The following is a 40,675-nucleotide window of genomic DNA, read 5'->3' on the forward strand; positions in this document are numbered from 1 at the left end:
TCACAATGACAAAGTTGTAATTGATAGCCCCTCAATTGTAGCCCGTGACAGAATATCCGGCAAAATCATCGCCGTTGGAAAAGAAGCCAACATGATGCAAGGTAAAACCCATGAAAACATAAAGACCATACGCCCGTTGAAAGATGGCGTTATAGCCGATTTTGATGCTTCTGAAAAAATGATTTCGATGTTCATCAAAAGCATTCCGGCTTTAAAGAAAAAAATGTTTACTCCTGCACTTCGAATGGTGGTTTGTATTCCTTCAGGAATTACTGAAGTAGAGATGCGTGCGGTAAAAGAAAGTTGCGAACGTGTAAACGGAAAAGAAGTATACTTAATCCACGAACCAATGGCTGCGGCAATTGGTATTGGCATCGATATTATGCAACCGAAAGGAAACATGATCGTAGATATCGGTGGTGGAACTACAGAAATTGCAGTTATTGCGCTTGGCGGAATTGTATGTGACAAATCGGTAAAAATTGCCGGTGACGTTTTCACGAATGATATTGTGTACTACATGAGAACGCAACACAATTTATTTGTGGGTGAAAGTACTGCAGAGAAAATCAAAATTACCATTGGTGCGGCTACCGATGATTTAGAAACACCACCAGACGACATGTCGGTACAAGGTCGAGATTTATTGACCGGAAAACCAAAACAAGTAGAAGTGTCTTACCGAGAAATTGCTAAAGCCTTAGACAAATCAATTCAACGTATCGAAGATGCGATTATGGAAACATTATCTCAAACGCCTCCGGAATTAGCAGCCGATATCTATAACACCGGAATTTATCTTGCAGGTGGAGGTTCGATGTTGAGAGGTTTGGACAAGCGTATTTCTCAAAAAACTGATTTACCGGTTTACATCGCTGAAGATCCGTTAAGAGCGGTTGTACGCGGCACCGGAATGGCACTTAAAAATATTCCTAAATTCAGAAGTATTTTAATTAAATAATTTAGACGTAGAGGCTAATTATTTTTTATCTTTATTTCGACGGATATTTATAACCACTATTATACAGTTTAAAAATGCAGCAAATTTTTAATTTTATACTAAAAAACAGTAATCGCTTACTGTTTTTGCTGCTTTTACTACTATCCTTTTTGTTGACGATTCAAGCCCATTCCTATCACAAAAGCAAAATCATCAGTTCGGCTAATTTCTTTACCGGCGGGATTTACGAGAGAATCAATAATATCGATGAATACTTCGGCTTGAAGGCTCAGAACGAAGAGCTAGCGAAAGAAAATGCGCGTTTAAAATCGATTCTTTTCAATCTGAAAGACACAACCAAATTACCCGAAATTGACACCACAAAAGGAGCTAATAAAACGGTTATCACCGTTGCCAAAGTAATTCACAACTCCTACAGTATTCAGGAAAACTTTATTACAATCAACAAAGGCTCTGCTTCTGGCATTAAACCAAACATGGGTGTAATAAACAGTGCCGGTATTGTTGGAATTGTAGACAATACCTCAAAAAATTTCGCGACAATTATTAGTGTGTTAAACATCAATATCAAGATTAACGCAAAAATCAAAAAGTCAAATCATTTTGGTACTCTAAGTTGGAATGGGAAAAGCACAGGCTTTGCTCAGTTGACCGATGTACCGAGATTAGCTGGCGTTCGCAAAGGTGATACTATAGTCACTGGTGCTGAATCAAGGGTTTTTCCAGAAAATATTGGTATCGGAACCATCGACAAAGTCTATATTGACGACGAGACCAATTATTATACATTGGACATCAAATTATTTAATGATATGACCAATCTGGGTCATGTTTATGTCATTAAAAATAAGGATGCCGATGAGATTATCAATTTAGAAAACAAAAGCAAAAAAGATGAATAGTGCCTTGTTAGGAAATAGCGCCCGCTTTATCTTGTTGCTTGCAGCACAGGTTTTGATATTTAACAGGATTGATCTTTTTGGGTTTATCAATCCGTTCCCTTATGTGCTTTTTATTATTTTGTATCCGGTAAACGGAAACAAAACAGGACTACTAGCAGCCAGTTTTTTCTTGGGACTCTTGATGGATATGTTTTGGAATTCGGGAGGCGTGCATGCTGCCGCTTGTGTAGTACTCGCTTACTTTAGACCTTCCATTTTTAAATTTTCATTTGGACTGAGTTACGAATACCAAACGGTAAAATTGAATGATGTCTTAACACCGGAACGTTTTTCTTTCATACTAATTTCAGTAGTGATTCATCACTTTGTGCTGTTCTTTTTGGAAATTTTCAATATGAGTTTCCTTTGGGACATCTTAGTGCGTACAGTATTGAGTACGCTTTTCACCATTCTCACTTGCATTATTATCATCTATCTTATTAAGCCAAGTAAACGATGAGAAAAGTTTTGTTGCCCACAATCATTTTCATTGCTACTATTTTATTGGTAATTCGCCTTTTTTACCTTCAGGTTATTGACGATTCCTTAAAATTAAAGTCGGATAATAATGCCATAAAAATCAATTATGATTATCCCGAACGAGGCTACATTTACGATAGAAATGGTAAGCTTTTGGTAGCCAATCAGCCGTCTTATGACATCATGGTTATCCCAAAAGACGTAAAGGATTTAGACACAATGGAGTTTTGTTCGCTATTAAACATCACCAAAGAAGACTTCTTAAAGAAAATTGCTAAAGCTAAAGTTTACAGTCCGAGACTTCCATCTGTATTTCTATCGCAGCTTAATAAAAAGGAGTATGCTGCTTTTCAGGAAATCCAAAGAAAATTTATTGGTTTTTATATTCAAAAGAGAGCTTTACGAGATTATCAAGTTAGTTATGGCGCGAATGTTTTTGGGTTTATCACACAGGTAAATGACAAAATCATTGAAAAAAACAAATACTACAACAGCGGGGACTTGATTGGAAGACAAGGTGTTGAAGAAAGCTACGAAGATATTTTGCGCGGTATAAAAGGCGTAAAATACATTCAAAAAGACAAATACAATCGGGAAATCGGTTCCTATAAAGAAGGGAAGTTTGACACCTTAGCCGTTCAGGGGAAAGACATCAATTTGACCATTGACGGCGAACTTCAAAAATATGGCGAAGAATTAATGGTCAACAAACGTGGCGGCATCGTGGCTATTGAACCCAAAACCGGAGAGATTTTGGCTCTAGTTACGGCACCCTCATTTGATCCGGCCATTCTAGTGGGAAGACAACGTTCGAAAAATTACACGATGTTATTCCATGATTCCATTGCCAAACCTTTATACGACCGAGGTTTATTAGCCGAATACACCCCTGGTTCGCCCTTCAAAATCCTAACCGGATTAGTGGCACTGCAAGAAGGTGCTATTGATGAAAACACGACTTTCTTTTGTAGTCACGGTTTCAGTTATGCGCCCGGGCGATTCATGAAATGTCACTGTCATGGCGGCGCTATGCAATTGCATCGCGGTATCTATGAATCCTGCAACACCTTTTTCTCTTCTTCTTATATGAAGACTATTGATAAGTTCAACAACCCTCCTAAAGGAGTTGATGTTTGGAGTAATCACTTGAAAAGTTTTGGATTAGGACAATTCATGGGCTATGATTTACCAACCGGTAGAAAAGGAAAAATTCCAACTTCCAAAACCTATAAAAAAATGTATCCGGGCTGGGGATGGTCGAGTAAGACCATTGTATCCAATGCCATTGGACAAGGAGAGGTTTTGATGACCCCAATTCAATTGGCCAATATGATTGCCGCTGTGGCCAATCGGGGCTATTACTACACCCCTCACATCATTAAAAAGATAAAAGGCAGTGTGATTGACAAAAGATTCCGAACCAAACACATGACTACTATCGATAAAAAATATTTTGAACCGATGATTAGCGGTTTGTTTGATGTGTATAATTTTGGTACCGCTCACGGGTTGAACGTAGAAGGCATTGATATTTGCGGAAAAACCGGAACAGCCGAAAACTATGCTAAGATTAACGGAAAGAGAGTCAAACTTCAGGATCACTCTATTTTTGTGGCCTTTGCTCCGAAAGACAATCCGAAAATTGCCATCGCAGTTTTCGTAGAAAATGGGTATTGGGGAGCTCGTTGGGCGGGACCGATTACCAGTTTAATGATTGAAAAGTACATCAAAAGAAAAATTACCCGAAAAGATTTAGAGAAACGAATGTTAGAAGGAAGTCTGGAAGGCGAATACAATAAATACTATGCCAAACCGATTGTAGATACTTTAATCAAACAAAAGGTGGATATAGTCATCAAACCGGAAGACAAGAAAGCAGAACCTAAAAAGGAAATCGTTCCGGCAAATGAGACTCCTGATAATTAAGGCCGTAAGAAAATGAAAAATCAAAGTGTAACAAATAATTTAGACTGGATTAGCATTGCCATCTATATTACCTTGGTAATTTTAGGCTGGCTCAACATCTATTCGTCTTCATTATCTTCCATAGCCGAAGAAACTTCGATTTTTGATTTCACTCAAATCTATGGAAAACAGTTCATGTTCATCCTGTTATCCATTCCTTTAATATTTATCGTGCTATCCGTTGACGGAAAGTTTTATGAGAAGTTTTCCAGTGTAATCTACGTTATTGGATTGTTTTCCCTAGCCGGATTGTTTGTGTTTGGAAAAACAATTAAAGGACAAGCCAACTGGTATTCTTTTGGTTCCTTTGGAGTACAACCCTCCGAGTTTGTAAAAGCGGCTACTGCCTTGGCTTTGGCCAAATACTTGAGCGATGTTCAAGTCAATTTAAAAGACACTAACCGACAGATACAAGCGCTGGGAATTCTAGGCTTACCCATATTATTAATCATACCCCATGACCCGGGAAGTGCTTTAATTTATAGTGTTTTTATTTTGGTTTTGTATCGCGAAGGACTACCATCCTGGTATGTTTGGACCGGTTTTATTGCTTTGGTTTTGTTTGTTTTGGCTCTAATTATAAAACCGCTTGTACTAACCGGAATCGCTTTAGCCGTTATTATTTTTATTTACTACAGAAGCCGAATCATCAACCGGAACTGGATATTGAGCAGCATTATATTCGTCATGATTGGCGGCTTTGTCTTTTCGGTAGATTATGTTTTTGAAAATGTCTTTAAACAGCATCACCGCGACCGTTTTAATATTCTTTTAGGGAAGCAGGTTGACATGAAAGGAATTGGATACAACATTAATCAATCTGAAATTGCGATTGGTTCAGGAGGCTGGTTTGGGAAAGGATATCTCGAAGGCACACAAACCAAAGGCGGCTTCGTACCAGAACAGCATACCGATTATATTTTCACCACAGTGGGTGAAGAATGGGGATTCCTGGGTTCGTTATTTGTCATTGCTCTTTTCGTTTGTTTGATTATGAGAATTATCTATTTATCCGAACGGCAAAAGACTAAGTTCAGTAGGGTCTACGGCTATTGTGTGGCCGGAATATTGTTTATCCATTTCTTTGTCAATATTGCCATGGTAGTGGGTGTTTTCCCAACGGTTGGGATTCCGCTTCCGTTCTTTTCTTATGGTGGTTCCGGACTTTGGGGCTTCACCATATTGCTTTTTATATTCCTAAAAATGGATGCCAATAAAGTAAATGAATGGTAATATATTTTGACTTTACGCTATAAAAAAAGCCACCAATTGGTGGCTTTTTATTTTGTATGAATCCAATTATGACTTTACTAATTTTTCTTTCTTTACTTTAGAAGTCAGTCCTTTGTTATTTTCCGATTGCAAATCATTTAAGATGTGAATGGCTTCTTCTACATAAATATCTTTGGCTAAATTTTCGTGCCAACGGTCTCTTTTTTCTTTGAGTACAGGGTCTTTTTTCATCGCATCCACTTCATAAGGAAGTGACTTAAACTCAAACAGATTTTTGTAATCTACAATCGATTTGTATTTTTTGCTTTTGTCTTCCAAAGCTTGTTGTTCGGCTTTGAATTTATCGATGTTTAAGCTGTATACGTTTTCTTTGTTACGCTCGTCTAACCATTTGGCATTATCATCAATCAATTTCATTTGAGCATTATTTTCCATTCTGGCTCTGCTTTTTGAAATCGCTAAATCAAAGTTATTTTGTTTGTTCCAAACCTGATAATCTGCCGGATCAATTTTGTCCCATGGCATAGCGTTATCAATGTCTTTCTCACCCATTTTTAGATACGAATATCTATCCGGAATGGCAATATCACTTTTCACACCTTCTAACTGTGTAGAGCCACCGTTGATTCTGTAGAATTTCTGTGTAGTAGTTTTCAAAGCTCCTAAATCGCCATAAGTGCTGCCACGTACAAATTGATTTAAGTCGATTACATTTTGAACCGTTCCTTTACCATAAGATTGTTTGCTTCCAATGATAACGCCACGTTTGTAATCCTGAATTGCTGCTGCTAAAATCTCAGAAGCCGAAGCTGAAAACTCATTAATCATAATCACCAGCGGTCCGTCCCATTGTACTTTGGAATCTTTATCATACAGCACTTCCTTTTTACCGGCTGCCGATTTGATTTGAACAATAGGCCCTTGCTCGATGAACAAACCTGCAATATCCACAACGGTTTTCAACGAACCTCCACCATTGTCTCTCACATCCATCACAATTCCCTGAACACCTTCTGCTTTTAATCTTTCTACTTCTTGTGCTACGTCTTTACCGGCATCACGACTGTTTTGATCTTCAAAATCAATATAGAATTTTGGCAAATAAATCACACCATATTTGAATCCGTCTTTTTCAACCACACTCGATTTTACATAGGTTTCTTCAATTTCAACCTCATCGCGAATGATAGTAATTACTTTGATGGTTCCATCAGTTTTCTTAACGGTCAAACGTACTTCGGTGCCTTTTGGTCCTTTTATTTTTTTAACCACATCATCCAAACGCATTCCGACAACATCAATAGCATCTGCATCAGCTTGTGCTACTTTTAAAATAATATCGCCTGACTCTAATTGTTTGCCTCTCCAAGCTGGCCCACCGGAAATCAATTCTGAAATTTCGGTAAAGTCACCTTTCTTTTGAAGACGGGCTCCAATTCCTTCTAATTTACCACTCATGCTGACATCAAACTTTTCTTTTTCGCTTGGTCCAAAATAAGAGGTGTGGGGGTCAAAACGGGAAGCAATTGCATTGACATAAATTGAAAACCAATCTTCTCTATTCAAATCCTTGATAAAACTAAAGTTGTCATTCAGGGAATTTAAAGTGCTTTCTCTGGTTTCTTTTTCCAGTTCGGCAAATGTTTTTGGTTTCTCAGCTCTGTTTTTTGCATCTTTTTCTCTGAATTTCTTTTCCATTTCCGGCGTTATTTCTTCGCTGGAATCTTTGCGATAATCGGCCAATCTTTCTTCAATGGTTTTTTTAGCATCTTTCGCCAAATCCTCCTGAAGTTTTTGCTTTTCAACCAAAGACGACAAAGCTGACAGTTTCACCTGCAAACGCCATCTTTCTTTTAATTCAGCAGTAGTTTTGGCAAACGGCATTTTCTCGTAATCAGTGTTGAATGATTCGTCTTTTTTATAGTCAAACGGATTGGCTAAAGCGTCTTTATAGTAGCTTTTGCTTTCTTCCATACGTTGCATTAAACGAGTGTAAGTCAAGTCGAAAAAAGTCAAATCCTTATTCTTGATTTCATCATCCAATTGAGTTTCATATTTGGCAAACTCATCAATATCTGATTGTAAGAAGAATCTTTTTGACGGATCTAATGCATTCAAATAATCTTTGTAAACGCCTTTTGAAAACGTGTCATCAACAGCCGCCGGATTGTAATGTCCTTTTTCTATAACAAACGTCAGCAATTCTAACAGCAATTTATCCTTTTCGGGATCGGATGCTTTTTCTTTGGGGATAAAACTCCACAAGGCCACTGATAAGGTTACAATTACCAGCAGTATTTTATAATTTCTTTTCATAAATTGAATTATAACATTCATTAATTATTGGTCTAAAGTAAACAAAAAACCATGCCAAGTATTTCTGGGGGCGATAATTTTTTGTTAAAATCAATATTCATATTGTCTTGCAATACCTAATGGTCAAAGTTATAAAAAATGTATCTTTATAAAACTTTAAAAAAAGTTAATTTTGCAATCGGATAATCGTACACAAAAACTGTGCTATGATTTATAATTCTCACTAAAACAAATGATTTCCAAACCTACTATTTTAGTTACCAATGACGACGGCATCAATGCTCCGGGCATTCGGGCTTTGATTGCCGTCATGGCCGAAATTGGCGAAGTGGTTGTAGTGGCTCCCGACAGTCCGCAAAGCGCCATGGGACATGCCATCACCATCAACAGCACTTTGTATCTCAATAAAATTTCTGCCGAAAAAGCTGCCATAACCGAATACAGTTGCTCCGGAACACCGGTAGATTGTGTCAAATTGGCCGTTAACGAAATTTTGAAAAAGAAACCCGATTTGTGTGTGTCAGGCGTGAATCATGGTTCCAATTCTTCTATTAATGTGATTTATTCCGGAACGATGAGTGCCGCTGTGGAAGCCGGTATTGAAGGGATTCCGGCCATAGGTTTCTCGTTATTGGATTATGATTGGAATGCCGATTTTGAAACTATAAAACCTTTCATCAAAAAAATTGCTTTGGAAGTTTTGTCCCAAAAAATGACGGAAGGCACGGTTTTGAATGTCAATTTCCCGAAACTGAAAAAGGAAGCCATCAAAGGCATCAAAATTTGCCGTCAGGCCAAAGCCATTTGGATGGAAAAATTTGACAAAAGACAAACGCCATACGGCAAAGATTACTATTGGCTGAGCGGTGAGTTCGTTAATCTGGACAAAGGGGAAGACACTGATGAATGGGCTTTGGCCAATGGGTACATTTCCATTGTTCCGGTTCAGTTTGATTTGACGGCGCATCACGCCATACAACACTTAAATTCCTGGAATTTATAATCAACAACATGAAATATAGAGATTTACTTATCGGCTTATTCATTGGAATGCTAACTTCTGCCTTAGGTGTTTTTGTTTTCCTAAAGCTATTCACTCCTTACAATCCGCTTACCGATTTGCCTTATCTGAAAGAGCAAGGCCTGATGGGAAAAATAGTAACTCTAGGCACCGTACTGAACATACTGCTGTTCTTTGTTCTTTTAAAATTTAAAAAAGATTTAATGGCCAAAGGAGTTATTGCGGCAATAGCGGTATTAACCATTTTTACCTTATTTTTATAATATGAAATATTACATCATAGCCGGTGAAGCCTCAGGCGATTTGCATGGATCTAATTTAATGAAAGCGCTTTACAAACAAGATGCAACAGCTGACATCCGATTTTGGGGAGGCGATTTGATGCAGAATGTAGGCGGCACTTTGGTCAAACATTACCGCGAGCTGGCTTTTATGGGCTTTGCCGAAGTAGTTTTGAATTTGAAAACCATCCTCAATAATATCAAAATTTGTAAAAGAGATATTGAAAAATTCAATCCCGATGTGATTATATTTATTGATTATCCGGGATTCAATATGCGTATTGCCAAATGGGCAAAACTGCGTGGCATCAAAACGCATTATTATATTGCGCCTCAAATTTGGGCCTGGAAAGAAAACCGAATCCAAGCCGTAAAAAGAGATTTTGACAAGCTGTTCGTCATCCTTCCGTTTGAGAAGGATTTTTTCGAAGTGAAACATCATTTTCCGGTGGCATTTGTGGGACATCCATTGATTGATGCCATTCATAATCGAGAAAAAACAGACGAGGTTTCTTTTAGAAAAAACAATCATTTAGACGAAAGACCCATCATAGCCATTCTGCCGGGAAGCCGGAAACAGGAAATTGCCAAAATGCTCAGTGTCATGCTAAGTATTGTGGATGATTTCAGCGACTATCAGTTTGTGATTGCCGGAGCTCCCAGTCAGGAATACCATTTTTACGAGCAATTTTTGACCAATAAAAACGTGAAATTCATTTCGAATAAAACCTATGATTTGTTGAGTGTGGCCACGGCTGCCCTCGTAACTTCGGGAACGGCTACTCTGGAAACCGCTTTGTTCAAAGTGCCGGAAGTTGTTTGTTATAAAGGAAGCTGGGCTTCCTACCAAATTGCCAAACGCATCATAACGCTCAAATACATTTCCTTAGTTAACCTAATCATGGATGAAGAAGTGGTGACCGAACTCATTCAGGAAAAATGCAACTCAAAGAATTTAAAAACCGAACTTTCTAAACTACTGGATGCCAATTACAGAAAAGCACTACTGGAAAAATATGAGAGCTTAGAAACAAAGCTAGGCGGAATGGGCGCTAGTGAAAAAACTGCTAAATTAATCCTAAATGATTTGAAGTAGCTTTTGATTCCAAGTTCAAATTTTTATCTTTGCCAAAATCCTTTTTATTGAAAAATTTCATTTACATATCATTTTTATTGTTGCTGTTTACTGCCTGTAAGCCAACTTCTTCCGCCATCATTACTACTAAAGAAGTAGCGATAAAAAAAGGAGTTTATTCCCAACCGGTAGCTGTTAAGACAGAAACCAAAAGCTATCAGAGTAATAAAAAGAAGGTTGCCACTACTCCAACTATCAGTCAAAAAAGTCCAAATTCCGTTCAAAAAAATACGAGTGGCATTAACGAGAAGAATGATACCGATATTGTTATCGAAAATGAAGAGGAAGCCAGCTATTTGGTAGAACAAATCATCAACAGTGCCGCCGATAATTTGGGCATTGGCTATCGCGGTGGCGGTACCACAAAAAACGGTTTTGATTGCTCCGGTTTGATTTATTCTACTTTCAAGAAATTTGACATTACACTACCTCGTTCTTCCAATGAAATGGCCGAAGTTGGTTCTAAAATCGACTTAAGCAATGCCAAAAAAGGAGATTTGATTTTCTTTATCAACCGAGGACAGCACCGAATTAATCATGTGGGTATGGTGGTAGAAGTCAATGGCGATGAAGTTAAATTCATCCATTCTTCGACACAAAGCGGTGTGGTTATTTCTTCGATTAAAGAACCTTACTACCAAAGAACCTTTGCTCAGGTCAATAGAATAATACAGTAATTTTCTTGCTTTTTTAAAATTTATCATGTACTTTAGTTACATGAAAATCTTACAATTTCCATTAACGAAAGTTTTTATCGGGTTGCTAATCGGAATACTTTTATTTCGAATGGCGAATCTGAATCTTGTCTTTGTTATTGTGAGTATCGGAATTGGCTTCGTTGGCTTGCTTCTCAGTAATTTTTTCCATCAAAGAACATCTCTTTTCAAAAACCTCTTCGGAAGCTTTGTGTTTCTTATGTCTGTCCTGACCGGAATAGCCACCGCTATCATTCATAAAGAAACTTTAGAACCTCATCATTACACACATCAGATAACCGATTATGATAAGACACATGTGCTTCATTTACTGTTAAATGAAAAACTAAAAAGCACCGCAAAAAACCAAAGATACGTTTGTATAGTAAAACAGGTTGACGGTCAAAGAAGCTTCGGAAAAGCGATTCTCAACAGTCCAAAAGATACTAGCTGCCATTTGAAAATCGGGACAAACATAACTACTAATGGCCTTATTTTAAAAAACAAAAAGCCATACAATCCCAACATGTTTGACTATGGCAGTTACCTTGAAAATCAGGAAATCTATGCTCAGGTTTACACAAGACCCAATGAAATTAAAATTGGGAAATACGAATCCAGCTTATGGGCTGATTTTTCTAATTTTCGGGAAACTATCATTTCCAATTTAGATCATTCTGCTATTTCCAAAGAAGAATTGAATGTTTTAAATGCCTTAATTCTTGGCCAGCAACAAGACATTTCAACTGAAGTTTTGAAAGACTATCAATATGCCGGAGCCGTGCACGTATTGTCTGTTTCCGGCTTGCATGTTGGATTTATATTGTTATTCATCACCTTTTTGCTAAAGCCCATAGGCAATTCCAGAAAAGGTTCTTTGTTGAAATTATTTCTTGTGGTTTTATCGCTTTGGTCTTTTGCGGTTCTGACTGGTTTATCGCCTTCTATAGTGCGTTCTGTGACGATGTTTTCCTTTCTTGCCTTTGGAGTTCATCTGAGAAGAACCGTCAATATTTATCACACTCTTATCGTGTCAATGCTTTTAATATTGCTGTTCAAGCCATCCTTTCTGTTTGATGTTGGATTTCAATTGAGCTATTTGGCTTTGTTTTTTATTCTGTGGCTGCAACCGATTTTGGCTGAAATTTGGCAACCCAAAAATAAAATCATCAAATACTTTTGGGACATCATTACCGTTTCGTTTGCGGCACAAATTGGAGCCATGCCACTAAGCATTTATTACTTTCATCAATTTCCGGGTTTGTTTTTTGTGACCAATCTACTTATTCTGCCTTTGCTTGGAGTCATTATGGCGGTTGGCGTTATAGTCATACTCATTGCGACTTTTCATTCGGTGCCATTCTTTATTGCAAAAACTATAACGTTTTTAATTTCTCTACTCAATGCGATTATTCATTGGGTAGCCACTTTAGATGAATTTGTCATTAGAAATATTTCGTTTTCAAAAGAGATGTTATGGTGCTCCTATCTGGTCATTATCCTCTTGATTCTATGGCTAAAAAAGCCCGAATTCAAGAGACTTACCTTAGCGTTTTGCAGTATTATCTTGTTACAAACCATCTTTATTTTTCAAAAACAAGAAACGGTAAACAAAAGAGAATTGATTGTTTTCAGCAGCAGAAAGAACACCATAATTGCTGAGCGAAAAGGGGCTAATGTTACGATTTACAGCAATGACAGTATCTTGAAAAATCTGAAGACTAATTCGGTCATTCAATCCTATTTGGTTGGCAATTTTTGTAAACCTGCAAGCAAAAAACCATTACAAAATTTACTGTATTTCAAGCATCAAAAAATACTGTTGATTGACAGTTCCGGCATATATAAAAAAGGCATAAATCCCGATGTGCTGATACTGATACAATCTCCACATTTGAACCTGCAGCGCTTACTACAAACCATGAAACCAAAACAAATTATTGTGGATGGCTCAAACTTTAAAAGCTATGCGAAGTTATGGGAAGCCACTTGCCGGAAAGAAAAAATCCCTTTTCACTATACCAATGAAAAGGGATTCTATAAAATTTGATATTTCTTTAATTATGATTTCTTGTTGCCAAGAATTTGATCGGCACCAGCCAGCCAAGCACTAGGACCACCGGCTACATAACCAGTACTTCCAATCTTTTCGAGATTAATTTTACCATCTTTTTTAGAGGCATTAACAAACCAAACCGTTGGATATCCCTGAACGGCAAAAGTTTGTTGCAACTCCATATTTTGTCTTTGAATTTCCGGTAGTTGTGGTGTTCTTCTTGGGAAATCAAGTTCCACCAACACCACGTTATCTTTAGCCCATTTGGCAAATTCCGGAGTTTTCAACACTTCTTTTTGCAAACGCATGCACCATCCACACCAGTCGCTTCCTGTGAAAAACAACAATAATGGCTTTTTCGTTTTCTTTGAAATTTCCATGGCTTTGTTCATATCGGTTTGCCATGTTAACTCTTGCGCCTGTATGGTTAACGAACCCAAGATTAAGAATAAAGTAATAGCTAATTTTTTCATTTTTTTTGTATTGTATTTAATTGTGTGTGTTTATTATTGTCAAAAATAGTGCCGAAATTTACTTAAATTATTTTACTTCTTGCATCAATTTTTTAATTAATGGCGAAATAAGTATCAAAATTAACCCGGCAATTAACGCATAGATAGCCAGTTGATAATATCCTTGCGTATAACCTTGCAATTTTGTGGTTAAGGAAGCATTTTCATCCGGTGATGACATTCCGGCTCCTAACAAACCTGCGGCATACTGTCCGTAAGCACTGGCTAAGAACCACATTCCCATCATCATTCCTGATAATCTTTTGGGTGATAATTTGGTCATAATGGATAATCCGATTGGTGAAAGACACAGTTCTCCAAAAGTAATAACAAAGTAAGCCAGCGTAAATATATTCAACGAAGTAAGCCCGTTGGCATCGGCAAAAAACTTAGTGTAATAAAACACATAAAAAGCCAAGGCTAAGAATAGAAATCCGAGTCCAAACTTAATTACAGTATTCGGTTCCAATTTCTTTTTGGCCATAGCCAACCAAAGCAACCCAAGAATCGGACTGAAAATAATCACAAACAAAGAGTTAGATGTATTGTTTACAATATTGGGATTGATATCAAAAAACAATAAATTGTGGTGCAAATTGTCTTTGGCAAACAACGCCAATGAGCCGCCACTTTGTTCGAAAAAAGCCCAAAAAATTACGGAGAACAAAATGAATACAAAAGCGGCAATCAACTTGCGTTGGGCTTTAGCATCTCTTTCGATATAGGTTTCATAAAGAAAATACAGCACGGCCAACGGACCGATAGTGTACATGAAATAATCCGTATAATCGGTATTTTTGATCATGATGAAAATCAGCGGAATACTTAGCAAAGCGCCCACATAAACGACTATTTCCTTGGCAGTTCTTTTCTTTACAGGCTGGTTCATAATAGGAGAATCGCCAATAGGACCTAACGATTTTTTGGTAAAAACAAAGGTTACCAAACCAATAAACATTACTATCGCTGCTGATAAAAAGGCGTAACTCCAGCCATAATCTTTACTGGTTCCTAAGTAAACACAAACGGCTCCACCAAGTAAAGCTCCAATATTAATTCCGGAATAAAACAATCCGAAACCGGCATCTCGCCTGCTGTCACCTTCTTTATATAATTCTCCGACCATGGATGAAATATTCGGCTTGAAAAATCCGGTACCTATAATGGACAACGTGATTCCTAAATAGAACAAATTTTGTGGCGAAAAAGCAATCAGCAAATTCCCGATAATCATCACCAATCCTCCAAAAAGAAGGGATTTTTTAAATCCTAAAATCTTATCGGCAAAGATTCCGCCAATAAATGTAAAGGCATATACAAAAGCCTGAATGGCGCCATATTTCAGATTAGCATCTTTATCAGACAGCGACAATCCTAATAATTTATCGGCCATGAAAATGGTCAAAACCCCACGCATTCCATAAAAACAGAAACGCTCCCACATTTCCACGGTAAACAGGTACCATAATTGTTTTGGGTATTGCCCTTCAAAGTTTTGAATTTGGTCTAAAGTCAATTTATCGCTCATGTATCTGATTTTAAAAAACAAACCTACAAGAATGGCTTGTAGGTTTGAAAGATATAAAATTATTTTATAATTGCATTATCTGTTTTCAACTTCTAAATCAACGCCTTCAACATGTTCGTTGTGCATTCTTTTCTCTAACCAAGAACTTAACACAAACAATATCGCGGCGGCAGTTCCTGACATGATGATAAACAAGATAAAGAACTCATACAAGTTGGTAATTTGGAATCCTATGAAATGAGTAGCTCCCCCTTTTCCGTCTTCACCACCAGGGATTAAAGCGCTTAAGGTTCCTGCAAATTTATTAGCTGCAGCATTTGCTAAAAACCAGGTTCCCATCATTAAAGACGATAAACGTAACGGTGCTAATTTTGAAACCATCGACAATCCAATTGGTGACAAACACAATTCCCCACAAGTATGAATGATATACAAGGCAATTAACCACCACATAGAAACTTTATCTTCGATGCCCAATCCTTTTACAGCAATAGCAATCACTACGTAACCTAAGGCAACCATTCCTAAACCAATGGCCATTTTTTTAGGCGATGACGGCTCCAGTTTTCTCATGTATAAGAATCCCCAGATCATAGAAAAAATTGGTGCCAAAGCAATGACAGCTAATGGATTAACTGATTGGAAATAAGAGGCCGGCATTTCCCAACCAAAAAGAGTTCTTTCGGTTTGTCTGTCGGCAAAAAGGGTCAAAGACGCTCCGGCTTGCTCAAAAGCACCCCAGAAGAAAATAACGAAAAACGCCAGAATAAATATTACGGTAATTCTTTGGGTTTCAATTTTGGTCAAACTTTTATCGCTGAAAATGATGATCGGCATGGCTATCATGGAACCATAAATGAAATAGCTGATAATGTCTACATCACTTTGAAACATTTGCTTAAAATTTAGCATAAAGAAGATGATAGCAATAGAACCCACTATCATTCCGATACTTTTTGCATCTAATTTTTTTACCGGTAAACCAATATGTTTTCCTTCTTCGGAAACAAGGTATTTTTTTTGCCCAAAAACAAAAGCTACTAACCCTAATAACATACCGACACAAGCGGCCAGGAATCCCCATTTGAAATCCATAGAACCACAAACTAATGGCGAGAAGAAAGCTCCCAAGTTGATACCCATGTAGAAAATGGTGAAAGCACTGTCTATTCTTCTGTCATTCGCAGGATACAACTGCCCCACCATGGTAGAGATATTCGGTTTGAAAAATCCGTTACCGATAATGATTGCGGTCAGACCCATCCACATGATTGAAACACCACCGTGAGCGCCGGCTGAAGCACTTAGGAACATACAGAATTGTCCCAAGGCCATCAATAAACCTCCGATAACAATACTTCTTCGGTTTCCTAAATATTTGTCACACAAGTACCCTCCTAAAAGCGGTGTTAAATATACCAATCCGGTATAACTTCCATAAATCTGAGACGCATCAGCATCTTTCATTAATAGAATTTTAGTCATGAAGAGAATGAAAATCGCTCTCATTCCATAATAACTAAATCGCTCCCACATTTCTGTGAAGAAAAGGAAATATAATCCTTTAGGATGTCCTGTTTTTACTGTTGTTTCACTCATAATTATTGTTTTGGTTAGTTAAAGTTTTTTAATTGCCAGTGCAAAATACAAACAATTTTTAAGGCACAATATCAATTCACAAAAAATAACCTTTTGTGACTAATTGTTATTGCTTAAAAATTGGGGTTTCAGACAAACTCTTTATACAATCCGTTGTCGATATTATGAGTAAATTCAAGTAGTAACGAATTATTTATCTCAATGCAATCGGGTAAAAACCGAAGCCTGTATTTGGCTTGGCCAATAAAGGTAAAGAAGTCATTTCGGTTTATTTTAGCGTCCTTTTCAAGCTCTAAAATGGCGTTTATATTGTCAATTATTCTGCTGAGATAGGTTTGACTGAGAATTTCACCTCCGTTAAAAACTTCGATGCACATGCTTTCTTCTGAGGCAAATTTTCTTCTTATCGCAAACTTTAGCAGGTTATTAAACTGGGTGGTTTTGTTCCCAAAATCGATAGTTTGATCTATGATGTTTTTTGACGGTATCGATAAAACCACCACATTCCAATTAGTGAAATTAATTTTCATCGTCGTAGCTTCCGGCAATTGTGACAATTCTAAAACCCAACTGGTTCCTAACACTAAAAAAACAAAGATGAGCGTTGTTTTGGCCACAAGTTTAGCTAAGTCGATTTGAAAAGAATAGGATTCAAAATTAAACACATAAGGCACTTGCGTAATAAATAAGATAATGATACTTAAAACAGCAATCAGCGCCACACTTTTCATGTTTCGATTGTAAAAAGTTCTATAAAAGGAAAGTATCAAGAACCAAGTCAGTATGGCTGACAATATTAAATCCGGAATCGTATTGAAGCGAATACCATAGGTGTTTATAGTTTCACCAAAGAACAAGGCTAATACTAATGAAATAACAGAAAGACCAATAAAAAAAAGTAAAATTCTGGTCGTGCTTTTTTTATTGTTATAAAGATACTTTGGCGAATTGTCAAAGTAATATAAGGCTAATATTAAAAACAAGGAGTTTAAAATAGAAAACATATTCTGACTGATTAAAGCAATCCAATTGTTCACCTTAAAAGTCATGAAAATAAGAATCAATAAAGGGGAAAATGCCCAAACAAAAACAGAAAAACTCAGAAACAGCAACCCGTTATCAAATCGTTTGATGGAAATTTCGGAAGTTAATTTTTGTTTGAATTTATTCTGAACCACCAACCAAATGGCAACTAATAAGAACCCGCCAATAAAGGAGATCAGGAGCTCTGTTAGTAGATAAAACTGATGTTGGTTCATTTACAATTTCTCTTTGATAAAAGCAGTCATTTTATTGAATAGCTGAATGCGGGTTTTACCACCATAAATACCGTGGTTTTTATCCGGATAAATCGCCCAGTCAAATTGTTTGTTGGCTTGTATCAGCGCTTCAATCATTTGCATGCTGTTTTGCACGTGCACATTATCATCGGCACTTCCGTGAATTAACAAAAAGTTGCCTTTTAGTTTGGACACAAAATTAATCGGCGAATTGTCATCATATCCACTGGCGTTTTCCTGTGGTGTCTGCAGATAACGCTCGGTGTAAATGCTGTCATAAAAACGCCAATTGGTAACCGGAGCTACGGCAATCGCCATTTTAAACACATCGGCACCTTTCAAAATACAATTGCTCGACATGAAGCCGCCATACGACCAACCAAAGATACCAATTCTGTTTTTATCCACATAGGAATAATTTCCGATTACTTTGGCAGCATCAATTTGGTCTTCCACTTCATATTTCCCCAATTGTTTTTGAGTAACTTTCTTGAAAGCGGCACCTTTAAATCCGGTTCCTCTTCCATCAACACAAATCGTAATATAGCCTTGTTGTGAAAGCATCATGAACCACAAATCGTTTGTGTCTAACCAGTCATTGGCCACTTGCTGTGAACCCGGACCGGAATACTGATACATGAAAACCGGGTATTTTTTGGCAGCATCAAAATCTTTTGGTTTAATCATCCAGGCGTTTAGTTTGTTGCCTTTCTCGGTGGTTAATTCGAAGAACTCTTTGGTAGGCAAATCATACTTTTTTAGTTTTTCGGCCAAAGCTACATTATCAACTATTGGTTGTACTACTTTTCCATTGGCGGCACTATTCAAAGTGTACAATGGCGGCGTAGTCACATTCGAAAACGTATTGATGAAGTATTGAAAATTCGGGCTGAAAGTAGCGCTGTTGGTTCCAACCTGCTCCGACAATTTCACTTTGGCTTTTCCGTCTAAGCTTATCTTATACACATCTCTAAGCGTAGAGCCTTTCTCCACCGATTGATAGAAAACGGTTTTTGTTTTTTCGTCTAAACCATAGTAAGCAGTCACATCCCAATTGCCTTTGGTTATTTGGTTTTTCAGTTTTCCGGTTTTGTCATACCAATAAATATGATTGAAACCATCTTTTTCGCTGGTCCAGATAAAACTGTTGTCTTTTAGGAAAGTCAAATCATCAGTCACCTCAACATAAGCATTGTTTTTTTCGTTCAAAACAATTTTAGCAGCACCGGAAGTTCCGTCAATAAACAATAAATCTAGATTATCCTGATGGCGATTCAACACCTGAGCAGATAAAATGTTAGCGTCGTTGGTCCATTGCATGCGGGCAATGTAGAAGTCATTGTAGTTTCCAAGGGTTATAGCCTTAGATGTTTTCGCAGTAACATCATACACAAACAAAGAAACCAAAGCATTTTTTTCGCCCGCTTTTGGGTACTTAAAAGTTTCTACTGTTGGATACAAATCTTTGTGATATTCTGTCATCGAAAACTCGGGCACTTGGCTTTCATCAAAACGAATGAATGCCAGTTTTTTACTGTCGGCGCTCCAATCAAATGCTCTCACAAAAGCAAATTCTTCTTCGTATACCCAATCCGTAATCCCATTAATAATGTTGTTTTTCTTACCATCAGTTGTGACTTGAAAAGTAGTTTTGGAAGCTATATCGTAAATGAAAAGATTGTTGTCTTTGGCAAAACCAATTTTCAATCCATCAGGTGAAAAAGTAGGTTCCTGCACCTGCTCCAGCACTTTGGCTAATTGTTTGGTACCGATGTTATATAAAAAATAATCCGCCGTAAAAGAGTGTCTGTAAATTGGATTGGTATTGGTAGCTATCAGCATTTGCTTTTCATCCTTGCTGAAAGTGTAGCTGTCAATATTTCCGGCTAGTTCCTTGAAATCTTTGGTATCAAGTAACGTAGAAACTTTTTTCAGTGTGGCATAATCATACAAATCAATCTGCATGTTTCGCGAAGCTCTATCAGAATTTAAAACCGTGTACTGATTGGTGTTTTTCAGGGCTTGGAGTTCGTCCATGCCTTGTGCTCTGAAGGCACCTGTATATATTTCTTCAACACTCAGCTTTTGCTGAGCCACTGCTGATACACACGATAAAACAAATAGAATAAATAGTTTACTTGACTTCATTTTTTTGAATTGATTATAAAAACGGTCAATTTTAGTGAAAATTTTAGAGATTCCCTCTTATTTTTATGTTAAAAGCGGTTTTATTGAGTTCCAAATAAAAAACACTACTATTTGTTTTTTTGTTTATTGACCAATGCCCATCATTTTTGCCTGCAATTTGTATTTATTTGCTTTTTCAGAATTGCCGGCTTTAGCATAAGCGAGGGAGAGAATATTACATACTTTACTATTCCCTAATCCCTTTGCCATGGCTTCCTCCCCATACAATATGGCTTTGTCATTCTGTCCATTATTAAATGTTGCAATGGTGATATTAGTCAGCGTCATGTCGTTAAGAGCATCTATTTTGTAGGCTTTGTCAAAATAATAGTAGGCCGAATCAAATCGGGCTTCCGAAGCATAAACAGCGCCAATATTATTCAAAGTCTGCACATTGGAAGGTTTTGAACGAAGCGATTGCCGGTAATACGATTTCGATTTTTGTTTGTCATTGATAATCGAATAAATCAATCCCAGTTTGTAGGAGGCACTATAGTTATCCGGAAAAATAGCCAAACTTTTTTTAATATAGGTTGTAGCGCTGTCAATGTATAAGTTTCTTTGACTTTCATCGGTACTGGCTTCCGCCATGTTCATATAGTAGGTTCCCAATCCTATGACGGTTCTACTACTATTGGGCGAATGAGCAGCTCCTGATTTAAAAACCGCGTACTCATTTTTCCAATCAGGAATGCGGGTACGGGTTAGAGAGAAAGAAACAAGAACTATAATCGCCGAAACGATATAAATGTATTTTTTTGATGTGGCCGGTATTTCTTCCGAATTCATCCGGGTTATTTGCAATACCAGATAGATAAAAGCAACTATAAATCCCAATGACGGCAGAAATAAAAATCGGTCCGCAAAAGTAGCACCATTAAAAAAGAAAACATTAGCTGTTGGTGCAATCAAAATGATAAAAAACAAAAGACCAAAAGCAATCTCCGGTCTTTTTTTTAAATTGAAAATAATTAAAATTCCAATGATAAGATAAGCCGCCAAGGATACTAGCGGAATGAATTCAGTAATGGTCATCAACGGAATCTGATTAAAGGAATAATCCCATGACATTGGGTAAGGAAACAACATCATTTTCAGATAATAGAACGCTATTTCCAGTTTAGTTCCTAAAATCATTCCCCAGTCTTTGGCACCATACAATACATTTTCAAGTACTGTGGTCTCGTTGTCTGTGAAAACTCCCTTTAAAGCTGAATGTCTGCACAAAAGAAAAAAGATACCGGCCAAAAAATAAGGAGCCGATCTGACTAGGCTTTCTTTTATCGAATTCTTATTTAAAAGGAATAAACTTATTGGGAACAACACTACAAAAGCAAGAGAACTTTCTTTTGAAAACAAAGCTAACAAGAAACAAAAAACAGACACTAAAAGAAATTGCTTTTTTGAATTGTCTGCTTCAAACTTGAACAATAAAACCAAGGCCGACAAATTGAATAAAGCCGATAACAATTCATCCTGACTTTTAACATTGGCTACTACTTCGGTATGAATAGGATGGATGATAAACAAAGTCACAATCAGTACTTGATAAAACGGGTTTAATTTGGGAAACAATCTTTTGATTAAACTGTAAATTACCAATGCCAATAAAGAGTACAATACAATATTCATGAAATGAAAGCCTCTGGAATTTAATCCGAAAAACTGTTTTTCTACAGAAAAAAAACTGATTAATATTGGTCGGTAAGTTTGAAAATTCCCTCCTTTGAAATGGAGTAAACTTCCCTGAGTAAAAGCCTCTCCTATTCCGGCTATTCCTTTATTTACTGTGGGGTTATTTGTTATAAAAAGACCATCATCGAGCACGAAATCGTAAGTGACGGTTCGGCCGTATAAAAACAAAATTAGACCGATGAAAAATAGCTTGATTACTTTACTGTAAGATTTTGAATCTTGACTAACGACGGTATGCTCTGGCTTTTTTTTACTCATCTTTTCAGTTTTAAATTAGAAAAATAATCCGTAATTATTTTCGAATTTAGTACTATTTTATGAGGATTGCAATATGGCTATGGAAAAGAAAATTGCTTTTTGCATAAAAAAAGCCCGAACAATTATGTTCGGGCTTTTGTGGTACCTCCAGGAATCGAACCAGGGACACATGGATTTTCAGTCCATTGCTCTACCAACTGAGCTAAGGTACCTCGCTGAATGCGGGTGCAAATATAGAACGATTTTTAATTTATCCAAAACAAATAATAAAAAAAATCTATTCGTACCTTCGCGGTATCAAAAACCTTTCTATGCTTTTAGCTATTGATGTTGGAAATACCCGAATTAAAGCCGCTGTCTTTGAAGCCAATACACTTTTAGAGGTAATTGTTTTTGCCAAAGAAGAATTAGATTTAAAGGTTAATTTTATTTTACAACAGTATTCAAAAATTAAAACTATTGCTGTCGCTTCTGTCGGAAATCTTGAAAAAAAGGACTTTTCAGCCTTTGAAAACAAAGCGGCAATTCATTACATTACTCACGAAAGCAAGTTTCCTTTTCAAAACTTATACGCTACTCCCACTACGCTTGGGATAGATCGAATGGTGTTGTCAGCCGGTGCCGTTTTACAATTCCCCAATCAAAACCGATTGATAATTGATGCTGGTACTTGTATCACTTATGATTTTGTGGATTCTACCGACCATTATCTTGGAGGTGCCATTTCTCCGGGTATCCGGTTACGCTATGAATCGTTACATCAATTCACGGCAAAGTTGCCATTGCTAACTAAAAGTTATCCCGATAACTTCATCGGAAATTCAACAGAAGAATCCATACATTCGGGAGTCGTGAATGGTATAATTCATGAAATCGACGGCTTTATGGAACAATATAAAACCCAATACGCTAAATTTATCATAATTTTAACGGGTGGCGACGCAGAATTTTTGGCTAAACGATTAAAAAATACCATATTTGCCAATTCAAATTTTCTGCTGGAAAGTTTGAACCAAACTTTTCAATACAATCAAAAATGATTAAAAAAATTGTAGTAAGCTTCTGTTTACTTATTTCATTGACCGCTTTAGCTCAGGAAGGAACGTCATCTCCTTATTCTTTTTACGGGATTGGCGATGTTAAATTTAAAGGAACTGTCGAAAGTCGATCTATGGGAAGTATATCGGTATTCCCGGACAGTATTCATATCAATCTTCAAAATCCTGCTCAATTGGCCAGTCTTAAGTTAACTAACTTGGCTGTTGGCGCTACTTACCTTAACACTCATTCCCGTTCTGAAACACAAACCGAAAAAGCAAGAAGAACTTCTTTAGATTATCTTGCGGTTGGTATCCCTGTTGGAAAACTAGGCATTGGTTTGGGACTTATCCCTTATTCTTCTGTAGGATATAAAATCCAGAAATTATCAGACGATGCCACCCCTATTTACTCTAAATACAACGGAATTGGCGGAGTGAGTAAAGTGTTTTTGGGTTTTGGTTATAAACTGACTAAAAAATTCAACATTGGAGCTGATGTTCAATATAATTTTGGAACGATTGAAACAACCAATTTACGTTACCAAAGCGGCATTCAATATGGAACCAGAGAAAATAACCTGTCCGATTTACAAGGTTTTAATGTGGATTTTGGTTTAACATATCAAACAAAATTAAACAGCAAACTCTCCTTTTTCAGTAGTTTGGGCTACACCCCCGAATCAAAAATAAAACTGGCCAACACCCGTAGTATTCAAATTGTTCAGTTTTTAAGTTCCGGAGCTACCAGCGTCATTCAAAGTGAAGATATTCCTGTATCAGACACCTCTATAAAACTTCCTTCAAAAATTACATTTGGATCGGGTTTTGGTGAAGTGAAAAAATGGTTAGTAGGTGGTGAAATAACATTCATGAACACCAATGTGACTTCAAATCGTTTTACGGACATTTCCGGTTCCTCATTTGAAAACTCCATCCGATACAGCATTGGAGGTTATTTTATTCCAAATTATAATTCTTATTCTAATTATCTTAAAAAGATAGTGTATCGTGGCGGATTGCGTTATGAAAACACCGGCTTAGTGCTACAAAACAAATCTATCACTGACTTTGCCGCTAACATTGGCTTGGGGCTTCCTTTAGGCGGTACTTTCTCGAGCATTAACGTTGGTCTTGAGGTAGGTAAAAGAGGTACCGTTTATTATAATTTAGTTGAAGAAAATTATGTAAATTTAAGCATTGGTTTATCGTTAAGTGACCGATGGTTTGTAAAACGCAAATACGACTAAACAGTAAAATTATGAGAGTATTTTTTTTCTTAATCGGCTTTTTGTTTATTGGGAATGTCAACGCTCAAAAGTTTGATTGTGCTGCAAAAACAAAAGAATATCAGAATCTTTTTTTACTGAAAAAAGTGAATGACTCCTATGCTGTCTGGAGCGAGGTGAGAAAAAATTGCCCAAAAGACAGCGAAACACTTTACAGCGAAGGATTGCAGATTTTGCAATATCAAGTCGATAATGCTGCCTCAAGCGAAGAAAAAGAAAAACTGGTAAACAATGTCATGAAATTGTATGACCAATACAATGCCAATTTTCCGTTAACCACTGCCGATTTTCAAGTACGCAAAGCCATGTTCCTATACAACAACAGTGCCCGTACCAAAGAACAAATGGACACCGTTTTTACTTTATTAGAAAACGGATTTACCAACGCTTCTAAAAGCATTACCGATGCTAACGCCATCTACATCTACTTTAGTTTGTATTTTGACAAATACAAAGCCGGCGACAAAACGGTTACTGCTGCTATTGCTTTAGACAAATATTCGCTTGTTAATTCGCTGCTTACAGAATTAGAAGTTTCAAATCCTAACAACAGTAATGATTACAAAACCGCTCAAAGAGGCATTCAGGCTTTGGCAAAAGAATTGACATCCTGTCCAAATCTGACAGCCTATTACGAAAAAAACTATCCCACCAATACCGAAAATTCGGCTTGGATTGCCAATGCTGTAAGTAGTCTTACCGAGAATTGCAGCACTACCCCGATTTACTTTACATTGGCTGAAGCCAATTACAAAAACAAAGTCACTTCAAAATCGGCTTATTACATGGGGATAGCCAATGTAAAACAACGAAAATTTACCGAAGCCATTACCTATTTTACCGAAGCAGAATCCTTAGAAACCAATCCTTTGGAAAAAGCAAAATTAGATTATTCGTTGGCCACCGGATTGCTTAGCAATGACAAAGCAAAAGCAAAAGAACTATTGAATAAAGCCATTACTCTTGACCCTACAATGGGAAGGGCTTATTTATTTTTAGCAGACTTATACAGCAACAGTGCTGACGAGTGTGGCAAAACTGATTTTGAAAGGAAAGCTGTAAATTATTTGGCCATAGCAACGTTGAAAAAAGCAGCCACATTTGAACCAAGATTAAAGGCCTCAGCCGATAAAATGACTGAGAATTTTGCCAAAAAATCACTTACACCGGCAGAAATCACCAAAGCTAAAATGAACGGAAAATCAATAACCATCGGTTGTTGGATAAATGAAACCATTACATTTCCGTCTAAATAATGAGTCGCTTTTCCAAAAATAACATTCCTTTCGTTTTAGCAATACCCTTTTGTATGCTGATAGTCGCTTGTGAAAGCAATTTTCGCGATGTGCAAAAAATGGGCATTGCTGAGTTTACCCCAAGCGGAGATGCGGATTCCATCAATTTAAAATACACCGATTCCGGCAGAATAACCGCCAATTTGGTCAGCCCAAAAATGCTCGATTATGCTACGGTAGAATTCCCGTTTACAGAATTCCCAAAAGGCATGCATTTAACGTTATTCGACAAAAACGGAAAGCAAACCTTTGTGGTAGCTGATTATGCCATTTCGCATAAAGCCACCAACCTGATTGATTTACAAGGCCACGTAAAAATCTCCAACCAAAGCGGCGATTTGCTCGAAACGGAGCAGTTGTATTACGATCAAAAAAACGAATGGTTTTTTACCGAAAAAAAGTTTAAATTTACTTCATCAAAAGGAGTTTCCTATGGCGAAGGCATTGATTTCAGTAAAGATTTCAAAAAAGTAAATTCACAAAAAATATCAGGAGAAGTCCAATCACAATAACTATGAACTATTTAAAATTCACCCAATACGCCTACTTGATTGCCGGAGTTCTTGTAGCCATCGAAAGCTATAATCAGTACCAAGCGGGCAACATGAACAAAGCCATCATCATGGGCATTTTTACCTTAGTGGCTATTTTTATGTTTTTCTTCAGAAGGAATTTCGCCAATAAATTTCAAGAACGAAATAAAAAACCCTAAGGTATGGAAGCCGGAATAATCATACTGTGTCTGATACTTTCCGCCTTTTTCTCCGGAATGGAAATCGCTTTTGTTTCCTCCAATAAAATATATCTTGAAATTGAAAAAAAACAGGATGATTTTATTTCCAAAATCCTAACTAAGCTTACTCAAAAACCATCCAAGTTCATTGCTACCATGCTTGTTGGCAACAACATTTCGATGGTAGTGTACGGATTTTTCATGGGCGATTTGCTGATGCATTGGTTCCTGACCTTTGGGTATCACTTTTCAGATTTGACCAATTTATTATTGCAAACCACGATTTCTACTTTAATCGTTTTAATGACTTCTGAATTTTTACCAAAAGTTTTTTTTCAGATTTATGCCAATACAGTCATCAAAGTTTTTGCGCTCCCGGCTTATTTTTTTTACAAACTCTTCTATTACATTTCGTCCTTTATGATTTGGATTTCGGATTTTATTCTGAAGAAATTTTTCAAAACCGAAGGCGACCAAATCAATCTTTCGTTTAGCAAAGTCGAGCTGGGCAATTACATTTCAGAACAAATGAACTCGGTAGAAGACCACGAAAGTGTGGATTCTGAAATTCAAATTTTCCAAAATGCGCTCGAGTTTTCAGCTGTAAAAGCACGAGACATCATGACACCGAGAACCGAGTTGGTTGCGGTTGACTTATACAGCTCGATAGTCGATTTAAGAGAGCTTTTCATCAAAACCGGATACTCCAAAATCTTGATTTATCTCAATTCGCTTGACGATATTGTTGGCTATGTCCATTCGTTTGAATTGTTTAAAAAACCCAGAAGCATCAAATCCATCATGATTCCGGTAGAATTTGTGCCGGAAACTATATTCATTAAAGATGTGCTGAATTTGCTTACAAAAAAAAGAAAGAGCGTGGCTGTTGTTTTAGATGAATATGGCGGAACTTCTGGCATCGTCACTATAGAAGATATTGTAGAAGAGCTTTTTGGCGAAATTGAAGACGAACACGATTCGGATGAAGAATTAATTGAAACACAGTTAGACAATGCTATTTACCTGTTCTCCACAAGATTAGATGTTGAATACCTTAATGAAACCTACAAACTCAACATTCCGGAAAGCGATTCTTATGGAACTCTTGGTGGTTTTATTGTCGATTTTTCTAAAGAAATTCCACAAAAAGGAGACCAAATCACTATTGGAAACTTCCAATTTATAATCGAAGAAGCAACAAATAAGAAAATCGAATTAGTAAAAATGACACTATTGGATTAGCTTCTTTAAAAAAAATCAAAAATTAGTTGAAATTATAACTATGTGAGTATTATTATTTCACATATAATTGTATTTTCGCAAACTGAAATAAAATTTAACAAGAATAGAAATGGCAGTTTTATCAAAAATTAGAAAACGTTCAGGTTTACTTTTACTGGCTATAGGTTTTGCATTATTATCATTTGTAGTGCAGGATTTGTTTACCAAAGGTTTTAAAAGTTTATCGAAAGACGTAGGAAGCGTTAATGGAAAAGATATTTCTTTTGAAGACTTTAGAGTAAAAGTAGCAAATACTGAAAAAAACAGTCAAGGGCAAGGTCAGACAATGACTTCGGTGCAAGCTTCATCACAAGTTTGGAATCAAGAAGTAAACATTGCTTTGCTTTCGACAGAATTTGAAAAATTAGGAATCCGTGTAGGCGAAAAACATATTGTTGAAGTATTGAAATCGAACCCGCAATTCGGGCAAAATCCAATGTTCCAAAATGCTGCCGGTAAATTTGATTTAAACAAATTCAAAGACTACTTTAAAACAAATCCGGAAGGAATTCAGATGTTGAAAGACCAAGAGAAAGACGCTGAATTAAATGCAAAATATCAAATCTACAACTCCTTAGTAAAAGGAGCTATGTACACCACTGAAGCAGAAGGAAAATTCAAATATGAATCTGAAGCCAACAAAGTAACCTTTGATTTTGTTACCGTTCCCTTTTCATCTATAAAAGACAGTGATGTCAAAGTAACTGATGATGAAATCATTGCTTACATGAAAACCAAAGAAAAGAAATTCAAATCAGAAGAAACTCGTGAATTGGATTATGTTTTGATAGAAGACAAACCATCAGCTCAAGATGAAGCTGAAATCAAGAAAAATGTTGATGCGCTGTTATTGCCGAGCGTTCGTTACAATAAAGAAACGGGTAAAAACGACACCATCCCAGGATTCAAATCAGCTCCGGATAATGCTGAATTTGTAAATGCCAATTCGGATATTCCTTTTGATTCCACTTACATCGCAAAACAAGATTTACCGGCAGAAAACGCGGATGCTTTATTCAATTTGCCAATTGGTGAAATTTATGGTCCTTATATATTTAAGAATCACTATTGCATCTCTAAAGCTTTAGGTAGAAAAGCCGGAGCTAAAGTAAAAGCCAGTCATATCTTAATCAGTTGGGAAGGAACAAAAGTTCCAAACAAAAAAGAAAAAAGAACGAAAGAGCAAGCCAAGGCTAAAGCAGAAGGTTTATTAGCACAAGCACAGGCAAACCCTGGAACTTTTGGATTCTTAGCTATGGCAAATTCTGATGATTCATCCGCACAACAAGGTGGTGATTTAGGCTATTTCGCTCCCGGACAAATGGTAAAACCATTTAATGACTTTGCATTCAATAATCCGGTTGGAAAAATTGGTTTAGTAGAAACTGAATTTGGATACCATATTATTCAGGTTACCGACAAACAAGACGCTGTTAAATTAGCTACTATTGCTCAAAAAATTGAACCGTCAGAAGCTACTAATGATAAAATCTATACTCAAGCAACTAAGTTTGAAATGGATGCCGCTAACAAAGATTTTGCTGCTTTGGCAAAACAAATGAAACTAACGGTAAATCCATCTGTAAGAGTAAAAGCCATTGACGAAAGTTTTGGTTCTGTGGCCAATCAAAGACAAATTGTTAAATGGGCTTTCGCCAGCGATACTAAAATTGGTGATGTAAAACGTTTTGAAATTGTAAACGTAGGACACGTTATTGCCAAATTGAAAAAAATCACAGAAAAAGGCTTAATGGCTGTTGAAGAAGCAAGACCACAAGTGGAATTGATTTTGAAAAACAAAAAGAAAGCAGAAAAAATCAGTGCTAAAATGACTGGCGCTTCATTGGCTGCTATTGCTGCGGCTAACAAAGTAACCGTTCAAAATGCCGTTGATTTAACTATCGAAAACCCAGCTGTTCCTGGTGCAGGTTTTGAACCTAAAGTAGTTGGAACTGCATTTTCAGCAAAAGCTGGTCAAGTTTCTAAACCAATTGAAGGTAATTCTGGTATTTATGTAATCGTGACTAAAGCGGTGACTAAAGCGCCTGCTTTAAAAGACCACAAAGACTATATTGCCAAAGTACAACAACAAGTAGTAAACTATGCAGGAAGAGTAATGCCAGCCTTGAAAAATGATGCTGATATTGAAGATAACAGAGCTGATTTTTACTAACAGTTACTGAACCATAAATAAAAAACCCTGAAGAATTCTTCAGGGTTTTTTATTTGGTTTACTCTAAGATCATTTCAGAATAAGGAATGATGGTTCCAAAACCTTTTTGCCTGAAGTATTCCGTTGGATTCTCTTTGGAAATGCTCATCACAAAATCACCTCCCCAAGCTCCTAAACTTTTTATTACTCCGTCAAAATCAGAAAAAAGGGTTTCTTTGATGGTAGTCAATTCTAAAATATTGCTCAATTCTATCTCATGATGTTGCAGTGCCAAAGCAAACTCTTTAGGTTCTGTTGCTTCAACAACTGTTTTGGTAATAGCATTGATAATTGGTATTGATTTGCTAATATTGCTATGTTTGCTGTAATAAGACGTAATCGCATTCCGGCTATTTTGCTTTTTATTCAGATAAATGAAAAAGATTTTATCGGCAAAACCGGGCTTGAAATTCACAGTCTCCACTACTGGTTTATCATTCACCAACTGATAAATAACTCCCGAACTATTTTGAGCGCAGGCAATATCATAACCACTACCGCCAAAACTTCTTTTCAGCAGCTCAAAGGCATCTATTTGCAGCCATTGCGCAATATTGTTAATTAAGGTAGAAGAGGTTCCTAAACCCCAAATTTTGGGAAAAGTCAATTCGGTTTTTATTGTATATCCCTTAGTGGTTGTAATAAAATCAGAATGCATTAAATACGCTTCGTGTAAAATCTCAATTAGTGTATTTTTAATGCTGGTTGTATCATCAAAACGCTCTTTGCGAATAATTGAGGTAAACGGAATGGTATCTTCAAACCAAATACTCCCGTCGCTGTCATAACTCGTCCAATGAATAAGTTGCTCCTCACCTTCTCCAACAATTAAATTCTGACCATATTTTGTGGGTAACGCAAAAGCTTTAGCACCATCCAATACTACATATTCTCCGGTGATGAGTAGTTTCCCGTTGCTGTAAAAAGTCTTTTTACTCACAATTTTAAAATTTGTTTTTTAGTGTTCGTGAATCTTCAATTTCAAAAGTTTACTTTCTTAGATATTCAATCAACTCCACTACAGAAGCATGAGAAACTGTGTGATTTTCAAAATGCTTAGCAATCGCTTTTCTTTCGTCGGCCGTTGCTTCGTATTGATTCAATATATTATTCAGATGCATTTTCATATGGCCTTCCTGGATTCCGGTGGTGGTTAACGATCGTAAAGCGGCAAAATTCTGTGCCAATCCGGTAACCGCAACAACCTGCATCAATTCCTGAGCAGAGGGTTTCCCCAGTATTTCCAAAGCCATTTTCACCAACGGATGTAATGAGGTCAAACCCCCTACTGTGCCTAAGGCTAGCGGAATTTCCATCCAAAAAGTAAAGATGTCGTTTTCAATTTTAGCATGCGACAAACTCGAATAGTTCCCATTTCTGGAAGCATACGCATGTACTCCGGCTTCCACGGCACGGAAATCATTTCCGGTGGCCAGCACTACCGAATCAACTCCATTCATAATCCCTTTATTATGCGTCACGGCACGATAGGGTTCTATCTCAGCAATGCGAACCGCCTGAACAAACTTTTCGGCAAACTCTTGTGGATTTTCTATTTTTTTTTCCGCCAGTTCTTCTATTGTACAGGAAACTTCGGCACGAACAATACAATTGGGAACAAAATTAGACAAGATGCTCATCACAACCGTAATGTCTTTTTCGATTGGAGAAAACTCATTGTAATGAAGCGCTTCTTCCTTTAAAGATTTAGCCAATTGCTCCAAACACGAATTGATAAAATTCGCACCCATGCTATCCTTCGTTTCAAACGTAACATGTAGCTGGTAGTAATTTTCTAATTCGCTGGTTTTATCTCTAAGCTCAACGGATAAGATGCCACCGCCGCGCTTTTGCATGTTTTTGGTAATACTCTCCGTTGAAGCTATTAGGCTATCCTTTTTTAATTCAAAAAACTTTTGAAGTTTACCAGCCTCTCCTTTAAATAAAAAGTGAACCTGTCCAATTTTTTCAGTGTTCAAAACCGTAGCTTTAAAACCACCCCTTGTGCTCCAAAACTTGGCCGACTTAGCCGCCGCCGCTACCACAGAACTTTCTTCAATAACCATCGGCACCGAATAATACTGATCATTAATCAGGAAATTGGGCGCAATACCCATTGGAAGATAGAAGTTGGTAATAGTATTTTCTATGAATTCATCGTGCAGTTGCTGCAATCGGATATCGCTGTTCCAATACTGTTTTATAATCGCCACAGCTTCTGCCGGATTAGCAAAATATTCATTGGCAATCCAATCGATTTTAGCGTCTTTCGATAATTTGGAAAATCCTGTAACGGCAGTATTCATAAGCAGTAACTAATATTGGCTACAAAGATAAGGCATAGCAAGTTGGTTTTAGCCATCAAATTATTGTGGTTTTGTTTCGGTTGGCAAGGGTGTTGGGACTTGACCGTCATATTCGGTTTCTTTTAAATCTTCGGTTTGTTTGCCTAGTTTTATGATGGGATTATCCTGAGAACCGGTTATTTTAATTGGAATGCCAAAGATCCCGAAAGGCGGTAATCCCAATCGCATTTTGATATTCAACTTCCCATCAAAACTTGTTTGGCCTTCAATTCGCGGACGGAAACCGGCAACCTTAAACTTGAATCTTTCGATATTAATGATGTTATTTTTAATCGTCGTTTTAATATCTACCTGAGATAAATCGGGGTTTTTCATGGCGTCTTTCCCAGTCTTTTTGCTGACAGCACCAAACATTTTAAAGCCTTTCATTTTGACTTTCTTCACGGATAACGTTCCACCTCCGGTTAAGGATGGATATATTGGTTTCATATTATTATCCAAAATTCCGGCTACTTTATAATCTAGGGAGATAATTCCTTCCGCATTTTCGGCAGCGGTGGCCATTTCCCGGAACAGTTTTACTTCGTTGTAAGCGCGTTTTACATCAAAGTCTTTGGCCAATACTTTAAAATCAAAGAAAGCTTTCTCTGTCGATTGACTACCATAAACCACATCCATATTGACAGTACTGCCAATCAAATCGAAGCCTGAATTTTTAAGTTCTAATCTGCCTTTGTTGATGTTCATTTTGCCTTTCAAGTTCTCCAATTTCAAATCCTGAAAATTGACTTTATTCGCCGTCGCATTAAACTGCAAATCAAAATTGGAGGGAATCACCACAACTCCGGTTGGCGAGGTTTCAACCGTTTTCGTTTTAGTAGAATCGGTAACGGTGCTTGCTGGTGCTGTATTCGACATGAATTCATCCACATTGATGTAATTCGACTGCAACGTGAAATTCCCTTTTAAAACCGCTTTACTGGTCAGAGCAAAATCAATTACGTTTTGCAGATACCCATTCATCTTGAAATCGGATTGGCCGTAAGACGCATTGAAATTCCGGAAGTTCATTTTATCCTGATGAAACACAAATGTTCCGTCATTGATAATAAAAGGTTTTGGCAAATATTCCGAAGTGGTTTTGATGTTTCTGAGTTGCAGCGTACCGCTGTTTTGCAGGTTTTTATAACGACCGTTCATCGCATCATCCTGTGAACCTTTGAACGAAACATCGGCTTTGACATAACCTTCGACATTCAATCCTTTTCGGGAAAAAACTTTGTAGATTTTGGCCAAATCCAACTCACCTTTGGCTTTGATATCATACTTGATGTTGTCAAAATTTTGCAGTTTGGCATTGACATAAATTGGCTTGCCTTCAAATAAGAAAGAAGCCGGCGTGATGTTGATTTTCAAATCTTTCATCGAGCCTTCGGTATCTAAAATAGTGGCCTGCACATTAATATTTTGTATCGGATTTGGATAATAAATAGATTTCACGTAGCCGTTTTTCAACGAAATCTGGCCGTTAGTAACCGGAATTTTGTTGTGCCTTTTGTCATAAACCCCATCGGATTTGATGTTCATCACCAGTATCCCTTTCAAGTCCATGTTTTTCAATCCCAGCGCTCGATCCATTTCGGCCAAATCAATTCTGGACGTAATTCGGGCAGCCACTTTTGGCGTTGCTAATCCTTCAGTTTTGATGATGGCTTTTAGATAATCTTTCCCCACATTGAAGAAAACGGAATCAATATTGACTCTCAATTTTTCGGTATCCAACGAGGGTAATTTGGTGTCAAAATTCAAAAAGATATTCGAAGCCGGAAGCGGTGCATTGTTGTAATTGATAAACCCGTCGCGGATTTTCATACGGAATGCCAAATCGGGTTTTTGATTTTTGGAAGCGATGTATTTTCCTTTCAGGGTCAGCAGCAAATCGGTGCTGCCTTTTACTTTTGATTTATCGAGCCAGGTTACATAATGCGGTGGCAAAGCGGTGAAGAAATCGTTGAGCTTGCTGTCTTCGGATTTGATGTTGAAATCCATATCATAGCCATTGCTCAGGAAATCAAATTTCCCTTTGAATTCTACCGGAAGTTTGTTGATTTTCAGATTGTTTTGTTCAAACACAAACGCCAACGAATTGGTGTTGATTTTGGTAATCAAATCGGCATTGACTTTTTTGTTTTTCAGGTATTGCTCGCCATTGTAGGTAAAATCAAAGGATTCAATTTTGGCTTCGGTATATAAATCGAAAATGGATTTATCTAAATCTCCGTTACCGATATATTCAAACCCGCGGGCGTCAATCAGCATCTTGGTTGATTTGTCATCATAGACCAAATGGGCATTTTCTATGTCAATTTTTTCTAGTCGCAGTGCTGTATTGCTGGTCGTATCTTTTTCAGTGGTTTTGGCATCAGAGATGTAAACGTTGTAATTGGCTTCTCCTTTTTCATTGACTTTTACATTGATAAAGGCATCGGAAACATAAATCTTATCGATGTTGACTTTTTTATCAAAAAGCAAGGATCTTATATTAATTCCGAAAGACACTTCGTTGGCAGAGAGTAACGTTTCTTTTTTATACGGAGCAGAACCTTTAAGCGAAAAGTCAGTAAGGGTAAGGGTTAAAGATGGAAAGTGATTGAAAAACGAAAGGTTGGCCTCTTTGAAATTCAGTTCGCCTTCGAGTTTTTGATTGGCAAATGATTTTACTTCTTCGGCAATTTTCCCTGGGAAAAGTATTGGAATTAAAAAGAGCAATAAAAGAATACTCCCAATCGTAATTCCGGTAATCTTTAATATCTTGACAACTACTGATTTTGGCGTTTTTTTCATGCTTCAAAAGTACTATTATTCAAAAGACAGACAAAGAAGATTGAATAGAATCTGTCATAAAAATACAAAAAGCCACGTTATGAAAACGTGGCCTTTCAAAAATAATTATACTAACTAATCTAACCTTACTGTTTTATTAACTTCATTGTTTTGGAGTGGTTATTGCCATCGGTAGCTTTTACCAAATAAATCCCTTTACTCAAATCCGTTACGTTGTATTGATAATCTTCAAGTTGACCGCTGTTAAATGATTTTACCAATTGACCTGTGACAGAATAAATCTGTACCCTGTTCGTATTGGCATTGATGGTGAAATAGTCTGAAGTTGGATTGGGAGCCAAAACAACAGCTTCTAAAGCGTTAAAGTCTTCGGTTCCTAAAGCTAGATCATTTCCATAGATTCTAAATCCTCCCGGCTCAATAGTTATCGTCATAGCCTGATTGGTTACCGACATAGATGTATTGTCCATCAAGTTATACCAAGTCCCTGGGTAAGGGAAATCAGCTGTAATGTTTTGAGAAGCCACAGAGAAATTGGCTAGAATCACTACATTTTTAAGTCCTGATAAAGAAGCGTCATAGATATAAACTCTTTGACGAATATTATTAGTATTTGGGCTTATGGCATAATCTCCGTTAAAAACAGCGTTGTTCTTTTTAAGGTCAATCATTTTGGCCCAATTGTTATAAATCGCAGATCGTTGAGCCACACCAAGCCAGTTGCCTGTCCATTGTGGTTGCTGTTTGGTGGCTAATTTACAATCTCCTGTAGTCGTGTCAGATTCGGTATTCACTGTACCATCAGTACAGGCATAAATAGAAGTATTCATTCCTAAATCGGCAAAGTGCCAAATCATTTTTGGTCCTGGAACCAGAATAGAAATAGCTCCAACAGCGGACATTCTGTAAAGAGAATTGTTTAAATTATTTAATGGCGGTGCTGTCCCTGAACCATTGCCGTAGGTCATGGCTGAGTACATTAATCTTTCTTTATCGTGACTTTCCGGATAGCCCATAACACGTTTTCCTAAGAATGATGCTCTGGATTTGTTTCCGATTCCTGAGATATCACCACCTGTTGAATAGCCTTCAATAAGTTGTGAGTATGCATAGGTCATTTCTCCCCACATCATTACCCCTTTTGAAATTCCGTCTGCATCCCCACTATAATGAAAGTTGGCCCATTCTTTTTCTTCACTTTCGATTCCTAAATGCTCAAAAATCACATAATGATACGGATCTAAAGACCAGGAGTAATTGGCATAATCTTTAAGGATACCAACTCTGTCTGCCTGATAAGCATTTGTACAGGTATCATCTCCGGAAGAGCAAGCTTGCGTAAATCCTTTGGTTAAATCCCAACGGAAACCGTCAATTTTAAACTCCTGTACCCATTGTTTAATGACTCTTTTGGTATAATAATTTGTATAAGCTGACAGGTGATTAAAGTCATTACCAACACCATAACTATGTTTAGCAAATTCATTAAAATAAGGATTGTCAGAAGCAGCATCGCCCCAGCCATCTCCATCAGGATCTTTCATCCACATACGCACTAACGGGCTTCTGCCAAAAGCATGGTTTAATGCCACATCCAGAATAACTGCGATTCCGTTTTGGTGGCATAAATCAACAAACTCCTGCATTTTAGCTTTGGTACCATAAAATTTATCTAAAGCCAAATGATACGCCGGATTATAACCCCATCCTTCATCGCCTTCAAACTCCATTACCGGCATCAATTCGATAGCGTTTATTTTTAAATTTTTAAAATAATCTATTTTATCAATTAAGGATTGGAAGTTTCGGTTGGCATCAAAATCACGAATCAGCACTTCATAAACCACTAAATTGTCTTTGTTTGGTTTCACAAAATTTGTAGTAGCACTGCTCCAGGCATAAGGCGTTTGGCCGGTTTGCAAAACAGTAACTTCTCTTTCCTGACCCGCTGGATAAGTTGGCATATTCGGATAGGAATTGGCAGGAATATAAGGGTCATCAAATGGTGATAGCACTAATGTTGAATAAGGATCGGCCGTTTTTACGACAGCCGGTGAATTGGTTGTTGGCGTTGCGTCAACTACCCAATATTGATAAGTATAATTTGTTCCTGAAGTTAAACCAGTTAACTCCAACCAAAATTTATTGGTTGACGGATCTCTTTTCATTAAATAACTGTTATCCGGTTGATAGTTATTAAAACTTCCGGCAACGTAAACAAAATCTTTTCCCGGAGCTGTCAAAACTAAAGTAGCTTTGGTGGCATCAGAAGTATTGTAATTTATTCCATCCTCAAGGTTTGAAGCCATCGCTTGAGAAGTGGTTCCTGCATTTACAATTACGCCGAATTTTTTAGAAAACGTAGTGATTCCCTGGGTAATTTGCAAATCATAAGTTTTATTAACCGTAACATTTGTATCCGTATAACTAAACGAAGTTGCGGTAGCGGTGCTGATGCTTACTCCATTGGCCAATAAGTTATAACTAGCATTGCCATTGGTATTAGTAGCGGAAATAGTGAAATTTTGACCACTGTTGATAATTGTATTACTATATTCTGCCGGAGTGACCAATGTAGATTGGAAGGCTCCAACATCTAATGTATAACCACTTGCCGGTGCTTGTACATTTCCAGCTGCATTACGGAAAACCATATTTATTTTGGTTATGGAGCCCGAAGACACTCCATAATAACTCATGATACTTGGAGTTAAATCTAATTTATAAATATTGCCCGAAACTAATGTTAGGGCTGGTTGTGTTGTATTATTTCCCCAACTTCCTTTTACATTTTGCCAAGCTGTTCCGTTAAGCGTGACTCCTGTATGGGCATAAATTGTTCCTGTATAAGTAGCCAAATCAGTTCCTGTTTTATCAAAAAGGATAGTAGCCGAAGCTGTTGCATCAGGAGTTATCCCCCCTTGCCACGAAACTTGACTACTAACTGAATTGTAAATAAGAACCGTTACTAGTAAAAACCATATTTTTTTCATAGCTGAAAATTTTTATAAAAAAGGGCTTTCAACAGAAAGCCCTTTTGTAACTTATTAATTATATTATAGAGCTGTAAGCGAATAAGCATACTGTCTTGGATTGCTTAAATCCAAAACCACATGATAATTACCGCCAGCAGCAACAGATAAATTTGGACCATCATAGTTCATAGAACCATCTCCATCAGGATCACCTCCTAAATTGATTGTCCAAGCACCATTCGCTCTGAATTTAAATTCTCCAGCAGTCATAACAACATCACCTTCCCAAGTTTTGTTGGTAGCATTGTATGTTAAATTAGTACTGTTATCCCAACCTAGCGGTGTTGCAGCTCCAATAATACCCCAATTGGTAGGCTCTACTGTGTATAATAATGTAGTGGTATTGGCTCTAACTCTGTAATATCCTGCAGTAGCTGAACAATCAGACTCACCTGTCAAGGCTAATACCCCTGAAAAACTTCCGTCATCACCCCAGTCAGGATTTCCCCAGTTGAAGTTACCAGCAGCATCTGGAGCAACAAATTTGAATCCACCATCTAACCAAATAAATCCTTCATAGTCTGTTGCACCAAAAGCAGAAGAGGCTATTCTTGGAGCTGTTGGAGGATTCCACCCTTGGTGATTTCCAGGTACTGACAATTTTGGCAAATCTGTAGAATACGGTGTTACTAAATAAGTAATCACATCTGAAAATTTCTCTTCGCTTCCGGTTGTACCTACTGTAGAACGAACTCTAATTTCAAGACCTCCTTGAGTAAAAGGGGTTAAACCAGCACCAACAGATGCTCCATTTAAAGCGTCTGAAGTAACCGTAACATAGGTATTCGTTGTTGTTACTAAATCGATTGGTGTGTCAAAATTATCTCCCGACTTGTCAACCTGAATCGTGTAGGTCACTTCTGTTGGAGTTCCGTAGTCCATATCTTCCCAAGTCATTGATAACCCCGGATTGGTAGGAGTATCGGGACTTAAAATTACGGCATCACCAGATACTGGAGAAAGAATTCTAAACTCACCCGTATTGTTGGCATATTTTAAATCTTGTTCATCTGTACAAGAAGCAAAACCAGCTATAATGGTTACTGCTACTATTGATTTTATTATATTTCTCATTGTTATGTATTTAAATTTATTATACTATTAATATCCTGTGTTTTGAGTCAAATTGGGATTGGAAGCTAATGATTGTGCTGGAATTGGGAATACTTTCAGGTTGTTTGAAATCGCAATTCCATTAGAACCATTTCCTTTCCATGCCCAGTTGTAACTGCCTCCAGTATATTTTCCAAAACGAATCAGATCCTGTCTTCTGTGAGCTTCCCAGTGCAATTCTCTGGCTCTTTCATCTAAAATAAAATCAAGAGTTAAATCACCCGCAGAGACATTGGCAACTGTACTACCATTATTAGCTCTTTCTCTTAGTGCGTTTACATAGGTTACCGCTTGAGAAGTTGTGGCATTTGAGGCACCTCTTACAGCACATTCGGCATACATCAAATAAGCATCGGCTAATCTAAATAAAGGAAAATCTGTATCAACAAAAGTAGAACTAGGTCCGGCCACACCGGCTGATGATCTGTTAGAATACTTAGCCAAAACATAGCCTTGATCTCTATTGGCAACATCCGCAATTTCAATATCCCTCGTGCCTGAAATAATTGTTTTTCTGGTATCAGTATCAAAATCACTTCCGTCAAATTTTTGAACAAATTGTTTTCTCAAACGCAGGGCACCGCCCCATCCACCTGAACCAACTCCTAAAGAAACTCCATTTTGCTCAATAGAACCTACTTCTCCATTAATCATTACAGTAGTTGGGCCATAGGCCTGAGTAACTTGTCCATCAGCCTGAAGGGTGAAAATCATTTCCGGTGAAGTTTGATTATCCGTTTTGAAGTTATTCAAATAGTTAGGATTCAAGGTATATCCACCAGCAATAATGGCATTACATTGAGTAACACAATCATCATATTTTGGGGTACCTATGTAGACTTCTGCATTCAAATAAATTTTTGCCAAAATCATTCTGGCAACAGCTTGATCTAATCTTCCATATTCATTAGTTCGCGGAGCTTTCAAATCAGGTAAAACAGCATTCAATTCGGTTTCAATGAATGTAAACAATTGCTGTCTGTTATACTCCGGTCCGGCAGTATTAATAGGGTCTGCTTCTGTAACAAAAGGAGCTTTACCAAATAAATCCATTAAATTGTAATAGGCAAAAGCTCTCAAAACCCTAACCTCATTTCGATAGTCCGCAACAGCACTTAAAGTAGCGGCATCGGTAACACCTCTTCCACTCAACTTCTCTGGAGTAGTTTGTCTCAAATATTCATTTGCCAAGGCTACTTCCGCCATAGTTCTACTGAACATTCCAAGGATTACCGGATTGCTGGCATTCCAAATGTTTCTTTGCAACTCTCTAGTTCCCGGGTCATTTTCATAACTCCAAATTACCTCATCTGTGGTTAAGTCCTGCATATACCACAAACATCTACCAAACTGACTGGTACCTGCATCAATTCCGACAAGGAATGAT

General features: G+C 37.3%; 30 protein-coding genes and 1 tRNA gene. 17 read left to right on the plus strand and 14 right to left on the minus strand.

What is annotated here, in order from left to right; genetic code table 11:
* The 5 genes from V7D82_RS08140 to rodA all read left to right on the plus strand — a co-directional run.
* Nucleotides 1–961: rod shape-determining protein (locus V7D82_RS08140; protein WP_333600480.1), on the plus strand; the 961-nt coding region annotated here is incomplete at its 5' end.
* Between the two features lie 74 nt (nt 962–1,035).
* A complete protein-coding gene (gene mreC, locus V7D82_RS08145; RefSeq protein ID WP_333600481.1) occupies nt 1,036–1,863 on the plus strand; it encodes a rod shape-determining protein MreC in 828 nt (275 codons plus the stop codon).
* Nucleotides 1,856–2,362 (plus strand): rod shape-determining protein MreD, encoded by a 507-nt coding sequence (locus V7D82_RS08150; RefSeq protein ID WP_333600482.1) that lies wholly within the window; start codon nt 1,856–1,858, stop codon nt 2,360–2,362. The genes mreC and V7D82_RS08150 overlap by 8 nt, the downstream gene beginning before the upstream one ends.
* A complete protein-coding gene (mrdA, locus tag V7D82_RS08155; RefSeq protein ID WP_333600483.1) occupies nt 2,359–4,308 on the plus strand; it encodes a penicillin-binding protein 2 in 1,950 nt (649 codons plus the stop codon). The genes V7D82_RS08150 and mrdA overlap by 4 nt, the downstream gene beginning before the upstream one ends.
* Before the next feature lie 12 nt (nt 4,309–4,320).
* Nucleotides 4,321–5,580 (plus strand): rod shape-determining protein RodA, encoded by a 1,260-nt coding sequence (gene rodA / locus V7D82_RS08160; protein WP_333600484.1) that lies wholly within the window; start codon nt 4,321–4,323, stop codon nt 5,578–5,580.
* A gap of 66 nt (nt 5,581–5,646) precedes the next feature.
* Here rodA and V7D82_RS08165 read toward each other — a convergent pair whose 3' ends face one another.
* Nucleotides 5,647–7,917, minus strand: a complete 2,271-nt coding sequence (locus tag V7D82_RS08165; RefSeq protein WP_333600485.1) for a carboxy terminal-processing peptidase — start codon at nt 7,915–7,917, stop codon at nt 5,647–5,649.
* A gap of 211 nt (nt 7,918–8,128) precedes the next feature.
* Between V7D82_RS08165 and surE the strand changes: the two genes are divergently transcribed.
* From surE to V7D82_RS08190, 5 genes are all read left to right on the plus strand, one after another.
* Nucleotides 8,129–8,899, plus strand: coding sequence for a 5'/3'-nucleotidase SurE (surE, locus tag V7D82_RS08170; RefSeq protein WP_333600486.1), 771 nt, complete (start codon nt 8,129–8,131; stop codon nt 8,897–8,899).
* 8 nt (nt 8,900–8,907) lie between these two features.
* Nucleotides 8,908–9,180, plus strand: coding sequence for a hypothetical protein (locus V7D82_RS08175; protein WP_333600487.1), 273 nt, complete (start codon nt 8,908–8,910; stop codon nt 9,178–9,180).
* 1 nt (nt 9,181) lies between these two features.
* Nucleotides 9,182–10,294 carry a lipid-A-disaccharide synthase gene (lpxB, locus tag V7D82_RS08180; protein WP_333600488.1) on the plus strand — a complete coding sequence of 371 codons (1,113 nt, stop codon included), beginning with the start codon at nt 9,182–9,184 and terminating at the stop codon, nt 10,292–10,294.
* 47 nt (nt 10,295–10,341) lie between these two features.
* Nucleotides 10,342–11,010, plus strand: a complete 669-nt coding sequence (locus tag V7D82_RS08185) for a C40 family peptidase (protein WP_333600489.1) — start codon at nt 10,342–10,344, stop codon at nt 11,008–11,010.
* Between the two features lie 166 nt (nt 11,011–11,176).
* Entirely contained in the window at nt 11,177–13,078 is a 1,902-nt protein-coding gene (locus V7D82_RS08190; RefSeq protein WP_333600509.1) for a ComEC/Rec2 family competence protein, read from the plus strand.
* 11 nt (nt 13,079–13,089) lie between these two features.
* On the opposite strand, the gene V7D82_RS08195 is transcribed toward V7D82_RS08190, so the two are convergent.
* The 7 genes from V7D82_RS08195 to V7D82_RS08225 all read right to left on the minus strand — a co-directional run bounded on the left by V7D82_RS08195 (nt 13,090) and on the right by V7D82_RS08225 (nt 22,355).
* Nucleotides 13,090–13,557: a thioredoxin family protein gene (locus V7D82_RS08195; protein WP_333600490.1), complete on the minus strand. Its 468-nt coding sequence runs from the start codon at nt 13,555–13,557 to the stop codon at nt 13,090–13,092.
* 67 nt (nt 13,558–13,624) lie between these two features.
* On the minus strand, nt 13,625–15,124 hold the full coding sequence (locus V7D82_RS08200) for a peptide MFS transporter (RefSeq protein WP_333600491.1): 1,500 nt from the start codon (nt 15,122–15,124) through the stop codon (nt 13,625–13,627).
* 75 nt (nt 15,125–15,199) lie between these two features.
* A complete protein-coding gene (locus tag V7D82_RS08205; RefSeq protein ID WP_333600492.1) occupies nt 15,200–16,723 on the minus strand; it encodes a peptide MFS transporter in 1,524 nt (507 codons plus the stop codon).
* Nucleotides 16,724–16,851: 128 nt separating this feature from the next.
* Nucleotides 16,852–17,982, minus strand: a complete 1,131-nt coding sequence (locus V7D82_RS08210) for a hypothetical protein (protein WP_333600493.1) — start codon at nt 17,980–17,982, stop codon at nt 16,852–16,854.
* Complete coding sequence (locus V7D82_RS08215) at nt 17,983–20,151, minus strand: S9 family peptidase (RefSeq protein ID WP_333600494.1); 2,169 nt, start codon at nt 20,149–20,151, stop codon at nt 17,983–17,985.
* 123 nt (nt 20,152–20,274) lie between these two features.
* The gene (locus tag V7D82_RS08220) at nt 20,275–22,143 is read right to left on the minus strand and encodes a glycosyltransferase family 39 protein (protein ID WP_333600495.1); all 1,869 of its coding nucleotides are present in this window, start codon (nt 22,141–22,143) and stop codon (nt 20,275–20,277) included.
* 139 nt (nt 22,144–22,282) lie between these two features.
* Nucleotides 22,283–22,355: transfer RNA gene (locus V7D82_RS08225), tRNA-Phe, on the minus strand.
* Nucleotides 22,356–22,454: 99 nt separating this feature from the next.
* Here V7D82_RS08225 and V7D82_RS08230 point away from each other — a divergent pair.
* From V7D82_RS08230 to V7D82_RS08260, 7 genes are all read left to right on the plus strand, one after another.
* Nucleotides 22,455–23,183 carry a type III pantothenate kinase gene (locus V7D82_RS08230; RefSeq protein WP_333600496.1) on the plus strand — a complete coding sequence of 243 codons (729 nt, stop codon included), beginning with the start codon at nt 22,455–22,457 and terminating at the stop codon, nt 23,181–23,183.
* Nucleotides 23,180–24,430, plus strand: coding sequence for a hypothetical protein (locus V7D82_RS08235; protein WP_333600497.1), 1,251 nt, complete (start codon nt 23,180–23,182; stop codon nt 24,428–24,430). The genes V7D82_RS08230 and V7D82_RS08235 overlap by 4 nt, the downstream gene beginning before the upstream one ends.
* An 11-nt stretch (nt 24,431–24,441) precedes the next feature.
* Entirely contained in the window at nt 24,442–25,725 is a 1,284-nt protein-coding gene (locus V7D82_RS08240; protein WP_333600498.1) for a tetratricopeptide repeat protein, read from the plus strand.
* Nucleotides 25,725–26,276 carry an LPS export ABC transporter periplasmic protein LptC gene (lptC, locus tag V7D82_RS08245; RefSeq protein ID WP_333600499.1) on the plus strand — a complete coding sequence of 184 codons (552 nt, stop codon included), beginning with the start codon at nt 25,725–25,727 and terminating at the stop codon, nt 26,274–26,276. The genes V7D82_RS08240 and lptC overlap by 1 nt, the downstream gene beginning before the upstream one ends.
* A gap of 2 nt (nt 26,277–26,278) precedes the next feature.
* Nucleotides 26,279–26,476: a hypothetical protein gene (locus V7D82_RS08250; RefSeq protein WP_333600500.1), complete on the plus strand. Its 198-nt coding sequence runs from the start codon at nt 26,279–26,281 to the stop codon at nt 26,474–26,476.
* Between the two features lie 3 nt (nt 26,477–26,479).
* A complete protein-coding gene (locus tag V7D82_RS08255; RefSeq protein WP_333600501.1) occupies nt 26,480–27,739 on the plus strand; it encodes a hemolysin family protein in 1,260 nt (419 codons plus the stop codon).
* Between the two features lie 109 nt (nt 27,740–27,848).
* Nucleotides 27,849–29,951: a peptidylprolyl isomerase gene (locus V7D82_RS08260; protein ID WP_333600502.1), complete on the plus strand. Its 2,103-nt coding sequence runs from the start codon at nt 27,849–27,851 to the stop codon at nt 29,949–29,951.
* Nucleotides 29,952–30,009: 58 nt separating this feature from the next.
* Here V7D82_RS08260 and V7D82_RS08265 read toward each other — a convergent pair whose 3' ends face one another.
* From V7D82_RS08265 to V7D82_RS08290, 6 genes are all read right to left on the minus strand, one after another.
* Nucleotides 30,010–30,930 carry a GYDIA family GHMP kinase gene (locus tag V7D82_RS08265; protein ID WP_333600503.1) on the minus strand — a complete coding sequence of 307 codons (921 nt, stop codon included), beginning with the start codon at nt 30,928–30,930 and terminating at the stop codon, nt 30,010–30,012.
* A gap of 49 nt (nt 30,931–30,979) precedes the next feature.
* A complete protein-coding gene (locus V7D82_RS08270; protein WP_333600504.1) occupies nt 30,980–32,296 on the minus strand; it encodes a hydroxymethylglutaryl-CoA reductase, degradative in 1,317 nt (438 codons plus the stop codon).
* Between the two features lie 60 nt (nt 32,297–32,356).
* A complete protein-coding gene (locus tag V7D82_RS08275; protein ID WP_333600505.1) occupies nt 32,357–35,140 on the minus strand; it encodes an AsmA family protein in 2,784 nt (927 codons plus the stop codon).
* Nucleotides 35,141–35,265: 125 nt separating this feature from the next.
* Entirely contained in the window at nt 35,266–38,133 is a 2,868-nt protein-coding gene (locus V7D82_RS08280) for an alpha-amylase family glycosyl hydrolase (RefSeq protein WP_333600506.1), read from the minus strand.
* Nucleotides 38,134–38,196: 63 nt separating this feature from the next.
* Nucleotides 38,197–39,249 carry a SusE domain-containing protein gene (locus V7D82_RS08285; protein WP_333600507.1) on the minus strand — a complete coding sequence of 351 codons (1,053 nt, stop codon included), beginning with the start codon at nt 39,247–39,249 and terminating at the stop codon, nt 38,197–38,199.
* 27 nt (nt 39,250–39,276) lie between these two features.
* A partial coding sequence (locus V7D82_RS08290) for a RagB/SusD family nutrient uptake outer membrane protein (protein ID WP_333600508.1) occupies nt 39,277–40,675 on the minus strand: 1,399 nt, incomplete at its 5' end.

Source organism: Flavobacterium sp., assembly GCF_036741995.1.
In the GTDB taxonomy this organism is placed as follows: Bacteria; Bacteroidota; Bacteroidia; order Flavobacteriales; family Flavobacteriaceae; genus Flavobacterium.

What these genes read in the sequence shown, in the direction of transcription:
- V7D82_RS08285 (WP_333600507.1), bottom strand. Translation starts at nt 39,249, where the DNA reads ATGAGAAATATAATAAAATCAATAGTAGCAGTAACCATTATAGCTGGT.
- V7D82_RS08205 (WP_333600492.1), bottom strand. Translation starts at nt 16,723, where the DNA reads ATGAGTGAAACAACAGTAAAAACAGGACATCCTAAAGGATTATATTTC.
- V7D82_RS08220 (WP_333600495.1), bottom strand. Translation starts at nt 22,143, where the DNA reads ATGAGTAAAAAAAAGCCAGAGCATACCGTCGTTAGTCAAGATTCAAAA.
- lpxB (WP_333600488.1), top strand. Translation starts at nt 9,182, where the DNA reads ATGAAATATTACATCATAGCCGGTGAAGCCTCAGGCGATTTGCATGGA.
- surE (WP_333600486.1), top strand. Translation starts at nt 8,129, where the DNA reads ATGATTTCCAAACCTACTATTTTAGTTACCAATGACGACGGCATCAAT.
- lptC (WP_333600499.1), top strand. Translation starts at nt 25,725, where the DNA reads ATGAGTCGCTTTTCCAAAAATAACATTCCTTTCGTTTTAGCAATACCC.
- V7D82_RS08165 (WP_333600485.1), bottom strand. Translation starts at nt 7,917, where the DNA reads ATGAATGTTATAATTCAATTTATGAAAAGAAATTATAAAATACTGCTG.
- V7D82_RS08210 (WP_333600493.1), bottom strand. Translation starts at nt 17,982, where the DNA reads ATGAACCAACATCAGTTTTATCTACTAACAGAGCTCCTGATCTCCTTT.
- V7D82_RS08280 (WP_333600506.1), bottom strand. Translation starts at nt 38,133, where the DNA reads ATGAAAAAAATATGGTTTTTACTAGTAACGGTTCTTATTTACAATTCA.
- V7D82_RS08150 (WP_333600482.1), top strand. Translation starts at nt 1,856, where the DNA reads ATGAATAGTGCCTTGTTAGGAAATAGCGCCCGCTTTATCTTGTTGCTT.
- V7D82_RS08270 (WP_333600504.1), bottom strand. Translation starts at nt 32,296, where the DNA reads ATGAATACTGCCGTTACAGGATTTTCCAAATTATCGAAAGACGCTAAA.
- rodA (WP_333600484.1), top strand. Translation starts at nt 4,321, where the DNA reads ATGAAAAATCAAAGTGTAACAAATAATTTAGACTGGATTAGCATTGCC.
- V7D82_RS08230 (WP_333600496.1), top strand. Translation starts at nt 22,455, where the DNA reads ATGCTTTTAGCTATTGATGTTGGAAATACCCGAATTAAAGCCGCTGTC.
- V7D82_RS08175 (WP_333600487.1), top strand. Translation starts at nt 8,908, where the DNA reads ATGAAATATAGAGATTTACTTATCGGCTTATTCATTGGAATGCTAACT.
- V7D82_RS08215 (WP_333600494.1), bottom strand. Translation starts at nt 20,151, where the DNA reads ATGAAGTCAAGTAAACTATTTATTCTATTTGTTTTATCGTGTGTATCA.
- V7D82_RS08235 (WP_333600497.1), top strand. Translation starts at nt 23,180, where the DNA reads ATGATTAAAAAAATTGTAGTAAGCTTCTGTTTACTTATTTCATTGACC.
- mrdA (WP_333600483.1), top strand. Translation starts at nt 2,359, where the DNA reads ATGAGAAAAGTTTTGTTGCCCACAATCATTTTCATTGCTACTATTTTA.
- V7D82_RS08275 (WP_333600505.1), bottom strand. Translation starts at nt 35,140, where the DNA reads ATGAAAAAAACGCCAAAATCAGTAGTTGTCAAGATATTAAAGATTACC.
- V7D82_RS08200 (WP_333600491.1), bottom strand. Translation starts at nt 15,124, where the DNA reads ATGAGCGATAAATTGACTTTAGACCAAATTCAAAACTTTGAAGGGCAA.
- V7D82_RS08240 (WP_333600498.1), top strand. Translation starts at nt 24,442, where the DNA reads ATGAGAGTATTTTTTTTCTTAATCGGCTTTTTGTTTATTGGGAATGTC.
- V7D82_RS08250 (WP_333600500.1), top strand. Translation starts at nt 26,279, where the DNA reads ATGAACTATTTAAAATTCACCCAATACGCCTACTTGATTGCCGGAGTT.
- mreC (WP_333600481.1), top strand. Translation starts at nt 1,036, where the DNA reads ATGCAGCAAATTTTTAATTTTATACTAAAAAACAGTAATCGCTTACTG.
- V7D82_RS08195 (WP_333600490.1), bottom strand. Translation starts at nt 13,557, where the DNA reads ATGAAAAAATTAGCTATTACTTTATTCTTAATCTTGGGTTCGTTAACC.
- V7D82_RS08255 (WP_333600501.1), top strand. Translation starts at nt 26,480, where the DNA reads ATGGAAGCCGGAATAATCATACTGTGTCTGATACTTTCCGCCTTTTTC.
- V7D82_RS08260 (WP_333600502.1), top strand. Translation starts at nt 27,849, where the DNA reads ATGGCAGTTTTATCAAAAATTAGAAAACGTTCAGGTTTACTTTTACTG.